Here is a 57,671-nt window from a genome sequence, read left to right on the forward strand (position 1 = left end):
GGGGGGGGGGGAAGGGCGACTTCCGGACCTTCGCTGCGTCATGCTCAGATGGCCGCAACGCGCAGAGAGCGCCCTTTCCAAAGTCGCGGAGGCCGAGAAGGGTGAAAGAGCAAGGCCGGCCCATACCGGCCATTCGGCAGGATGCCGCCGCCGCGTGGCCGGTTTTTATTCCGCCGTTGACGCTTGAGCCGGGCAAAGCGTTCGACTTGCTGGGTTCCGAAATCCTTGAGTTTCTGGCCACCAGGAAAGCGCTCGGTCTCGTCAGCCGTGAAATGATTGAACATGCGAGTGTCTCCGGAAAGTGGGTTCAGTCTTCGGATGGCGCGACCGGTCGCACCGCGAAACCGGGAGTCATGTTGCCCCAGATGACGGGTTCGGCCGGAACGTCAGCCTTTCGCGTCATGTGAGCAAAGATCATCGTCGGCTTGATCCGGTCCGTTTCGAGCAGCAATTCGTTGGTACGGGACAGGAAGTCCACCAGCGCCTTTTCGCCGGGGTTTGCCATGTCGATACTCTGCCCATAGCCGCGATCAAAGATGACGTCCATGAACCCGCCGCCAGCCACGAATTTCGAGAAATCGAATTTCTCGATCAGCAGGGGCAGGATGTCCTGCGCGCGAATCCCCTCGAACCCCGATTTCGAGCAGTCGAAATTCAGGTATTTCTCGTGGAAGGCGTTGAACTGGAAATTGTATTTCCAGTGTTCCGGAACGAATTCCCACGCCAGTTCGGTATATTCCAGCGCCTCGGGCCAGCGCATGTGGCCGTTGCGACCGATCATATCGATCGTGGCGAAGACCCCGTCGGGTGCAAGACCTTCGGCGATCTGGTCGAAAAGAAATTCCAGCTCGACGATATGATGCAGCACATGATGGGCGAACATCATGTCGAACGATCCGGGAATGAAAGCCCTGTTGAAGTCGACAATGTGAAATTCGAACCTGTCTTGAAGACCTTCGCGCGCCACCCGTTCCCGCGTTCGCTGTTGCCGGATGTCGGACAGTTCGGTGACATGAATGGTGAATTCAGGCTGGCCCCGCGCGATCAGGCGCTGTGCCAAAGCCAGTTCCAGTTGGCCATCTCCGCTGCCGATTGAAAGGATGTTTACATGATCCTTATCGGTCGGAATCGCGCTGAGATACATGTCGATAAAGTGGTCGACGCCAAAGACATCCCGCATCTTGGGTGTCATGTAGTTTCGCATCCAGTACTTATGCGCATCAGGCGGGAAGAAACGCAGCGCGTTATTGGCGTACTGGTTTATCTGTTCCTGAACCTTTTTTTCGTAATCCATCGTCATACCTCGAAGAACCGTGCATGTTGCGTTTTCGAAAAATACTCGGCCAGTTCGCTAAAGTTGGATACGAGCGAAGGCAGGTCCTTATTGACGACCTTGCGCAGTTTCGAGGTCAGTTCCTGCGGTTCAACCCCGAGGAAGCGCTGGATCGCTTCAAGTGTCTGGTTGCGCTGATCGCCGGCCAGCTCTTCGTAGGTAACCTCGAAGATTGGGTGGTGTTGATACATCTTTTGGAAGAAAACATAGCGCGCCGCGCTTCGATCCAGATCGATGTGGCATTCCTTGACTGGAATTTCGACCATGTCGAATGTAGGCCGTGCCTCTTCGGAATGTATTTCCGTAACCCGTGTCACTTTCGTGGCGAAATACCACGAGACATAGCGCTCGAAAAGGTTATCGCGCCGCAGATGGATGATCTTGATATCCGTGTCGCGTCGGATCGTTTCCCGGGTTTCCGCGAACTTGGGAAGGAACAGCTCTTCATGTTTGAGCTTGAGCCCGACTGCCTTCTTGCCCTGCGCATCAAAGACATACTTGTACAGGAACGCTGTCTGATGCTTGTCGCGAAAGCGCGTCAGGGCGCTGTTGCGTTCCTCATTCTGGATAAGTGCCGTATAGCGCCCCCTCAATGCACTCACACGGTTGGGGTGGTAGACTTCGCCATGACTCTGGATGTCGGGATGCGACAGAAGACTGGTCTCCAGAAGCGAGCTTCCTGTGCGTGCCGCGCAGGTGATCATGTACAGGTCTGATCTCATGGTATGAAATTCCTCACGAATGTCTCTCCGGCAGGAACATGTCTGCCGCCTCGAAGGCGGCGCGCATGGCGATGCGGCCGCGTGCGAAGGAATAGTTTTCGGCCATGTAGCGCCGCGCCGTCTCTGACATCGCCTGCCACAGCGCGTCGTCCTGGTTCAGGCGCGTGATCGCCTCGATCCACTCCTCGGGTGTGCGCGCGATGAAGCAATCCTCGCCGTGGCGCAGCCCGACCCCCTCGGCGGCGACCGGCGAGAGCACGCAGGGAATGCCGCGGGCCAGCGCCTCGAGCACCTTGCCCTTGATGCCCGCGCCCGACAGCAACGGCGCGACGAAAACGCGGTGCGGGTCATAGGCGTCGGCCACATCCTGCACGAAGCCAGCCGGGTCCACGCTGTCGCTCTCCAGGGCCTTGATCTCGTCGGTCATGCGCGAGCCATAGACCGACAGGACCAGGTCCGGCTGGCTGGCGGTGAGGCGGGGCATGACCTCATGCACGAACCACAGGACGCCCTCGGCATTGGGATGGTGCCGGAAGCTGCCGAGGAACGAAAGCCCGCTACGCCCGGCCAGCTGCGGCTCCTGAGCGGGCATTTCGACGACCCAGGGCGCGCGTAGCACCTTGGCCTTGCCTTCGCTATAGGCCTCGATGACGGCGTGTTCCGATTCATTGTAGCTCAGCACCACGTCGACCTGGGCGATCACGCTCATTTCCTGCTCGCGGGTCTGGCGGGCGTCTTCGAGCCGTTTCTGATCCCCATTGGCCGATGCGGCGCGGATCTCGCGCAGGAAGTGCAGGTCGGCATTGTTGAACAGGACCTTCGCGTCGGGGGCGAGCGCGCGGATCTGGCTCAGCACCTCGAGGGCGACGTAGTAGCGGGTGATGTAGAAGGCGTCGAACTCTGCCGCGCGCTGGTTCAGGAAATCCTGCATCGTCATGTAGAAGGGGGAATAGATCATTTCGACCCCGAGCTTCTGCAGGTCCTCGGTGTATTTGCCCAGATGCGCCATGTTGGTGGCGACAAAGGTCACCTTGTAGCCGAGCGATTGCACGAGGCGGATTTCCTGAATCGCAGCGTAGGAGCCCGCGTCCTGGTCCGGCCGTGGCGTTGTGTAGTCGATGAAAAGGACCCGCCCGGCGATGCCCCGATCCTTTTCGAGATCGGGCTTTTGCGCTTCGCGACCATGCTGTGCATAGGCGTTGACCCAGCGGCGCTTGAACTTGGGCCGGTTGACCTCCTGGTAGCGCTTGAAGCCCTTGGTGACATCAGTGCCTGAAGTCATCCCCTCGTAATGGTAAACGATCGACGAGGGCACGAACCAGGTCGTGTAGCCCGCGTCACGCACCTTGAAAGCGAAGTCGGTATCCTCGAAATACATCGGCTCCAAATAGGAAGAGAGACCACCCACTTGCTTCCAGACGGATTTTGGCACCATCATCGCCGCACCCGACAGGTAGTCGGCCTGGCGGGCGTAGCAAAAGCGCGGCTCATCCGGGTTCTGGCGGTTGCCATAGTTCCAAGGATTGCCCGATCCCCAAATGATGCCGCCACCATCCTGCAACCGACCGTCTGGATGGAGCAGCTTGGAGCCCGCAAGGCCCACGCGGTCGAACCGTCCAAAGCAGGCGATCAGTTCGTCCAGCCAGCCCACCGTTACCTCCACGTCGTTATTGAGCAACACGATATAGTCGCCACGCGCCAGTTCCGCCCCGGCATTGCAGGCGCGAATGAAACGTTGCGGCTCTGAGTTATGCAACACAGTGATACCCGAGACGATTTCTTCGAGTTTAGCGGTCTCGTCTGTGGAGGCGTCGTCAACCACGATGACTTCGAAGCTGGCCTCGTTCGGCGCTACCAGCAGCGAGCACAGCGCTCGGTAAGTGACTTCGACCTTGTTATGCGCAGGGATGACGATGGACACGTCGGGGTTTTCGATCTGTGGAAACCGTAGCGGCTTCAGGCGGACCTTCTCGTATCCGGCCTCGACCGTCTCCAGTGCATGGGATAACTGCGCAAAATCCATCCCTGGTCCAGCTTTGGCGAAGAGCGCTCGCAGACTCGCGTAGCGCCGTGGCGTCTGGGCGAAGATCGAGGCAGGGAAGGGAGCGGCGCTTTCACGCTGCATGATATCGGCCGGGGTCAGGATCGCCGGCACAAGGATGAAACGTTCCCAGTAGGTCACCGTACCAGATTTGTCACGCAGGCTGAGAAGATGGGTGCTGCCATCGAGATGCACATTAGGCACCCGCACCGGGTTACTGCCTGGCTGTATTGCGATCTGCCTGTCGGGTTTGCCATCAACATAAAGACTGAGCAAGGCCTCTGACTTGCTATCTATGAAGAGCGTATGTCCATACTGGTGATCGACCTGGATGTCGGGTGCCTCGCCAAGTGTCAGGTTCGCGCTGCGCTGGCCGCAGCGCAGCTTAATCGTACTGCCGGGCGCTGGCAGGGCGGGCAGAAGTGCCGAGAGCCAGACCCCGTCTCCTGGGACGCTGGGGCCGATTGCCACATTCGGTGTAAGGGTGGCCGTCCCATGCGTTCGACGTTTGGTCACGTGGTTGTCGGCAAGGAAGACGAAGGGCGCATCGTCGCTGCCATCGTCGACATATCTTTGGTATGCCACCGCTATGCGGATCTCGATGCGCCCTGTCCAGTTCGGCAAGGGCAGGGCGACCTGCTGGTAGTTTTCCGTTAGTTGCCCGCCGCTATACCCGGATTTGAAGGCCACCTTGTGGGTTTCGGATTCGTCGCTTTCCACATGACGGAATTTCACGATCAGCGTGGCCTCGGCGCGGTGCGTCGCTAGGTATGTTTGGAATAACAAGCCAGGTCTATTAGCCTCGACGATAATTGGTCGCTCAATCTCGACCCGGCAGGGAGCCTCGCGCCGGGTGAAATTCAGCTGTAGGGTCTGGCTGCCAGACAAGACCCAGTCCTTCAGCTCGTTGACCCAGAGCTTGTAGATCTCCCCCGGAGCTCCTTCGGGCGGAAGCGAGCGGGTGCGACTCTGTAGATCCAGAGTCTGCAGGCTATACTGGCTCGGGAGCGTGAAGGCTTTGAGCGTCTCGGTATCTGCGGGCTCAAGCAGGGCGCGTGCGGAACCGATGATGGCTTCAAAGGGTTCTTTCGGAAGACGAGAGAAATTTGCAAATACTCTACGGTCTGCGAGCAGAAGTGTGTTCAGATCGGAAATGTCACTTGTAGTGTCCTCTACTATCATAATCCTATCCTTGATACTATGCCGTGTGCTGAAGTTGGCCGTGGGGCGTATGACAGATCAGTGTTGAAATTTCCAACATCTTCTCCAAAGCGTGTAGCCGCCCAGACAGTCGTTGCCAAGTTGTATGGCCTGGTTTTCTATTGGGGCCCGCGAATTCTGTGGAAATTCTCTGGCGGCGCGCTCCGGGCATGTGAAGGGCGTTGTTGAAGAACTTTGTCGGCGAGGGATTCACTGTGCGAATCCATGCGCTTAGACGGGTGGAATGACGAGGCCCAAGCCTGCCCGCTACCGCACGAAGAACTGGTCGAGTTACAACGCCGCGCTCAAAAAGCGCGGCTCGCTGCTGATCTGGCTCGATACGGAGATGACCTGGCACGCGCTGCATTAGGGACGACCGGGGCGAAGCCGGCCCGGCCTGCAGCCAGCCCGAAACGGCGCGGCGGCGCGACCAAGTCGAGCAGGATCGAGATGGTGGTCGATGGCGTGACCCTGCGTGTGCCGCCGGACATGGATGAGGCGCAATTGACCCGGATGATCCGCGCGATCCGGACGACATCGCAATGATCTCGCCGGCTGGTGGGCTGCGCGTCTACGTGGCCACGCGCCCGACGGATTTCCGGAAGGGCATAGATGGCCTGGCGCTGCTGGTTCAGGAGACGATGGGCCTCGATCCGTTCAGCGGTGCGGCCTTTGTCTTCCGGACTTCCCATAATTTCTGCTCCTGGTCGCTGCCACGAAGAGCCGGATGGAAGCCTATTCACAATTTTCGTCAACATGGCGAAGGGCGGAATTACTTGGTCACGCCGGTCAAGCTGGTGTAATTTTCCTGATGCCCTGATGCCCTGATGCCCTGATGCCCTGATGCCCTGATGCCCTGAGGTCATGATCAGGCAGCCGCGAAATCTTGGCTGATGCAAAATCCGTCGCCCCGTTTCTAGGATTTTCTTATGGACCCGCATTTCCCAAGTAACTTGACGTTTTCGCACCTCCGATTGCCAGTAACGTGTTATATTTCAGCATGTTAGTCGGGCTGAAGGTGGCGGATTATGGATCACCCGGAGGGTGCACGCGAAACAGGTGATGGGCGGCTTGGTTTTGACCGCCGGGTGCGGCTGGAATTTCGTGGCACGCAGCTCAGTTCCGACGGCGGTCTTCTGGTGATGCGCGAGTTGGATGACGTGCTCGGGCTGTCTGATCTTGCGTCTGGGTCTCTGCGCGACAACCGCCGTGGCAAGAACACCGTTCACCGGCTTGACGGGCTTTTTCGACAATCGGTCTATGGTCGGCTTGCTGGCTACGAGGACGTCAACGACGCCGACCGACTGGCTCTTGATCCCGTTATGCGCCAGGTCGTCGGTTGCCGTGCCGTCGATGCGCAGGCGGCCTCGGCCTCGCAGATGGGGCGGTTCGAGACCGAGACGCTGGCCTTGGACGAGAACCGGGAGGCGCTGGCCGACCTGAACGGCCAATGGATCGACCGGTTTCACGACCGGACGGGGCTGAAGTATATCGTGCTGGACATGGATAGCTCCGTCAGCCCGACCCATGGCGATCAGGAAGGGTCTGCCTGGAACGGGCACTTCGACTGCACCTGCTACCACCCGAACTTCCTGTTCAACCAATTTGGCATGCTGGAACGCTGCGCCCTGCGGCATGGCAATGTCCACAGTGCCGATGGCTGGCGAGGCGTCCCTGATCCTGTCATCGCGCGGTATGCCGAACGCGACATCATGCGGTTCTTCCGGGCGGATGCCGCCTATGCGATCCCCGCGCTGTATGAACGCCTTGAAGAGGCTGATTACTTCTACACCATCCGGTTGCCTGTCAACAACGTCCTGCGCGAGAAGATCGCGCATCGGCTGACGCGGCCTGTGGGGCGTCCTTCACAAACCAAGGTCAAGCGGTTCTTTGAGGATTTCCATTACAAGGCGCAGAGCTGGGGGGACGAGCGCCGTGTGATTGCCAAGATCGAATGGCATCCGGGCGAGTTGTTCCCTCGCGTGGGCTTCATCGTCACCAACCTGCCGATGGAGCCGGATTGGGTGGTGCGAATCTACAATCAGCGCGGCACCGCCGAGCAGCACATCAAGGAAGGCAAATACGCCTTCCGCTGGACGCGCCTGTCCTGCAAACGGTTCCGCGACAACGAGGTGGGGCTGCAACTGTATGCGCTGGCCTACAATCTGGCCAACTTCCTGCGCTGCATCGAGCTACCCGAGGCAATGGCCGACTGGTCGTTGACCAGCTTGCAGCTCAAGCTGATCAAGATCGGCGCACGTGTGGTGCGTCACGCCCGCGCCATAACCTTCCAACTCGCCGAGGTCGCGGTGACCGGCTCAATGGTCAGGGCCATCCTTGCCGCCGTTCAGCGATTGCGGGTGCCGCCGTTATGCGCGTGACCGCGATCCCGACCCAAACTAAGCTAAATCGGCAGCACAGGTCCGTTCGCCGCGCTGCAAAACGTGGCCGCATTACCAAGGTGACGCTCCTTCGCGGTCCGATCCACCCACATTCGAGCGCTCTGACGGCCGCAGTCGAGCCTGAAAGCGCAGAACACTTGATCTGGCGGCAGAATCAGGCAAAGTTGATGCTAAGCGGCGGGCTGCTTGGGGAATGTCGGGAGAACGCGGTGTCGTGCTGGCGCTGGATTGTGGATTTGACCAAATATTGTACCAATCAGAAATCAACTGATGCAATCCCCGCAAACTGGACCAGTTTGCGGGGATTACATCATGAAGACCTAGGCAGAGGTGCCACTCACATGCTATCGGAGCATATCTCTTGGGCCTTGATCGTCGCTGGCCGTTTTGTCCGAGCTTTTTTCGGCGATCTCCGAAGAGGCAGCGTGCAACAGATTCTACGGGACATTCGAGACGGATTAAGAGGGTTGGTTCGACTTATGAAATCTTTACTTGAATTACCCCAAGGAAACTTTATTCCACGATGCTATTCGGTGTAGGTGAATTCTAACGCAATCTAAGAGAGGATAATAAAACTATGATTCAATGTGAACTTGAAGATGGACGAATGATGTATGTTAATATGGATCGCATCATTAGCATCAGCGAACGTAAGGAAGGGAAAATGGCTCTTGGCCAATTCGATCCGAATGGGGAGCTCAAGTGGATCAGCGTTGAGCGCTTTCAGATTATCAAGACGGGTACCTGGTACAAATAGAAGTATTATTCCGGCCTCGATTAGGTGAGCGTGACTACTTAGATATGAAAAAGACTTTGGTATTTAGCTTAGGTCAAGGAGGCTACGATAAAGCCTTTTCACATGCTGTTGAAAGCCAACGGGAATATGCCGCAACGCACGGGTACGACTATGTTTGCGTTGCGGAACCGGGTGGCCCTACCCTCGGGCGGGAAAATATCTGGCTCAAAACGCTGTTGCTATACGGTGCGCTACTGAAGAATGACTATGTACTGTATCTGGACACGGATGTCAGAGTTCAGAAGAGTTGCCCGCCAGTCCGTGAAGCAGTGTCCGACGATGCGCCAATAGGGGTTGTTGCGGGGCATTCAGGGCGCGTGAATGCCGGTGTCATTCTCGCGCAGCGGAACCGATACGCACTCGATTTCTTTTCTAGATGGGCAGCCAGCTTGGGCAAACCGATAGCCTCCCATCACGACGTTGGCTGGGGTGAAAACGGCCATCTCATCCGTCTTATTGAGCAGTTTGGCGTGCAGCTGCTTGACACGCGCTGGAACAACACATTCGACCCTGCGCTTGCTGACTACATGCGCCATTACACAGGGCCATTGCGTAATGAGTACCTGTTCGAGGGGGAAGAGAAAGAGGCTTGGGATCAGATCCTGAATGCCTTGACTGTCTCGAAAGAATCCGGCCCGGTCGACATCATCACATCCTACGCAGAATTGAAGGATGTATATGCCTATTCCGCACCCGCCGAGCAATTTGCGTCTTTCGACGAATGCTGGGAGCAGATCCGGCAACTCGTCTTTCCTAGTCGAGCCCAGAGTGCTTCGGCGGGAGATTGGGACAAATACAATGTTTATGTGGCTGAGGAAGTGTCGGATACCTCGCCCAACGCTTATGTCACCACGCTACGCGACGGGTTGGAGCGCGTCCTTGGAGCGCGGAACGTTAAAACCGGGGTAGACGCGTTCTGGAATCATAACTTCTCGACCGGAGATGTCTTGCATATTGAGTGGATCGAGTCCCTTTTCAGATGGAAGGTGCCGAGCGAAGAGACACTTGCGCAGTTCGAAGCCCGCATGCATGAGATCGCTGCAACATCGCCGATCATATACACGGCGCACAATTTCGACCTGATGCCGACATACGGCGATAGCCGAGTCAGGATGCTACAGTCACTAGCGGACAACGCTTCGCTCGTCTGTCATTTGAGCGAAGCGAATATCGAGCCGTACAACCGCCACCACGCGGGAATTACAGGACTCAAGGATGTTCCGACGGCGGTCGTGCCGCATGGGGATTACCAACCCTATTTCCGCCTGGAATCAGAACCTTTCGAGGACGCGGCCCTGCAGTCGGAAAAGATCAAGATCCTCGTATTCGGTCATATCCGGACGGAGCAGGAACTGAATTTCTGCTTGGATGTGGGCAAGGCCCTTGGCGAAGATAGGTTCCAGTTGATCTTTGCGGGGGCGATCCATCCCGACATCCTTCACTGGAAAGAACTTCACCGTTTTCGCGATGAATGGGACGGGGGCGCGCGGCGTATTCATCTCAAGGTGCCGAACGAACAGGTCGTCAGTCTAGTTAGCCAATGCGACGGAATGCTCGTGCCACGGTTCGATCGGTTGAATTCAGGTGTACAGTTTCTCGCATATTCAATGCTCAAGCCGGTTTTTGTTCCTGCCCAGAACTCGATGGAAGAGGTGCAGAATGTTGCGGTTGGCGCTGGCATTTTTGCCTTGGGCGATGTTAGGGGCGCAGCTGAGATGATCCGCCAGAACTTTGACAGCGACATCTCGACCCAAATCGCTCAAAGCTTCCGCATCCATTCGTTCAACTACAAAAGGCAGGACCCATACGTCGTTGGATTGGCTCACCGGGCGGCCTATCAAAAGGCCGTTGAATCCCAAAAGTTGCGCAAGGCAGAATTGGTGACCCAATGACCTCTATTTATGTTTATTCTTGGAAGCCCGGGAGCGGTGTGAACTTTGGTGACGAGATCGGCCCGATGGTCGTCGACGCCGTGTGCCGCAAATCCAGTATCTCGCTTAAGATCATACCATCCGGTCAACCTTTGAAGGCCAAGATTTTCGCTGTTGGATCCGTCCTCCACGAAGCGCGTGGCTCCGACGTCATTTGGGGCGTTGGCGTCAATTCGAAACATGCCAGCATCTTGCCCCGCAGTTCTGATATCCGTTTCAATGCTGTGCGGGGCCCGCTGACCCGTTCCGTGGTGCGCGATCAGGGCTTTGAATGCCCCGAGGTTTTTGGCGACCCCGGTCTACTGTTCCCTATGCTATTTGATAAGGAGATTCGGACCCGCCGGGGAGAATTGGAACGGGCCGCTCATGATCTGGGTGTCAGAATGCCTGAGACGATTGTCATTCCAAACATCAATGACGATCGCTTTCTACCCTATTTTTCTGAGCCACAGCTTGACGGTAGCATCATGTTCATTCGGCCACATCTCGACCCGATCACCGTTGCCGCATATATCTCGGCGTCGAGCCGGGTCATCAGCAGTTCCCTGCACGGGCTGGTTTTCGCAGATGTCTACGGCAGGTCGACTACGCGCATGACCAGCCAGTACGAGGCAGAGTTCAAGTACACCGACTATTATGAGGGAACGGGACGGCAAACACCCAAAAGTTATCCGGACCTTCAACGTAGTTTGGATGGCGAAGAAACCTCGCGTTTGGAGTGGGACCCGGAACCTTTGCTAAAGGCGTTCCCGCTTTTTGACGAGGAACTTATCGATCGGCTCAAAGTTGATCGCTTTGAAATGGAGCCGAACAAGACATATGAGGTCGCCGAACTTGAGCGGGACAAATCGCCGCTGGTCGAGGGATGGGCCGATCCAGAAAATGGAAGCGCCTGGTCCGTGTCCGAGTGGGCGAATTTTGAGTTCTATGTCAAACAGACACTCTCTCAGGATAGCTTCTTGCGCTTGAACGTTGGCACTTTGAGCAAAGGCACCGGTGCCTTCACGCTCCTGCGCGTTGTCCACAACGGCGCTGCGGTTGAATCGCACCGCATCGTCAGGGGCGAAAGTGGAGCGAAAATTGACATCTCTTTGCCCAAGCCAGACGCAGGCAAGAATTATATGATTAGATTCAAGATTGAAAACGCCTCGAGACCGATTGACTATGGTATTGGTCAAGATGCCCGCCCGCTTGGGGTTTGGGTATCGAACATGACGCTGGTGTCATAGATCTTGATTGAGGGACCTGATGGGCAGAGTAAGATCAATTCTATTGGCTGGTTGTCCACGCAGTGGGACGTCTTGGATTCATTTCCTGTTAGCGTCCCATCCTGATGCAATTACATGTCGTGAAACCCATGTGTATGACAAATATGTCGGTCCACTGAAAAACTGGTACGATCAAGAATTCGTGCTCGAGGGCAATGATGGATTGGGGGCGCTCTTCAGCGAAGACGAGTTTGTGCAAGAAATCCTGGCACCGATTGTTGAGAAGACGTTTGACAAAATTGCGGCCGACACCCAGGGCAAGGTTGTTGTCGAAAAGACCCCCGGCAATATGCTCTGGCATCACCTCATAGCACGAATTCAACCGGAAGCCCGCATACTGTTCATCATTCGCGATCCGCGTGCCGTATATGCGTCGTTCAAGGCAGCAAGCGAAAACGCCTGGGGGAGTTGGACCCGAAAAGGTATTGAGGAATTCTGCCGATCCTGGAAAGAATATGCGACCGCATATCTCGCCGCAAAAAGCTACCGTAGCAAAGACAGCCTCATGTGTGTTCGCTACGAAGACATGAAGATGAACGGGAAGAAGGAGCTGACGCAGATTTTCGACTGGGCCGGCCTCGAAGCGCCAGAGGATGTTGTCGACGAAGCGCTCAAAAACAACACAATTGCCAGCCTGAAAAAATCAGAACCCGGGACGATTCAGCACGACATCCGCCCCGGATTCTATCGCAAAGGCAATGCCTATGCCTGGGTCGACGAACTGTCACTCAACGAAATCAGGCAAATCGAAACTCACTGCATGAACCTCATGACAATCATGGGTTACAATCGGCACGTTCCGAAGAAATAGCTGGGCCTAGAGGAGGTCCGCCATGCCCAAGATTTGCGTCAGCCCTTCACGTAGGCTGACGGTAGGTTTCCAACCCAACGCATTCTCAGCGCGCGAGATGTCAAGCTGATAGTATGTCGGCTCGTTTTTGTCGGCCTCGACATATTCTACATTCAGCGTTCGACCGCTAAGCTCTTGAACTTCAGCAATTAGTTCATTTATTGATGTTCCCCGCCCCGTGCCGATATTGACGACGCCTGCACCGCCAGCATCAATCGCGGCTGCGATAGCGCGTTGTACATCAACGACATTAACGTAGTCGCGCTGCATGTTGCCCGAACCGAAAATCTTGAATGAATCTCCGGTTCGCAACGCGTTGACCAGCGTGGGGATGACACCGAAGCCGGGTTTGATGGCCTGACCTACACGATAAGTATTCGTTACCCGGAGAATCGAGGCTTCATGTATCAAATTTCTATTATAGTTTGACAGGAAATGAAAGCAACAACGATATCATTGGCGGGTTGGGGCTGGATGTAATTTCAGGCCTGAAAGGCGACGACACTCTCTTAGGGGAGGGGGGAGAGGACGCGCTGTATGGTGGGGCTGGCAATGACATGCTCAAGGGGGGCCTTGGGGATGACCGGATCTGGGGCGGAGCCCAAGCCGACAAACTTTTCGGTGATGATGGCAATGACGAGATCTGGGGCGGAAACGGGCGCGATAGAGTCTGGCTAGGTAACGGCGACGACATCTTCCGCGATAACGCGCAGAATGATGCTTTTGGCGACGATATCATTTTCGGAGGTGCTGAGAACGACAAGATCGCTATAGGCGGTGGCAACAACCGACTGGAAGGGGGCGTGGGCTCCGACCTGTTTCAATTCGACGCGAATGTAGCGACATGTGCCAACTTGATCACTGATTTCGTTCGAGGTGAGGATCACCTGCAAATCTCAGGCATGACTTGGGGCGATTTGAGGCTTTCCGGAGTCGGCAGCGATACGCGGATCATTTGGGATACAGGTTCGGTCACACTCCAAGGAGTCAGTGTCGCCTCGATCGCGTCGGACGATATTCTCTTCATCTGATGCCGGTCTCTTTTTTTGGGGGCTCGGTTGACCTAGTAGCGCAACCCCGCACCGCCGGTGAACCGCTCCAGCGCCGCCTGGCCTCCGGCCCGAGAACGGTCATGATGGTGTTCAAGCGTTTTCCAACGATGAACTTAACCCATTGATTTCATAGTGTCACTGTTCGGTCGGTTTTCCAACATAATCTATTGGGAACAAAAGAAATTCCATGTCCCTCACTGTCTGCAAGCACTTCCATCATTCCCTTGTAGTGGGCGTCATAGGGAATTGCCCTTCCCGCTTGATCCCCCCATACACGTCGGGCGCCTTGCTCAATGCTGAAGAAAGCGGCAACGAATGCTTTTGCGGAAAGAAGGATCCGATCAAGTTCTTCGAACGAGATCTCGAAGCCTTTGTTCCCACTGATACCGCCGCGGCAACGGAATCCATTTTCGGTTAAAATGTAGTCCGAGTGGCTGATAGCATTTCGCAGTTGGTTGTTGTAGAAATCGTCGAAAGTCGACCCCACCCCGAGTCCGGCCGCATCCGAAAGCGTTTTTATGATCTCGATTTTTCGGCCAGTCGACACCCCGCGTTTTTTGAAAGCTTTTTGCTCCCCCTTCGGCAGGTATTCGAAGTACGGGTTGGGACTATATCCGCCACCAGTCCTAAACCTCAGAAGATTCAGCAAGACTTCGTACGGAGCATCCATCTCTACAATGTGGGTGTAGATCAAGAGCCCTAGTCGCCATTGGGTCTCGTCAGGATTGCGAAACCATTTCCTTGGCAATTCCAGCCTGAAGAAAACATTGAGGTCATTGAGGACTGCACGAGACTCTGCATATGGATCCCAGCCCTTGTCTTCCATCCCAAGCACGCGCAAGAGTGAAGCGAAATACTTGATGATGTCATTGCTCACTGGGTCTTTGGGAAGAAATATCGGCTCCAATAGATCAACGTAGCTATCGCGTTTGACATTGAATGGGAGCCTTTTGTAGGCGCCCCTATCAACGCGCTGAAATAATTCAATATTTCCCGCCGAGTTCCCTTGAACATGCTTGGACAAAAAAGAGCGGCACTGCGGCAATGTATATTCATGACAAGCTGACTGCACGTCTGCTGCACGAAATGGTTCAAACAGCCTTTTGTCGAGGATTGCCTTGTCGATAGACCTGTAGAACTTTTTGTGATCTGCCATGAATTGCTCGCCTACCTCCGCGCCGTCGCAATGATAACTTGGCGGACTCGCATGGGCACCCTTTTTCGCATGGCAACTTTGTCCGCACAGCCGACATTCAGGCGATAATGATGCTGCGTGACACATGAATGACCGGTTCGGGGAAGCCGCACCGCGGCGTCGGCATGGCAAACGAATGTCCGGTGAGGGCCGTTTTCGTCCTTGCGGGCTACTTTAGCATCCCGCATAGGCCCCGCCAGAATACCTGGGCCAGTCCAGCGCCCAGCCGTCCGCCACCAGCGCGCAGGCCAGATCCCGGCCGTCCGGCAGATCGCTGCGCGCCACGATGCGGCGATAGCGGTCCACGTCCTTCACCTCGCACCGCAGATCGGCCCCGGCCGCCATCCTTCAGTGCGAACCAGGCAAAGGAGGGTCGCGCCGCGCGACTTCGTTGACGTGCGCCTGGCGCCCGGAAAAAGTTGTCAAACTGTATGGTAACGCATTGATTTATATAGCACGTGGTTTTGGCAACTATTCGCCTCAAGTCGTTGATCTTACCTGAAAATGTAAAATCCTACTGGGTGCACCACCAATCCCTTTCCTTCCATTAAATCAAATATCTGCGGGCCTCTGTTGACGTTCCGGCCAGATGACTTTTGCGCGGCTGAAATAGCGGGAAACGCCCCCGGTCGAGCTGTGCGGGTGAGACCGCCGGAAGACGCGGAAGGGCATCCCGAGCCGCCGGACGGTGGTGATTTTCGTCGCGGTCCGATACCTTCGGCGGGGACAGTCGGCGGGGACCGTCCCCCATCCGGGACATCGGCCGCGCGGCGCAACACCTCGGGCCGGCTGCAACATCTTGTTGCGCCGCCCCTCAAAATCGGGGCAAACGGCCCTGAAATCGAGTGAAACGGATCAGACAGAGATGAGATCAGAGCCAGAAACGCCCGGGCAAACGGCCCTGTCGCGGGCCGCCCGCCTCTCCGTCGCGCCGATGATGGATTGGACGGTCAGTTCGGAAATGTGAAAAAATTCAATGCTTTGAGATTTGGGTTCTCGCAGAGTCATACGAGTATGCCGATTTTCAGAAATTGTACCGCCCCGGCGAAAGATAGGCCTCACGGATTGTAACGCGACCTCCCCGACACATTCCGCGTCCCTTTACAGTAGGGATAGCCCGAACATCCCCAGAACTGATTTCCCGCGTTTCGCCCTCTGCGGGCAGTTCGCTTCACCATCGGCTTGCCACAATATGGGCAGTCGGGGGTGTTGCCAGTACTCGTGCGCGTAGTGTGGGTTGGCGAAGCAATGCGCGTTGCTCTGGGCGGTTGGGTTGTTGGTTGAGATGGCGGTGGTACTGTCAAAGCTACAGTTGAAGCCGGGACCGATGCACCCAACTCCCGCAGGTCTTGTTCAGCTTGGGAGCGGTCAGCAAGAGCTTCAGTCAGCCCCCTGTCGATTCTGGCCTTAGCAGGCAATGCGTCCAGCCGTGCCTTGGCATTTCTCAGGGTGCCGAGTCCATTGCGGATCGTAGATTCCAGTTTGGATTTTTCCGCAGCGAACCGACTGCGCAGTGCTCTTTCATCTGCTACGTCCTGAGCATTCGGCGTCCGGTCATATCTGAACCGTGACTCGTGTCCGCGCCGCCATGCCACCAGTTTGCTGGTCATAACCTCTCCAAAACCGGGGACACGCATGACCGCAGATTGTGTCACATCGGCGGCGGTCTCGATTCCGAAAGAAATCAGCGTTGCCGTCTTGGCCGGGCCGATACCGGAGATATTCGCACGGCGAAGAGAGAAGCCGTCAAGATAGGCCTGTCGCTGACGCGTCTCCCTATTAGACTTCATCACCATCAATTCGCGTGTGAGCGAGTCGTCAAGGCCTTTGTAGGCCGTGATAGCGCCATCTAGGTCGCCGCGCACCTTCAGAACCTCGGTCGTGCCGTTTCGCTGAACAAAGGCGTTCAACTCGCGCTGCACGCGTTCATCGGCATCCTTGAAGCTCTGTTGAAACGGGCCGGATGATACCTCACGATCATTGAACGTAGTCCACCCCCAGATCGCCAACCCAATCCAGATGTAGAACACCGGCGCGGCGTAGATGAAACCGGCAACTGCACCGCCCATCATCAACAATCCCAAGAATGCCCGCCCTCGCTTTCCGCTCTTCGCTTCACGTAATGCGTTACTGGCACCGCGCGGGGCTGCCACTGCGGGAAGCAAGTCCGCGACTGTTGGGAAGCGGAATGCCAGAATCTCACGGATTGCCTGTTCTGTGCCACGAGAATCGGTCGGGATGTTCGGTTCTACGCCGGTTAGGTCCGGGAACATATCAAAACCGCTGTTGGCGGTGAGCTTGCACCAGACACACCCACCAGCAGTTCTGGGGTAATAGTGCGTTTTGACTTTACTACAACGGTTCAGCGAACCTTCCAGAGAGTTTAGCGCGCGAATCCAGTCCAGCGCACTCGGACGTGCGTCCGGTACAAGTCCGAATGCGGCCTCGAATGCGCGGGAGATACCGTCCGGGAACATGTCGAGTGTAAGCGCACCGGGGGGCGGGGATGTTTGTGTCGCCGCTTGCCGGGTGAGCGAAAAGGCAAACCGGTTTTGGGCGATGGCTTCGCCCATCGAAATATCAGGCCCTTTGTAGCGCCCTGCGTAGGGGTGACGGCCCATGAACAGAAGGTGAAAGATAGCAACGGCCAGCCCGAAATTGTCGTGTTCTATGGTGCGCCGAACGGATACGAGGTTTTTCCCGTGTAGTTCAGGCGGCGTGAAGTCAGGTACCCCCACTACACAGGGATATGACTTGCCGTTCAGGCTGAACTGGAAGCTGTCCGCGTCGATCAGCGCGACGGTCGCATCCAGCGCGACCAAAACACCGGAATGGTTCAGGTCGCCGATGACACACCCTGTCTGGTGCACCTTCCCAACAGCGCGGGCGACGTTCATCGCGGCGTGGACCATGAACCGATAATCGGACTTCGGGAAATGGCGCTGGCGAGACTTCGGGCTGTATAGCTCATGCAACGGGCGGTAGCCCGACACAAGCCGCATGACGAAACCAAGGAAATTACCGCGACGGTCGGTCGCCACCTCGCCGGGGTAGGCGACAAGGTCGGTCTTGACGGCAAGCCCTTCGCCCACCATCGCCCGCACCTTGTCTTCCCGTTTAGAACGCAGGCCGGTGTTGTAGATTTTAACGGCCAGCCCGGAGCGGCCTTTGATCGCGTAGACTTCGCCTTCACCGCCCTTGCCGATCAACTCGGCAACCGAAACCCGATCCTTTCCGATGACGATTTCTTGCACGATCAGCCCCCGGATATGAGGATGAGTGTCTTGTCATCGTCAGTGCGTTCGCAGACCGATGGACCGGCAAGGTATGCGGCCAGCTTCGCCGATAGTTCGACAAGGCGTCCCTCGCCCGGAGCGGAATCTACCGGGCGGAACATTGGGTCGAAGAACCGAGGGTGTGCGGCCTGTTCCAGATGCGACAATGCCAGATCGCCAACACCATCGGAGAATAGCGCGAAGGCATCGTGGTCGCGCGGGTCTCGGGTGATGTTCAGGCGCGGTTCAGGATCATCTGTCACAAAGTAGGTGGTAGACGCATACTCGCCGTTCTCGGGCCAGCACAGCACCTCCCATTGGGTGTCTTTCCGGCCCACAACGGCGCTATCGCCGACGTGCAGCGTTACAGCTTCATCCGGCGTGACAACGATTGCCGCCAACGTCGCGGCGAATTGCCGAGGTGTAGAGTCCCGCTGCGTAGCTATTGCCGATATTCGGTCCCGCAGTTCATCTATCCAGTCCGCCAACTCTTCATCGGAGGGCAGGTTTGGATTTGCGCGAACCCATTCCCGGAGTCGAACCGAAAGGAAACGGCAGGTAAGCCATGCGCCATACGCACCGAATTTGGCGCTGCCTGCGCCATCTGAAACAATAGCGAAAACGCCGCCGTTTTCGAATGCGGCAACAGCGTAGGCATCTTGCAGCTTGTCACCATTCCAAATGTGCGACGTTCCGATTACGGACGCGGACGCCCACCGCCAAACCACGGGGTCACCCTGCTACAGCCCAGCCATCCGGGGCGGTCGGGCTGTCGAGCGGAACGGCATCGCCGGGGTTGGACTGCGAAACGGCGCTAAGCGAACTGGAAAGCCACTGGAACAGTTCCTTGAACGCCAGCCCTTTCAGCTTGAGAGGCTGGCGAGTGGCAATCTGGCCAAGCACATTCATGTCCGCCTGTTCCACGCCCACGGCGTAGAACATGAATTCCTTGCGCTCTTCGCCTTGGTGGACACGCTGTTGTGCCTCCTGCCAACTGTCGGTCGGGGCACCATCAGTAATGAGGAACACCCACGGGCGGTAATACTTGACGCCATTTTCACGATAGCGGTCCTTGCGCTGGCGGAGCATGTTCAGCCCTTTCACAATCGCTTCGCCCATTGGTGTTGCGTTATCCGCCACCAGAGTTTCGGGGTAGAAGTGGTCCACCGTGGCGAAGTCGGACTTGATCTCCACCGGCCCGAAAGTGACCATCGCCAGTTCCACCCGCTTTGCGGCCATGGGATCATTCATGAGTTCCTCCCGCAATGTGGCCAGCCCTTCGTTCAATTCCGAAATGGGCGCGCCGCTCATGGAATAGGAGGTGTCCAGTAGCAAAATCACCGGACAACGTTGTTCCGGGTTTTCCGCGAATTCCGCATCACTGAATGGCTGTTGGTCAAATTCATCCACGTTTTCACCTCAGACGCTATAGTTTCACTGGGCCGAAAAAGGTCCATTTTCTCGCACCCTACCACCGTAGGGTGAGCGCGGGAAGCGGTTATGTCTGATGAGTGTTTCCCCCCTTGTATCTTGATTGTGGGGCGCGAAGTTCATAGTCTCCGCGTAGAACAAAACGCGAATTTAAAGGCTGCACATGGGTCATGCTATCGAGCTAACAGAGGAAGAGTCGTCGATCCTGTCCGAAATCGAATTGAATCAATCCAAGCTGGACCACGACCAATACAAGCGGCAAGGGCCGTTGGTCTTGCAGCTATTGAAGTCTTTGGTGGACCGGGGTGCGATACCGGAAGTCCGGCTGCGCTATTGGTCTGATCCGGAATATCAGGTTGGGCGGTTGAAGGCTTCGCACAAAGGCTTGTTTGAACGAAACGGACAGCGGGGCGACGAAATCTACACGCACCCTCACTTCCTGAAATACCTGCGCTACTTCCTGTTTGGCGCGCAGTTGCCTGCAGGGGTGATCGCGGAGTTTGACGGGGTGGTGGGCAACCCGGAATGTGTTTCATGCGGCGACGTTACCGACATTACTAAGGGCACACGGCGCATCGTTCGGGAATACGGCTTGCAGGGCGAAGATGAAGAGTTTTACCGGCTGGCATTGGATGTGGGTTTGCATCAGTGGTTTGCCAAGGCGGTGCGGGATGCGGTGAAGCAAGTGCGATAGGGGAGAAGAAGAAACATGGACGATAAAATCCCGTCACCAGTCATCGGCGTGTTGGGTGAGGTCTTCAGCGATCACTACACGCATTCGGATATTGACCGGCTTTTCACCTACGCGGACGCGCCGGGGGATGCTCCGGAGGGCAACAAAGTCAAGAAAACCGTCGAATGGTTGCGATGGACCAACAAGCAAACCGAAAGGCCGTTGGAAGTGCTGGGGACACTCTTGGAGGACCTTCTCGAAAAGGAGCCTTGGGATTCCGCCTACAGTCCACCTTGGGCTACCGATGATGAGCCGGAATGGTCTGTCACCCTGCGAAGTCGCCAAGATCGCATTCGTACCGCCTTGGGCAAGGCAGGGCTGGCCTATTCTTCTGGCGGACATGTGGGATCCGCATCAGCTACACCCACGGCGTCACTGCGGGAAATGATCGAACGCGGCGGGTTATCAGCCGTTGCAGTGGAAATGACACGGGCACTCAAACAGGTTGAGGGCGATCCGAATGCCGCTGCCCACTACGCCGGGAATGTGCTGGAAGCTGCGCTGAAAGCCTACCTTACCAAGAAGGGCGTCACGTTCAACGATCAGAGCGAGACTTTGAATGGCCTTTGGCAACTCACACGCGATGATCTTGGGATCAACCCGAAAAACCTCGAAGCCAAGGACCTGAAAAAGATCGCGTCCGGGCTGAACAGCATAGTTGATGGGACGATGTATATGAGGAACAAGAAGAGCGGCGCGCATGGTCGAACAGAGGACCAGTTGCGCGCCGCGGTTCTTCGCCCGCGCCATGCTAGGTTAGTCATCCATTCGGCGCATACGCTGGCGGCATATGTTCTGGAGTGCCTCGCGGACGCTCCATAGAAACATGAAGCCCGCACCACTATATTGTGAGCGTCGGGCGCAAATGAATCATAGGTATAGTGATGGCGGATGATAGCGATGAAGGCGAAGGGGAAGGCCGCAGGGCCTTTGATCTATCTGAGCTGACTGGGTTCGGCGAGGACTATTTCAGCGCATCCGATAGGCTTGCCAGAGAGTACGAGAAGCTGAACCCGTCGCTATCTGCGATCACGAAAGCCTTTGAGGTGTCCGGGTTGGGAAGTCTATCCAGCGTCATGGATGCGGCTGGGATGAACGCTGCTCAACAGGCACTTGGTTTGGGCAAAACCGGCGAAATCGGGCAGATCATGGACGATCTGACAGGCACCAAGGCGCTCGCCGAAGCGACCCGCAGCCTTCAAATGCCGAGTGTTGGAATTCTTGCTGACCTTACCAAGAGCCTCGACTTGGTGGGTTTCAACGCGGCGGCCCAACGAATCCTAGACACGGATAGCATGGTCGGAAGCACCTTCTCTCGCCTGACGCAGGATTTGCAAACCGGCATCGCGGTACAGGCGATGCGCGCCATGGAAATGCCGGGCCTGCAAAATATTCTTGGAACTCTGAACACGGGCGGCATTGGACGGGCCATTGCCGATGCAAACCTCGCGCTTGGTGTCGGGCTGCCTGCAACGTTTGGGCAGGATTTGCAGTCGGCGGTTGGTGGCCTCGCCAACCATATGGGCGCGATGGGGGAAATTGGCCGCGCCCATCAGGCGGCATTCGAGAGTTTCCGGCTTACAAACCTTGAGACGCTGTTGGCCAAATCGTTGGCGGTCCATGAAGCGCTGCTGGAAGAACAGCAACAAGCTACGCTCGACGCGAAGGCCGAGGCGAAGTTCAACAGGCGTTTGGCCGTGGTACTCGCAGTCATCAACATCATCATGCTCCTAATGTCGATGGTCGGCACGATAGAGGACTGGATGACCGATGAAGACGCCGCGACGAAGGCCAACACCGCCGCAATCGTGGAAATGCGTGACGCCTTTGACGCCATGGCGAGCGAAATGGAAGCCATGCGCGCGACACAGGAAGCCGAAGCAGAACGGCAGTCGGAAGCCGATGCTGAAATCGCTGGGATACTACGGGATATTGCCGACGCTCTTGCTGACCGAACGGAGACTGACGAATGACGATGTGGAAGCGGATTCCTCAACGCTAGTCCGGTCGCATAGTTATCATAGGGCGCTGTGGACCTGAAACACATTCTCCAAAAAAGGTAGTTGACAATCCGTCCGCGGCATGAACCGTTCGTGTCCCTCGCTTGACATTTTGATTCGTTTCATGTACAAGTGAAGCACATTCAGAGAACGCTGATGGCGTTCTAGACAGTGCCGGGGGCACTGTGAATCTTCACCGAAAAACAGAAATGGAGGGTCCAGTGGATCAGGGACTCCACACCGTATCCGTGCGGGATATTTGCGCGGTCTATGACGTAACTACTCGCACCGTTAACCGGTGGCTGAATGAAAGCGGCGAACCCGCGCCACGTTTCCGGGGTGGGGAAGAAGCCTACTTCGCGATAGCAGACTTGATGCTACGCATTCCGCGTGACCCTGCGCCGTTGCTGTCGTTGGATCGCCAGCGGCGACCGGACGCATCGCCCGAGATCGGTTTAGGCTACGAGATCACCAAGCGCGCAAAGCGCCTCTGGATGGTTATTACGCCCGAGCAGCGGCAGAAAATGTCCGAGGTGCAGGCGGCATATCGAGAGGCGGTGGCGCGTGCCTTCTGGGAAAAGGTCCTGTTTCTGGACTCGGATCACCTCACGCAATCTCTCTCGCTGCATCCTGCCATCCTACAGGCTGTGGTCGGAAATGCCGATTTGCCAGAGGACTGGGAAGACTTCTGCATCGCATTCACCCTCGCAAACACGTCGCCTAAGAGCCTTTGGCGGCTGACGAAATCACATACCTATAACGAAGGAAAAACTACCCATGCCGCATGATAGCGATTTTCAGATCACCGACGAGATGATCGAATTCAACACCGAAGCCCGTGGCGCGACCGCTGCGCTATTGGAAAACCTCAAATCCACATCCGCCGGTGCGCGCCTATCGGCCACCATCGCCAAGGTTACTGGATTGGTGGCCCAGAGATACGGGGTCGTGATCGACAGTGATAGCGCCCTTATGTTGCCGGGTGTCAAAGCGGCGGTGATGGGGTCTGACCTTCTTGATGAAGACAGTCTCTTGTTTGCCGCCGAGCAAAAGATTGCCGCCGTGGCCTTCAAGGCTCTGGGTGGGTCTAACGGGGGAGGGGCCAGCGACACACGAGTCCCCGACAACTTCGATACTATGTCCCCTCAGGCGCGCATCAACTGGGCGCGACAGAACGGGGTTGCGTGATGAGCTGGCAAGATAAGCAACTAATCGTTCTCCAAGCGAACGTTGGTACGGGGAAGGCGGTTCAATGATTGCCGATATCGACCGCGTCACCGACCAGCTTAAGGCCGAACTGGCGCAGATCGCAGCCGTGCACGGAGTCGCAGTGGTGGACCTGCGCGCGAGCGAGGTCCGCAGCCGCTACGGTGTAAACGGAACCGTGATGGCGCGGGCGCTGCGCAACGCTGGATTTTGGCTGTGCGATGACAACCGCTGGCGAGCGATTGCGGGCGCGTCACAGATCGCAATTACAGGGACGACCAGCGACGGGGGCACTCCCGCCCCCTGAGGCGTTGGGGAAGGGCGGGGCGTCTGCCACGGCAGTCAGCCCGCCCGATGACCAATCCCCCGCGACAAGTCCAGCGGCGCGGGGTGGGGAGTGTGGCCCCCGAGGGGCGGCGGTTTCGTGTCACGCCGCCGCCCCACTATCAGAATACCTGCGCGACCGCAGAACCGTGCCGGACAGGCGGCGGGGTGGTGGAAGGTAACTGTCCCGCGCGCCACGCATCGAGAAAGGAAAGAGTATGACGAAGGCACAGGTCGCGACGGCGGAAGTGATGGAGATTTGCGAGAAGCTGGATGATCTGAGCGCGAATCCGGTGAACGGCGGGGACATGGTCCGCTTACTCGGTCTCTCAAGAAAGCACTGGATCGGCAGGCCCGCGAGATGAAGAAGCAGGCCGATATAGGCCTGTGTCAGGAAAACCGGACATTTCCCGTTGCAGCGCCGCAACACGGCCCGAAAAGCGACACATGCAATGCGGGATTGTGGGCGGTGAAGATCACCCAAAAGGGCGTCTTTTCGTCTTCATGACGAACCATTTTTGATCGGACGGTCAAGGAGTCGTCTTTAAGGTAAATGTCCGAATTTAATGAATATTTTCAGAGTTCGCAGTTGCGGCTATGCTGGTCATGCAACCATGAGAAGGAGAACTAAGCATGACCGTAGATCAGACAATCACCGGCGCCATGACCTTGAGTGACACTATCGCAGAAAGTGTCCTGTCCAGCCGTTCGAACGGGGCGGCAATCGCCGCAGCAGAACAGCTTCTGATCGTCCTGAGGGCGCAGGCCGAATTGATCGGGCGCGATAACGTGGTGCCGCTTAATGGATAAGCCGCGCATCAAGTTAAAGGTATGGGGCAAGGACCGCAATTTTAACCACCTCAAGTGCTGTGCGCTTTCGCGTACACGGGAAGGCGACCCGCGTTACTACAAGGAGGCCGAGGAACAGCACGGGGAACGTGCAATGGTCAATTACATCCGTCATGAGTACACCAATTATGATGACCTCATTGAACGGGGATATGACCGTGACGAAGTCCGCCCGTTGGTGCTTCGAAGGATCGGGGAAGCGTACCCCTCCCTGCTTAGGGAGTGCACCCGTCAGGGCGCGGATATGACGGGCTACAAGTTTGATCTGGTGCCTAACGAGCAAGGAATCTTGCAACGTGTTTGGCGGCACGATCAAGTCGCCAGACCCGTCTAATACAACACGATAGAGCCGTCCCCTAACGGGGGCACAACGTAAGATCGGACCCACCGAATACAATGTCCGCACAACGCCGATTCAGGCGGCGGGTGAGGTGCGTCCAAAATATGGAGCAGTAAAAATGAATCTTTCAGCGGCGCAGGCGTTCGAGACCGCCGGGGCAGGAGCACGGGAAGCGTGGGCGGAGGTGATCCAGTTCCCCATTAACCTGATGGGGGGCCGCGTTAGCGGCGGCAAGACTGCCGAACCGGCGTTCGACATGGAAGCGGAGCGCGGCGAGGATATCAACGACGCCGCCACCTACGGCGGAATGTCGGAAGGGCTTGCGGAGTTTCTGAACAAGGACGCCACGTTCCTGATCGGCCAGATGTGGGGCGCAAAGGATCGCCGCAACACACAGGACGGCGATTGGCAGGCTGTGACCATGCCGTGGGGCCGCTGGATCGAAGGCGGACCCGCGACGGGCAAGCGCCCGGTGTGGGGCTTCTCCCGCCACCCAGAGGGAAAGCACAAGGAAGGGGCATCCATCGTTCTAGGATCGTCAATCGAAGGCGCGCGCAAAGCAAATGCAATGGACGAGATGTACGCCCTTGGTCTCGATATCGACTCCGGGGCGGCGCTGGATGATGTAATCGCCACGGTCCGCCGCAAGAACCTGTGCGCCCTGATCTATACCAGCCACAGCCACGGCAAGCGCGGCCTTGAGCTAAAGCGCGATGACGTCATGCGCAAACTCGGGATCGACACGGACCCGACCTTGCCGCAGGTACAAGAGTATCTGAGGGCGCACAGCAAGAGCCGGTACGAGGAATCTTTCGTCGCCGCCGTGACCATCGCAGACCAAAAGCGCCAGACCAAGGAAGGCGTTAAGATTGCGCTGGACACACCGCCGCTGGATAAGTTCCGCATCATCTTCCCGCTTGCCGACGCGGTGAAGCTGATCGACCTTGCTCCAACGCAGTCTGCGGCCCTTGAGGTGTGGGAAGACAAGATCACCGGCATGGCCCAGCGTGAACTTGGAATCCACTTCGACACGTCGTGTACTGACCCGTCGCGCCTGTTCTATACCGCGCGGCATGCCAAGGAATCCGAATGGGACTGCCTGATCCTGTGGGGCGAACCGCTGCGGTTCGAAGACGTGCCCACGATGAAAAAGGCGGAGTATACCCGGACCCGTGGCGGCGGCAACGCGTTCAGCATCGCCGGGGGCGATGCTGAAAAAGCGCCCGAGGCCGTCACCCCGTCCGGGAAGAGCCTCAACGAATGGCACTTCAGTCGCGGCGGCGCGAAAGACAGATTCCAACTGGCGTCTTTGCTGGAAGACCTGTGCCCGGACAAGATCCGCCATGCCGGGGGCGAGGCTCAGGGGCAGGTGCACACAGAATGCCCGTTCGAGCATGAGCACTCGAAATGGGGCGGCACCGCCACGATGGCAATCGACGCCATGGACGCAGACAGAGGCTATTGGACGTGGTTCTGTCACCACGACTCCTGCCAAGGACGGCACAAGCTTCAGTTTCTGGAAGAGGCCTTGAATCAAGGTTGGTTTACAGAGGAAGACCTATTCAACGAGGATGGGCCGTACCTGTTGCCGCCGGGCGAGGAAGTCACCGGCACGCCAGGACGGCAAGACAGTGGTTCGGAAGTGGCCGCGTCAGCGGCTGACGCCGCCAACTACTTCGTACAGGCCGGGGAATTCGACAAGAACACCCGAGGGGTGGACGTCGAAAAGTGGATGAAGCAATTCGCTGGTAAGGAACTGGACCCGGCGGACAAAAACCAAATCACCGATATCATCGTGGAACGGACGCCGCTCGGTAAGCGCGATGTAAACAAGATGTGGTCCAAGGTGGACCGCGTAAAAGAGCGCATGGCGGCGAACGAGGCTAAGGCCAAGGCGGACGACTCCGGCGTGATCATGACGGACGGCGACTTCACCGACATGTGCGACAAGGCGCAGGGCATGGTAGACGCGGCTAACGCCGCCACGCCCTTCCTGTTCGTCCGGGGCGGGGAACTGTGCACCGTGCAAGAGGACGATGGAATCTCCGGCATCAAGGTTCTGTCGTCGCAAGGTGCGTTTGCTTACTACCTCAACACGGCGGCACGGTTCGCCAAGCGCATGGGCGATGACGTACAAGGCGCGCCTGCACCTATCGAGGTGGAAAAGCACCTGTATCACGCGCCGCGTAATCGCTACCCCGGCTTGAAGGGTGTGACGTCCAATCCGTTCTTTACGAAAACTGGTGATCTGGTGACACAGCCGGGATATCACGACGAGTCTCAGATGTACTACGCGCCCGGTGATTTTGTGGTCCCCGGCGTCAGCCGGAATCCGTCACTGGAGGAGGCCAAGGCCGCGATTGATATGCTGGCGGATGCACTGGCAGACTTCCCCTTCGATGGGCTGACCCGCGCGCAGATCAAAGAACAGTTTTGGGAAGGTGGAGTCCCGTCTCTGGTCAACTTCCTGTCGGCGCTTCTGCTGCCGTTCATGCGTGAAATGATCGACGGCAGGACGCCGGGGCACGCGATCAACAAGCCCTGTCCCGGCACCGGTGCAAGCTACCTTGTGGATGTTCTGAGTATCATCAATACCGGGGAAGATACGCCCGCGCACAAACCATCCGAGGACAAAGCGGAGTTTGCCAAGGCGCTGGTGGGGCTGTTGCTGGACGGTGACCCTATCATCAACTTGGATAATATCAGCGCCGGTATGGATAGCGGAGAACTTGCGGCGGCGATGACATCAAGCAAATACTTCCCCCGGATTCTCGGGAAGTCTGAGACCCGGAAGATTGCCGTTACTTGCCTTTGGCTTCTGACTGCGAACAAGCTGGAACTGTCCGATGAACTGAAACGGCGCTGCATCCTGATCGCTCTGAATGCCAACATGGAAAATCCGGAAGACCGGACGGGATTCCAGCGCTCCGATATCCGGGGATATGTCCGCGAGAACCGGGCGGAATTCGTTCATGCTTGCCTGACGATCATTCAATTCTGGGTAGCCTCAGGCATGGAACAGGATGACACCAAGCACCTAGCCTCATTCGAGAACTGGGCGCGCGTCATGGGCGGGGTGTGGAAAGCATGTGAGGTGCCGGGATTCATGGGCAACATGCACATGTTGAAAACACTGACCGATGGCAAGCGCGACGAAATGGGCGAGTTGATTCAGGCGCTGGTGGATGCTGCGGTATCGACCGACAAGGAATTGACTGCCGAGTCCTACCTGTTCAAGGCGCGCAAGGCAGGGAGCGACGACAAGTTCCTGAGCGTGATGGGCGTGCTGAACGCGTTCGAAGAGCCGCCACGGTTCGCGAAATGGGGAGGCGTTGAACGAGTCGAAGGCTGGTCTCGCCTCTGACGATCTGTGGACTCGTCTCGCAAACAGCCTGCGCGGCTACACCGGCGACGCACAGGGCCAAATCCGGCGCATGGGCGACGAACTGGACCTGTCCAAGGTGCAGGCCACATCGCTGCACAGCGCCCTTACCGCCGCGATCAACACCGATGACCCGTCAGCATATGCCGACGCCCTGCGCGGCGTTAGAGGCCAGCTAACCGCAGTTTCCGGCGGCGTCGAGAACATGACCGGAAGTCAGCGGGCTTTCTATGAAATGCTGGTGGAGTCCGAGGACAAAGCCCGCCAATTGGCGGCGCTGGACATGGCTACCCCCGTGTCCGCTGCAGCGGATGAAGCCGCCCGGCTGGCGGAAAAATTCGGGCTATCGCTGGGGCTGGCCCGCCAACTGGCGAACGTGGGTAAGAAGCCGGGCGGAACCGTGTCTGGTTTCGAATCCAATGACCCTCGGAATCCATCGAATGCCGGTAAGTGGACCGGCGGTTATTCCACGTCATGGGAAGCTTGGACCCCGAAAAAATCGCGGGGCGGGGGCGGCGCAAATCTGACCGACGATCTGACCCGCACCACGGCGGCGATGCGTGAGCAGGGACTCGCATTGGAGGCGCTGGCAGCGGGCCGTTACAGCAGCGAAGAGGCCGCGCGCCTGTGGGCGCAGGCCATGGTTGAAGGCAACGGCACCATCGACGCGCAGACCGCCGCAATGCTGGTGAATATCGACACGATGGCCCAACGCAATGAGGCCATGCGCAACGCGCCTGCCGACTTCGGCAAGGAACTGGCAGCGGGCACTGAGACAGCGCTTGAAAACGCCATTCGGGAGGGCCTGACCGGCGGCAAACCTTCGATACAAAACTTTGCCAAGGCCATTCAATCGCACGTCGCCGGGGCGCTGGCAAAATCGCTCGCAACGAAAATTACAAGCGGTCTAGGCCTTGACCGGCTGTTCAACGCAGGCGGGACCACAGCGGCAGCCCAAATGCAGGCTGGAATTGTGACCGGGGGTAACATCGCCGCCCAAACCATCGCGCAGGCGGTGGCGACCGGCAACGCGACAGCCGCAGCAACCGGCGGGGGCGGTGGGTCCGGAAATTGGCTATCGACCGCCTTGAATTTCGCTGTGTCGGCGTTCACCGGCGTTCCGATGTTCAAAGAAGGTGGATTCAGTGACGCTCCACACCCGTTCGCCAATGCCCCGCACTATGCCGAGGGTACATCCAACACGTCGAACGGAATCCCCGCTGTGCTGCACCCGAACGAGGCAGTCGTGCCCCTGACGCGTGGACGTAAAATTCCGGTTGAGGGCGCAGGCGGCGGGGGCAACAACTTCGGCGACATCAACATCGCTACCACCGTGAACGTAGAAGGGGACTCCAACGCTGAGGACTCCGCCAAGATCGCGCAGGCGGTGGGCGAGACAGTGGACGGCCGCATTCGCCAGATTTTGGCTGAAGAATCCGCCTACGGCGGCATCATGAACCCGCGCGGCGGGTACTGAGCCACCCAAATCGAGCACAGAAAGAAAGAACATGAATCACCTGAAAATCATCGAACGCGGCGGACGCGTATCTGCGCCGCTGGCACTGGAAAAAGGCCCGCATGCAGTCATCGCAGAAGGCACCCGCGACGGCGCAGGCCTGCGCATCGGCTGGCAGCTATTCCCGCTGACCGGCCTAAACATCATCGAACTGGAAGGCGGCACCACCACCGCCGAACTTGTCAACACCGGTCCAGACACCGACGCTGCAATCTACCTCGCCAAGCTCCACCCCGTCGCGGGGGGCAACTGACATGGCCCGCCTTGGAAACCACAAACATGAGCAATTTTCTCAACTAATCGCCGCAGGCGGCAAGCAGCGGGAGTCGTACATCGCCTGCGGGTATAGTGAAAAGAACGCAAAATCGCACGCCAGCCACCTAGCGGCTCGCCCGGACGTGAAGGCCCGGATTGAGGAATTGCAGGGGCAGGCGCTGGCACCGGTCATCGGCAACATCGACCTCCCGTGGCTCACTGTGCCATGGCTTGCGGCCCAGTATGACCTAATCAGACAGAAGGCCATGGCGGCTGGGGACATGAAAACTGCGTCCGCGACAGTGAAGAACGTTCAAAGCCTCATTGACCTTGAGTCACGCCTAGCCACCGAGAAAGCAGCCCCCCCCACGCCGGTGGCCCGAATAGACGTCAACGCCCTTGGCGGCATCTTGGGGAAGGTGGAAAACATCGTGAAGGCATCCAAGGCCCCGGCACCGGGGTGCGTGGAACTCGACTCGACGGTCCCCGCCGTCGTCAAGCTGCGGGCATACCGGGCGGCTGATCGCGCGACATGAGCGCGACCGGCAATTTCATTGCTCAGTGGTCATTGCTCTACGCCGAACCATTTCCTGCATTCCCATATCGGTAAGAGACCAAAACAGATTAACGCCACCACCTACGGTTTTCGCGGTTTTTACCGACACAAGATTCAGCGCCATGAGCTGAATCTTAATGGTTTGAAACAGTTCATCGGTCATTACAAACGATCTCCCGCTCCTGTTTCCCGTGTTGAACCTTCTCCAGACGCCTTCGCAAATAATAGGGCCAACTGTCCTATCGGGTTTTGCCTGCATCAAATGGGGTGCCAACAACTCGAATATCTCTCCAAGGCTGGTGGCTATCTCGATGCTAGATGTCGTTGATGAGTATTGGCCCGGCCTTGTATGTGAGTACTTCCCGGTTAGGGTGATGAACGTATCCAATCCTGCAAGGTTCTCCGGTACGGCAACCTGCGGCTTTGCTTCCGCCAAAACCTGTTTCAAGCGCTCGTTTTCCTCCTGAACAGCGACTAGCCGTTCAAGAGTTTCCTGAGAGGATGATTGGTCACCTCTAATCCATCCGGGCCGGTGTTTGGTTGCCTTGGCGTAATCCAACGCTTCGCGGATCGCCAGCTTAAGACCGTCTGTGGTTGTCCAGCCCTTGCGCAGCCTTCCGTCCGAAACAGTGGCAATGAACGCTTCCAATTTGGCCCGTTTCTCCGGATGGTCTTCCGTCTTGTTGGCGGGAAGTTCACCGCGCTCGTCCCGTAGCATAACGAGTACCGGGACACCGATTTCGACTGCGTAGTCATATTCTTTTTCGGTATAGCTTTTTCCGTCAGGAGCTAGAGAGCCATAGCGACCAGCGATTATGAGCACATAGTAATCGCACTGCGAGATAATGGTTTTGATGAACTCGAACTGTTCTTCGTCGGCTGCGGGAAATGCTTCCATGCCGACCGGGAAGTCCCCCGCGCGAATGATTGTCTGTTCGACGGCTTTACGCTCTTCCTTCAGGTCCTCATAGGTCGAGCTAATGAAAACCTGATACCTCTTCTCGCTCATGAAATCGGGCCTCTACTTATTATCGCTTTGCACGCATCGTGCATTGATTAGCGCGAACCTGCAACCTCTAGGCGACATGCCGTATCGATTTTACACCGTTCTATTCGACGGTAGCTACAAACCCCATCCCAATGATGCAAGAAAGTCGTCTTTAAGACGAATAACATGTTGATAACGTGTATTTTTTTTAGATCTTGGGTGTGATTCAGGATTGCAAAACGTGTTGCACGATGCTAGGTGAAACCTACCGAAACACGGAAAGGAATTCGGCATGAAGCACTAGTAAAAGGAGACCTATATTGAACACACAGTTCCTGTTGATGGCCCGGTATGAGGGCGCAACGATGATCCCGGCGGACACCGTCCGCGAAGACTTTTTCCCACACCTGACCCGTCCCAAGTTCCTGCGAAAGATCGCGGACGGGGATATCAAGTTGCCGGTGGTCCAGATGGAAGAAAGTCAGAAGAGCGCCAAGGGTTTCGATATCCGCGACCTTGCCGCATACTATGACGAACGGCGGGACCAAGCCCGCCGCGATTTCGAAAAATTGCATCACTGAGGGCGGCGGTATGATTAAGAAATACACCCGCGAGCGCCTCTATTCTCGCCCCGATCTGACCGAACGGGGATGGACGAAATCCATGCAGGATAGGTACCTGCCGGAACCGGACGATTTCAGGGAGAACCCGCATTATAAATGCGCCGGAGTCATGCATTTGTGGCTGCGGGCGCGGATTCACCGCATCGAAAAAGGTAAAAGGTTTCAGGCGACCAAGGCGCGGGCTGACGCCCGTCGCGCCAAGTTGCCAGAGCGGCAGAGCAAGCCGCGCATGACAGCCTTGGAACGTAGGCAGACGGAGCATGACGCGGCATATGCTGCGGGGGATGGCTACTATGACTGAGCAAGCAATGCCCGATGGTGTAGAAGTCGCCCGCACTGCCCTTGTAGCCATGGGGTGGGATGGCGTAGATCAAGGCCCAGTCGCCGCTCTAATCTACTTCCTGACGCAGGAGATTAAGGCGGAGGGATACCCCGGCGAGAGTACAAGAAGTATGCTTCACGCTATCGCGGAGCATTACGGGTGAAGTGAAACAGGTATGCCCCCGTTAGGGGGGCACCTGTTCAGGTGACAGCTTCAATCCATTTCCAGTCCTGATACTTGTCACCGCTTTGGCGGACGTGGGTGTAACGCTCTAGGCTCTTCCATGCCTTGTGACCGGTCACTGCGGCGAGTTGCGGGACCGTACGCCCCATTTCAGCTAAGCGGCTGGTGCCTTCATGCCTGAGGTCATGGAAATGCAAATCCTCTATACCGAGGAACTTGCAGGCTTCCGTGAACCTGCGGCTGACCGTGTCGCTGTTGTACGGGAATATCCGGTCTTTCTTCCGGGGCATGGTGTCGATGATGGCACAGCACGGGTCGGGAAGTTCCACCCACGTATCAACGCCCCTCTTAGCGCCGGGGTTTTTCATCTTTCGAACGAGGACTCGCTTGTGGTCTGGTTCGTAATCACCCCACGCAATCCGCAGAATCTCCGCCTGACGGCGGGTGCTGAAAATCGCAAAGGCCGTGATGATGTGCATAGGCATCGTGCGGGTGTCTGCTTCTGTGGCCTGCTGGAAATGCTCCATAAGCCTGTCCAGTTCTTCCAGCGTGGGGCGGCGCGTCCGCTCTTCCGGCTTGCTGACGAAGCCCATGGTGCCGCAAACCTTCTGGGCGTCCTGCATAGCCTGCGAGTTCAGGGGATAGCCCCAGAGGGGGCGGGCGGTTGAGAACACCCCAGACAGGTGCGAGAGGTAGTTGAGGGCCGTCGCCGGGGAGTTCAGGCCGGGGCGCTTGTGCAGTTCCTTGACGAAGGCAACGATATGGTGGGACTCGATCTGGTCGCAGGCCATGTTCGCTATGTCGTACTCGTCCCGGATCGTTTTCAGCACCTGCGCCTTGGTCTTCCCGATTTCCCGCATGGACTCCTTGACGTACTGGTCTATGGCATCCCCGAGAGTCACGCCCTTTTCGCTACGCTTCTTGACTTCGCGACCGGCGGCGATATCCGCGTCAATCTCAGCCTCACGCTTCTTTGCCCATGCCTGAGCGGTCTTCAGTTTGTCAAAGGACCTTGTTTCAGTGTATCGCTTGCCGCTGGGGAGTGTCCTAGTGATCTGGGCTTTGTGCCCGGTTGATCCGTCCTTGCGCTGTACGGGTGGGAAGGTGGCCATTCTCGTATGACTCCGGTGTTGGTTCGTATGACTCCGAGTCATACAGTATGACAAAATGGGCGTAAATGGTCCAAAATAGGCCGAAATGGTATGACTCGGTGATGGTAAAAAAGACTGCAAAATCAAGCGTTTCAAGGGCTTCAAGGCTATCTATTGCCCCGATGATGGACTGGACCGATCGCCATTGCCGCTATTTCCACCGGCTGCTCAGCCGCGAGGCGTTGCTTTATACCGAGATGGTGACCGCGCCGGCACTGGTGCGGGGCGGCGCGCTGCATCTGTTGGACCACAGCCCCGAGGAGCATCCTGTCGCGCTGCAGCTGGGCGGCTCGGACCCGGCGGAACTGGCGCGGGCGGCGCGGCTGGGGGCCGAGGCCGGCTATGACGAGATCAACCTCAACTGCGGCTGCCCGTCGGACCGGGTGCAGTCGGGCACATTCGGCGCGGTGCTGATGACCCGGCCGGGGCTGGTCGCCGATTGCGTCGCGGCGATGCGGGACGCGGTGGATGTCGAGGTCACGGTGAAATGCCGCATCGGGGTCGACGACCAGGATCCGGACCAGGTGCTGCCGGATTTCCTCGCGCGGGTTTCGGCGGCGGGCTGCGGCCGCTTCACCATCCATGCGCGCAAGGCCTGGCTGCGGGGGCTGTCCCCGAAGGAAAACCGGGACATTCCGCCGCTCGATTACGATCTGGTGATGCGGATGAAGGCGGCGTTCCCGCATCTTCACCTTTCGGTGAACGGCGGCGTCGCCGCGCTGGATCAGGCAAGCGGCTTTCTCGATGCCGGGCTTGACGGGGTGATGATCGGGCGCGCAGCCTATCACACCCCGGCCGATATCCTCGCCGCGGCCGACCCGGTGATCTTCGGCACCGGCGCGGCGGCCGATCCGGTTCAGGTGGCGCGCGCCATGCTGCCCTATATCGACCGGCATATTGAGGCCGGCGGGCGGCTGCATCAGGTGACGCGGCACATGCTGGGCCTGTTCGCGGGGCGGCCCGGGGCGCGGGCCTGGCGGCGAATCCTGTCCGAGGGGGCGACGCGCCCCGGCGCCGGATCCGATCTGGTGGAACAGGCGCTGGCGCGGGTCGGGGCCGAGGCCTCGGCGCCACAGGGCGCGGACTGAGCGGCGCGGGGGTGCTGGCCCCCGCCTGCGGAACCGTGTAAGCCGCCGGAAAATCCAAACGAGGAAACCGCCATGCCCGATACGATGCTGCTGATGCAAATGCTGGTTCTGCTGCTGGTGATCGGCGCCCTGGCCGGGGTTCTGGCCGGGCTTCTGGGCGTCGGTGGGGGAATCGTTCTGGTGCCGTCCTTCTTCTATGCGTTCCAGACCCTGGGCTACGGCGGGCCGCAGCTGATGCAGATGTGCCTGGCGACCTCGCTGGCCACCATCATCGTGACCTCGGTCCGCTCGGTGCTGAGCCACAACAAGAAGGGCGCGGTCGACTGGACCATCCTGCGCGGCTGGGGCCCGGGAATCGCGCTTGGGGCCATCGTCGGCGTTCTGGTCGCCTCGTCGCTGCGCTCGAGCACGCTGCAGGGGCTGTTCGGCGTGCTGGGTGTCGTGATCGGCCTTTATCTGGGCTTCGGCAAATCCGAGTGGCGCCTGGGCGAGGCGATGCCAAAGGGCATCCGCCGCGCGGTGGTGTCGCCGATGGTGGGCTTTCTCTCGGTGCTGATGGGGATCGGCGGCGGCAGTTTCGGCGTGCCGCTGATGAGCCTTTACAACACGCCCATCCACCGGGCCGTGGCCACCGCGGCGGGCTTTGGCGTGATCATCGCGGTGCCCTCGGTTGCGGGGTTCCTGCTGCTGCCGATCGATGCGGCCAGCCGGCCGCCCTATACGGTTGGCGCTGTGAACATTCCCGCCTTCCTGGTGGTGATCGCGATGACGCTGAGCACCGCGCCGCTGGGCGTGAAACTGGCCCATGCGATGGACCCCAAGCCGCTGCGCCGGGTCTTTGCGGTGTTCCTGACGCTGGTGGCGCTGAACATGCTGCGCAAGGCGATGGGCTGGTAACAGCGCCTTTCGCAGGCTGCCGGCACGCCGTATCTGAAGCGAGAGGACGCCTGCGGCCTGTGATCCTGTCATGCCGCCGCCGGCTTGTTTTGGGCACGAATACCCCCGCCGCAGGCAGGGCGGGCCTCTGCGGGTGCTGGCCTTCAGGGCGGTCGGGGCGGCGGTGCGATCAGCCCTTCAGCCGGGCGGCGCGGCCGCCGCGGCGCCGGGTCAGGGCTGGCGCGCGGGCGGGCAGGTCGGCCATGATGTCGCGGCGCTCCTGCGCCGTCATGCGCGACCAGCGGGCGATCTCGTCCAGGCTGCGCAGGCAGCCGATGCAGATCCGCTCTTCGGGATGCACCACGCAGACCTGCACACAGGGGCTGTCCACCTCATCGCGGCTCCAGACCTGATCGTTCATGCGCTGCCTTCCGTCTTCATGTGACGCAGCCGGTCCAGCGCCCCCTGCAGGATAAACGAGGCCGCCACGTTGTCGATCCGCTCGGCGCGACGCTTTCGCGACGTATCCGCCTCCAGCAGGGCGCGTTCGGCCGCCACCGAGCTGAGGCGCTCGTCCCAGAACCCGATCGGCAGTTCGGTCAGCCGGGACAGGTTGCGGGCAAAGGCGCGGGTCGACTGACAGCGCGGCCCCTCGGTGCCGTCCATGTTGCGCGGCAGGCCCAGCAGGATGCCGCCGGCGTCGCGGTCGCGGGCGATCTGCAACAGATGCTCGGCATCGGGGGTGAATTTCTTGCGCCAGATGGTCTCCAGCGGGCTGGCCACCGCGCCGATCCGGTCGGAGACGGCGACGCCGATGGTCTTGTCGCCCAGATCCAGACCCACCAGTGCGGTCATCGGCGGCAGGGCGGCGGCAAACTCCTCGAAGGCGTCGAAGATCACCCGCCGATCCCCGCCTTTTGCGCCGCGTCCTCGATCTGTGCCAGCGCTGCGGCGTCCTCGGCGAATGTCTGTTTCGCCTCCGCATAGATCGCCCGGGCGCGTTCGGTCTCGCCCAGCACGCCGAGCGCGCCGATCAGCCGCGCCCATTCGGCGGGGCTGCCGCCCTCGCTCGCCAGCCGGTCGGACAGGCGGCCGACCATGCTGCGGATCATCTCCTGGCGATCGCCGGCGCTCATGTCGGCGGCGGCCGCCACATCCTCGGAACTGGGACCGGCCAGCATCGGCGCGCCGCCGCCGGCCGGCGGCAGGGCATATTCGACGCCGGCGCGCGCCGCCATCTGCTCGATCTGACCACGGATCGGGGCGATCCAATAGGCGTCCGGCGGACCCTGGCGCAGGGTTTCCTCCCAGATCCGGAAGGCGATGTCGGGCCGCCCGGTCTGGGCCATCATCACCCCCCAGTAATAGCGCGCGGGTCCGTTGGTCCGGTCGCGCTCCAGCGCACCGGCCAGCGCCGCCTCGGCCTGGGGCGAGACATAGCCGCCGGCGGCCATGATCAGCAGTTCGGCATAGTCCGAGAAATCCTGCGCCGCGGCGGCGTCCCCCTTGATCCGCAGCACCTGTTCCTTGGCCATGTAGGCGGCCTGGAAATTGCCGCTGTTGGCCTCGTGCTGGGCCAGCAGGTCGTGGCCGCGCGCATCGTCGGGGCGATTTGCCACGGTGCTGCGAAGCTGGTCGACCAGCGCCTTGTAGCCGTCATCGATCTCGCGCGGCGGCTGCGCCGGCATCTGCGCCTCGGCCGCCGCCTGGTCGGGGCGGGAATTGCGGAACTCGTCGGCCATGGCCAGCCGGTGCTTGAGCCCCAGATCGCCATAACCCGGCGCGCCGAGGCCACGGTAGAGCAGCACGGAGCCGGCGATCACCAGAACCGCCAGCGCCACCGCGGTGACCAGGGTCACCGCCTGAGGCTGGCCGCTGCCGCCCTGCGCCTTGCGGGCGGAGGCATCGGCGGCCAGGATGCGGCGCGACACCTCTGCGCGGATGCGCTCGGCATCGGCGGCACCGATCACGCCGCGCGCAAGGTCGCGGTCGATTTCCTTCAACTGGTCGCGATAGACCTGCAGGTCATAGGCCGCCGCAGGTCCGGCGCCGCCGCGCGCGCGCATCAGCGCCAGTGTGAGCAGCGCAGCCACTGCCAGCGCCATCGCCGATGTGATAATCCAGAACGTCATGACCACTCCCGTTTGGACATGATCTATAGGCGCGGGCCGCGCGAAAAAAGGGCAAATCGCCGCTTGGGGCCGTCATGTCGCAACTGTATCCTAGAACGGCGATTTGCGTCATGGCCCGTCAGCGGCTAGGGGGCATAGAAGGCCGCAGACCAACCGATCGGATTCGCCCATGAAACGATACTCCGCCTTTGCCGTCGCCCGCGAGGCCTTGAGCTATCACACCGGCTGGGGCCGGGCCTGGCGCGCGCCGGAGCCGAAGCCCCGCTATGACGTGATCATCGTCGGCGCCGGCGGTCATGGTCTGGCCACCGCCTATTACCTGGGCAAGAATTTCGGCATCACCAATGTGGCGGTGCTGGAAAAGGGCTGGCTGGGCGGCGGCAACACCGGCCGCAACACCACCATCATCCGGTCGAACTACCTCCAGGATCCCTCGGCGGCGATCTACGAGAAATCCCGCGCGCTCTATGAAAACCTCAGCCAGGATCTGAACTACAACGTCATGTTCTCCCCCCGCGGCGTGATCATGCTGGCCCAGACCGAGCATGAGGTGCGCGGCTATCGGCGCACCGCCCACGCCAACGCGTTGCAGGGCGTGACCACCGAATGGATCAGCCCGGCGCGGGTCAAGGAACTGGTGCCGATCATCAACCTCGACGGGCCGCGCTATCCGGTTCTGGGCGGGCTGTGGCAGGCGCGCGGCGGCACCGCCCGGCACGATGCGGTGGCCTGGGGCTATGCCCGCGCCTGTTCGGCCATGGGCATGGACATCATCCAGCAATGCGAGGTCACCGGCGTGCGCCGCGAGGGCGGCAAGGTGATGGGGGTCGATACCACCCGGGGCGCCATCGACTGCGACAAGCTGGGCATCGTGGTCGCCGGCCACTCCGGCGTGCTGGCCGATATGGCCGGGTTCCGCCTGCCGATCGAGAGCGTGGCATTGCAGGCGCTGGTCAGCGAGCCGATCAAGCCCTGCATGGACGTGGTGGTGATGGCCAACACCGTGCATGGCTACATGTCCCAGTCCGACAAGGGCGAGATGGTGATCGGCGGCGGCGCCGACGGCTATAACAACTACACCCAGCGCGGCAGCTTCCACCATGTCGAGGAAACCGTGCGCGCGCTGATCGAGACCTTTCCGATGATCAGCCGTCTCAAGATGCTGCGGCAATGGGGCGGCATCGTCGACATGACCGGCGACCGCTCGCCGATCCTGTCGAAAACCCCGGTCGAGGGGGTCTTCATCAACTGCGGCTGGGGCACCGGCGGGTTCAAGGCGATCCCCGGCTCCGGCTGGGGCATGGCCGAACTGATTGCCAAGGGGCACTCGCCACTGACCGATGCCTTCTCTCTCGACCGCTTCAAGGAAGGCCGCTTCATCGACGAGAGCGTCGCGGCGGGGGTGGCGCATTGATGCGCGCTCTTGCCCCTGCGCAGGCCCGTGGCCTGCGCCGCGCCCGACCCGCCCCCACAGGGCGGGCGCGTTCCGCACCCACCCTTCGGGCCGGGCGCGACGCCCGGACGTCAGTTGCCGAAAGGATGACCCGATGCTGATCCTGACCTGCCCCTATTGCGGCGTCGATGCCGAGGAAACCGAGCTGGCCCCGGGCGGCGAGGCGCATCTGAAACGCTTTGGCCCAGGCGCCTCGGACGAGGAGTTCCGCGACTATCTCTTCGCCCGCGAAAACCCCAAGGGCGTGCATTTCGAGCGCTGGCGCCACGCCCATGGCTGCGGCAAGTGGTTTCACGCCGCCCGCTGCACCATGACGCTGGAGGTGTTCGGCACCTATCCCGCCCAGACGACCAAGCCGCCCAAGGCGATCCGCGAGGCGATTACGGCCAAACGCCCCGGCTGGACATGGAGAGAGTTCGAATGAGCCGTCTTCTTCGCAAAAATACTCACATCGCGCCCCCTGCCTCCAGCGAAAGGTCTGCCGGATGAGCACCCGTATCGCCAATCAGGGCCGTCTGATCGACCGCTCCAAACCCGTCCGGTTCACCTTCAACGGCAAGAGCCTGCAGGGCTATGCCGGCGATACGCTCGCCTCGGCGCTGCTGGCCAATGACCAGATGCTGGTGGGCCGCTCGTTCAAATACCACCGCCCGCGCGGCATCGTCGCCTCGGGTGCCGAAGAGCCGAACGCGCTGGTCGGTCTGGGACAGGGCGAGACATTCGAGCCGAACCAGCGCGCCACCACGACCGAGCTGTTCGACGGTCTCACGGCGCAAAGCCAGAACCACTGGCCCAGCCTCGAGTTCGACATCGGCGCGGTGAACAGCGCCTTTGCCCGGTTCCTGCCCGGGGGGTTCTATTACAAGACCTTCATCCACCCGCGCGCCTTCTGGAAACATGTCTACGAGCCGTTCATCCGCCAGTCCGCCGGCCTCGGCAAGGCGCCGAAGGACCGCGACGCCGATACCTACGAGCACTTCTATGTCTTCGCCGATCTGGTGGTGATCGGCGGCGGCGTCGCCGGGCTTCAGGCGGCCAAAGCGGCCGGCGAGACCGGCGCCAGGGTGCTGCTGATCGAACAGACCGCCCATTGGGGCGGCCGCGCCCCGGTGGACGGCGGCGAGATCGACGGGATGGCGCCCGAGGATTGGATCGCGCAGACGCTGGACGCGCTGAGGGCGATGCCCAACGTCACCCTGCGTGCCCGCTGCATGGGTTCGGGGGTCTATGACCACGGCTATGTGCTGGGCTACGAGCGGCTGACCGACCACGCGCCCGAAACGGCCGGGCCGCGTCACCGGCTCTGGCGGATCCGCGCGGGCCAGGTGATCACCGCCACCGGCGCGATCGAACGCCCGCTGAGTTTCGCCGGCAACGACGTGCCCGGCGTGATGCTGGCCTCGGCGATGCGCGACTATGCGGTCAACTACGGCGTCGCGCCGGGCCGGCGGGTGATCGTGGTGACCAACAACGACGACGCCTATCGCACCGCCATTGCCCTGAAACGGGCCGGCATCGACGTGCTGCGCGTCCTCGACGCGCGGACCAGCGGCGGCGGCGCCCTGATGGAAGAGGCCAAGGCGCAGGGTATTCGCATCGACTGCGGCCGCGCCATCGCCAAGGTCACCGGCGGCAAGCGCGTGGCCAAGGTCGCGATCTGCGCGCAGGAGGGGCAGGGCGCCGCGCTGGAGGAGGTCGCCTGCGACGCCGTCGCCATGTCCGGCGGCTGGTCGCCGGTGGTGCACCTGTGGTCCCATTGCGGCGGCAAGCTGATCTGGGATGACGCCTGGGCGATGTTCCGCCCCGATCCCGCCCGCGCCCCCACCGGCGCCGATGGCCGGCCCTTTGTCACCGCCGCCGGGGCCGCCAATGGCGAGCTGACCCTCGGCGCGACGCTCGCCGATGCCGATGCGGCGGGCAAAGCGGCCGCCAAATCCGCCGGGTTCAAACCCAGGCGGATCAGGACGCCGCAGGGCAGCGTCACCGATGAGGCGCCGCTTGTCCCGGTCTGGCTGATGCCGCGCGCCGCCAAGGTGGAGTTGCGGGCAAAGGCCTGGCTGGACTATCAGAACGACGTCAAGGTTTCCGACGTGCAACTGGCCGCGCGCGAGGGCTATGAAAGCGTCGAACATACCAAGCGATACACTACGCTTGGCATGGCGACGGATCAGGGCAAGTTGAGCAATATCAATGGCCTGGCGACGCTTTCCGAGGCGTTGGGTGAGGCGATTCCGCAGGTCGGCACCACCACCTTCCGCCCGCCCTATACGCCGATCTCCTTCGGCGCCATCGCCGGTGAGGCGCGCGGCGCGGTGTTCCAGCCGCTGCGCCGCACCCCGATCCACGACTGGCACGAGGCCCATGGCGCCACCTGGGAGCCGGTCGGCCAGTGGCGCCGCCCCTATACCTATCCGCAGAACGGTGAGACCCCCCATGACGCGGTGATGCGCGAGGTGAGAAACACGCGCCAAGCCGTTGGAATGCTTGACGCATCCACACTGGGAAAGATCCTGGTCCGGGGCCCCGACGCGGGTCGGTTCCTCGACTTGCTCTACACCAACATGATGTCGACGCTGAAGCCGGGCAAATGCCGCTATGGGCTGATGTGCTCGGAAAACGGCTTTCTGATGGACGACGGCGTGGTGGCGCGGATCGACGAAGAGACCTTCCTGTGCCACACCACCACCGGCGGGGCCGAGCATATCCATGCCCATATGGAGGAATGGCTGCAGACCGAATGGTGGGACTGGCAGGTCTACACCGCCAATGTGACCGAGCAATATGCCCAGATCGCCGTGGTCGGCCCGAAGGCCCGCGCGGTTCTGGAAAAGCTCGGCGGCATGGATGTCAGCAAGGAAACGCTGCCCTTCATGGCCTGGGCCGACGGCACGCTGGGAGGCATCGGGGTGCGGCTCTACCGGATCTCCTTCTCCGGCGAGCTCAGCTATGAAATCGCGGTGCGGGCAGGTCAGGGCCGCGCGCTCTGGGATCGGCTGACGCAGGCGGGGGCCGAATTCGGCATGATGCCCTATGGCACCGAGGCGTTGCACATCATGCGCGCCGAAAAGGGCTTTATCATGATCGGGGACGAGACCGACGGCACCGTGATCCCGCAGGATCTGGGCCTCGGCTGGGCGATCTCGAAGAAGAAAGAGGATTATCTCGGCAAGCGGGCACAGCAGCGCAGCCACATGACCGATCCGACCCGCTGGAAACTGGTCGGTCTGGAAACCCTCGACGGCGGCGTGCTGCCCGATGGCGCCTATGCGGTGGCCGAGGGCACCAATGCCAACGGTCAGCGCAACGTGCAGGGACGGGTCACCTCCACCTATCAGTCGCCGACGCTGGGCCGTGGCATCGCCATGGGGCTGGTGCTGCACGGCCCCGACCGGATGGGCGAGGTGCTGGAGTTTCCCGGCACCGATGGCAAGATCAGCAAGGCTCGGATCGTCGATCCGGTGTTCTACGACAAGGACGGGGAGAAGCAGAATGTCTGAACCGATCAGCGCGCTGCCCGGCGCCCGCCACGACGGGCTGGCCCGCATCGAAGAGGCCGGGCTTCAGGGCATGATCACCCTGCGCGGCGATCTGGCCACCAAACCGGTGAAGGCGGCCGTCGCCGCCGCCACCGGCGGCAAGACTCCGGGCCTGCGCGGCGTAGCGGCGGGCAAGACCGGCACCGCCCTGTGGATGTCGCCGGACGAGCTGCTGCTGCTCTGCCCCTATGACGAGGTGGCGCAGAGGCTGGAAAAGGTGACCGCCGCCCTCGGCGACGCCCATGCGCTGGCCGTCGACGTCTCGGACGCGCGCGCGATGTTCTCGGTCTCCGGCCCCGCCGCGCGCGAGGTTCTGGCCAAGCTCTGCCCGGTCGACCTCTCGCCGCAGGCCTTCGCTCCGGGCGTGGTCCGACGCAGCCGCATGGCGCAGGTTCCGGCGGCGATCTGGATGCCGGACGCGCAGGGGTTCCGGGTGATCTGCTTCCGCTCGGTGGCACGATACGCCTTCGATCTGCTCGGGGCGGCGGCGCAGCCGGGATCGGCGGTGGGCGTCTACTGACCGGTCCTGGCCGGAGAGGGGGCGCCGGCAACCGGGCCGACGGGTGACGCGGCGGCCGTAATCGGGTATGGTGCGGCCATCCCATGCCCGATCCCGAAGGAGGCCGCGATGAAGACCGCCCGGGCCCTGATCTTTCCTGTGATCTGCCTTTTCAGCTTGGCACTGGCGCTCGGCCTGCCCGCCGCGCCCGCTGCGGCGGAGACAATTTATGACTGTGCAGCCACCTCCAATGTGAAACGCAGCAGATACGGTAAGGGCAGCTATATCGCGCCCACACTTCGCCTTGTGATCGACGAGGCCACCGGCACCGCCACCGTCTACGACAGCGTCATTGCCGCCGAACATGGCGGGCCGATCGCCGCAAAGCTTGCGCGCGGCGGCAACGCGCTTCGGCTGAACTGGTCGCTTCTGGCGCCGTTCAGGAAGAACCGCAAGGCGAAGGCGAGCTATTCCCTGACGCTCGATCTGACGCGGATGACCGCGTCGATCCGGGTCACCGTGCATGGCGAGTTTCAGGACACGCTGGGCAAGGCCCGCTGCGCCGTGGCGAAATAGCCCTCAGCCGGCAAACAGGAAGGTGCGGAACCGCGTCAGCGCATCCGGGGCGGTGAAATCCGCCGCGCTAATCGGTGTGCCGTCCGCGTCCCGGCAACTGGCGTAGAACGACAGCGCCTCGGCCAGCGCCGCCATTTTCGCCGCCCGCTCCGCCTCGGCCAGATAGGGCGCGTGGGTGGACAGATAGAGCGCCGGACGCTGCGCCCTGAGCCAGGGCAGCAGGGCCGGCAACAGATCGAATTCCGCCCCCTCCACATCCATCTTGACCAGCGAGACCGCCGACAGATCCGCATCGGCGGCAAAACGGTCCCATCCCAGCGTCACCACATCCCTGCCGCCCGCCGCCCCGGCGTTCAGAAGGCTGCTCATGCTGTCGCCCGGCTCGCCGCCGAAACTGGCCATCCGGGCGATGCCGGTGCGGCCCGACAACGCGACGGGCAGGGCGGAGATATTGGCCAGCCCGTTCAGCTCGATATTCCAGGCCAGATAGCGGAATGCGGTGGCGTCCGGCTCGAACGCCCAGACATGGCGGGCCTTGCGGGCGGCATAAAGCACGGTGGGGCCGATCCAGGCGCCGATGTCGATGTAATCGGCGCCGCCGGAAAGATGCGCGTCGAGCACGGCAAAGGTTTCCGGCTCCCAATCGCCGGCGCTGGCCCGGCGCCAGAACTTGCTGTGATAGGGATCGAGCCGGAACGGCACCCCGCCCAGACGCCCGCCATAGTGCCCGCGCGCCCTGAAAATCGCCTTTCGCATCCGTGTCAGCATGGTGCAGCGCCCCCGCCTGTCGGACCCCTCGCCGGGGCCGGTTTTCCGCCTTGGCCCTTGACCCCGCGGCGGCTGGGCCGCATGTAAACCGGGGAAACGCAACTTTATCAGCAGGGGGCCCGAGATGGCTTTTGAATTACCCGATCTTCCTTATGCACATGACGCGCTGGCATCCAAGGGCATGTCGGCCGAAACGCTGGAATATCACCACGACCTGCACCACAAGGCCTATGTCGACAACGGCAACAAGCTGATCGCCGGCACCGAGTGGGAAGGCAAATCGCTGGAAGAGATCGTCAAGGGCACCTACCAGGCCGGCGCGGTCGCCCAGAACGGCATCTTCAACAACGCTTCGCAGCACTGGAACCACGCCCAGTTCTGGGAAATGATGGGTCCGAACATCTCGGCGATGCCGGGCGCGCTGGAAAAGGCGCTGACCGAGGCCTTCGGTTCGGTCGACGAGTTCAAGTCGCAGTTCGCCGCCGCCGGCGCCGGCCAGTTCGGCTCGGGCTGGGCCTGGCTGGTGCAGAACGCCGACGGCTCGCTGGCGGTGACCAAGACCGAGAACGGCGTCAACCCGCTGTGCTTCGACCAGACCGCGCTGCTGGGCTGCGACGTGTGGGAACATTCCTACTACATCGACTTCCGCAACAAGCGTCCGGCCTATCTGGACAACTTCCTGAACAACCTGGTGAACTGGGAAAACGTCGCCTCGCGCCTGAAGTAAGGCGGCCGGAGCGCCGGGCACGATCCCGGCCGCTTCCCCTGTACGCATCACGCCCGGCCGATTGGCCGGGCGTTTCTCTTTCCTCTTCTTCTCACTTCGAATACTCCTCCCTCCGGCGGAGCGGGCAGGTGTCGTGCCCGGTTTTTTCATGTCTCCCGCGGGCGAAATTTCAGCAAGAAGACGTCGGCGGCGCCAAGGAGGGCCCTGGATATGACCGAGACGCAAAAGGGCATGCTTGCGATGATCGGCGCCTGCACGATCTGGGGGCTGTCGCCGCTTTATTACAAACTGCTGGCCCATGTCCCGCCGCTGGAGGTGCTGGCGCATCGCACGCTGTGGTCCTTCGTGCTGTTCGCGGCGATCCTGGCGCTGCGCGGCCGGCTGCCAGAGGTGCGCAGCGCGCTCCGCGGCTGGCGCCGGGTGGCGCTTTTCGCGCTGGCCTCGGCGATGATCTCGACCAACTGGTTCTTCTACATCCTGTCGATCCAGATCGGCCATGCGACCGAGGCCTCGCTGGGCTACTACATCTTTCCGCTGGTGGCGGTGCTGATCGGCCGCTTCGGCTTTGGCGAGCGTCTGGCGACGGCGCAATGGCTGGCGGTGGCGCTGGCGGCGCTGGCGGTGCTGGGGCTCACCTGGGGGCTGGGGGTGGCGCCCTGGATCGCGCTGCTGCTGGCCTCGACCTTCGGGCTTTACGGCGCGGTGAAAAAGCATCTGCCGGTGGGGCCGATGGTCTCGGTGACCATCGAGATCCTGTTCTTTCTGCCGGTCGGCTTGACCATGCTGGCGATCCAGCACGGCAGCGGCCAGGGCGCCTTCGGGCGCGCGTTCTGGGACAGCGCGCTGCTGGTGCTGTCCGGCCCGCTCACCGCGACTCCGCTGATCCTGTTCAGCGCGGCGGCGCGGCGGGTGCCGATGGCCACGGTGGGGCTGCTGCAATACCTCAACCCGACGCTGCAGTTTCTCTGCGCCGTGCTGGTGTTCGGCGAACCATTCACCCTCTGGCACCGGATCGCCTTTGGCCTGATCTGGGTGGCGCTGGCGCTGTTCTCGGTCTCGGCCCTGCGTCAGGACAGGGCGTCGCGCAGGGCCGCCATGGCGGCGACCGGCGTGTCGGCCCAGGTCAGGAACCCGGCAAGCGAGCCGTCGGCAAAGCCCTGATCGATCACATGGTCGATCAGGGCCTTCAGCGGATCCCAGTAGCCTTCGGTGTTGAGCATCACCACCGGCTTGTCATGCAGGCCCAGCTGGCGCCAGGTCAGCGCCTCGAACAGCTCGTCGAGCGATCCGGCCCCGCCCGGCAGCACCACCACCGCGTCGGCGTTCATGAACATCACTTTCTTGCGCTCATGCATGGTCTCGGTGACGACGTAGCGGGTCAGATCGGTCTTGCCGACCTCCCAGGCGACCAGATGCGCCGGGATCACCCCAAAGGTGTCGCCGCCGCCCGCCTGCGCGGCGCGCGCGACCTCGCCCATCAGCCCCACATCGCCGGCGCCATAGACCAGCCGCCAGCCCTGATCGGCCAGCGCGGCACCCATATCGCGGGCGGCCGCGCCATAGGCGGGCAAAGCGCCCGCGCGTGAGCCACAATAGACACAAACGGATTTGCTGGGCATCGGCGCGCCTCTCATACTCTTGTCAATGGGGTAAGTTACGTGTTTTGACCCCTGATAGCCGGATTGATAGGCTGGCTCAACTGCGCGGACGGCAGCTCCGCGGATGGGGGAAAGACACGAATGGCATCTGAAGCGGGAAGTGGCGGCATCGCCGGCTGGATCTGGGGTCTGCTGGCCGGGTTTGCTGCGGCGGCGATCGGCGGGGGTCTGTATGTCGCCGGGGTGTTTGGTCCCGCGCCTTCCCCGGCCCCGGAGCCGCCCGCGCCGGCGGCCCGGCAGGCCACCGCCCCCGCGCCAAAACCTGACCCCGCCACCCAGGCGACGCCCGCACCCGTACCCGCATCCGGCGCCGACGCCGTGACCGAACCGGCCACCCAAGAGCGGACGGACACCGTTTCCGCCCCCGCGCCGGACCAGACAGCGCAGGCCGGGGCCACCCCGTCGGCCCCCGAACCGGACAAGGCAGACCCCGCCGTGCCGCCGCTTGCCGCGCCCAGTTTCGATCTGGTGCGGGTAGAGCCCGACGGCACCACCGTGATCGCCGGCAAGGCCGCCCCCGCCAGCACCATCACCGTGCTGCTTGACGCGGAGGAGATCGACAGCTTCACCGTCGCCGGCACCGGCGAATTTGCCAGTTTCCTCACCCTGCCGCCCAGCGATGCGCCCCGGGTCATGATGCTGCGCGCCGATCTCGACGGGCAAAGCGTGCTTTCTGACGATCAGATCATCCTTGCCCCGACTCCGCAGCCCGCGCCGCAGATCGCCCAGGTCGACGCGACCGCCGCGACCGGCGGGGCAGGGACGCCGGAGGGGGCGGCGGATCGACCCGCCGCCCCGCCACAGCCGCAACCCGCCGGAGCAGAGGCCGGCGCCCAGCCCGCGACCGAACCGGCACCGGCTACGGACACCGCCGCCGAACAGGTTGCCCGCGCCGACACCGCGACCGCGCCGCAGCCGACCGGACCCGCCACCGAAACAGCTACCGAAACAGCTACCGAAACAACCACCGAAGCAGGGGCCGAAACGACGACCGAAACAGTGGCCGGATCATCGACCGAACCGGGCGCGGCTCAGACAGCCCCGGCACCCGCATCGTCGGATCAGGTCGCGCCGGCTCCGGCCGCCGGCATCCCCGCGACGTCCGCCGCCACATCGGCCGCCACATCCGCCACCGCGCCGGCGCCGCTCACCCCGCCGGCCACGCAGGAGGCGGCGGCGGTCACCGCATCCGTGCCCGAACCGGCGCCTGAACCCACGCCCCAAGCGGCGCCGAACTCCGCGCCCGCCCCGGCGCCCGTCGCGGTGCTGCGCGCCGATGCGAGCGGGGTCGAACTGATCCAGCCCGCTACCGCGCCCGAGCCCGAGGTGATGGACCAGATCGCCCTCGATACCATCAGCTATTCCGAGACCGGCGATGTGCTGCTGTCGGGCCGCGCCGGGGTTCTCTCGGTTGTGCGTGTCTATCTCGACAACAAGGCTGTCGCGGATCTGACCGCGGGCGGGGATGGCCGTTGGAAAGGCCAGCTCACCGGCGTGGAACCCGGCGTCTACATCCTGCGCCTGGACGAGGTGAACGCGGCCGGAGAGGTCGTCAGCCGCCTGGAAACCCCCTTCAAGCGCGAGGCGCCCGAGGCGCTGCGCCCGCCCGCGCCGGAGCCGGGCGACCCCAAGGGCGCCCCGGCAGTGCGCGCGGTGACGGTGCAGAAGGGCGACACGCTCTGGGCGATCTCGCGCGACCGCTATGGCGAGGGGATCCTCTATGTCCGCGTGTTCGAGGCCAACCGCGACCGCATCCGCGACCCCGACCTGATCTATCCCGGGCAGGTGTTCACCATTCCCGAATAGATGCCGAAAGGGGCGGCAGGATCTCGGACCCGCGCCGCCGGGGCGCCCGGATCAGCCGCGCCGCGCGCCCGGCGGCTTGCCGTCGCAGGCCATCAGGGACGAACAAATCTCGGGATGCGCGCCGCAGCAGTCGGTCAGCAGATAGCCCATCAGATCGCGCAGCGCGCCGTAACTCACCCGATAGCAGATGTTGCGTCCCTTGCGCTCCGACTCGATGAGCCCCGCCGCCTCCAGTGCATTGAGATGAAAGCTCAGGCGCGAGGCAGACAGCTCCAGCGCCGCGCCGATTTCACCCGCGGTCAGGCCGTCGTGCCCCCTGGGCACCATCAGGCGCACCGCTTCCAGCCGGTGTTCGTTGGCCAGCGCGGACAGGGCATTTAGGGCTCGACACTGCTTCACGTTTCAACTACTCATGAACTATTGAATTATATAGGCCATATTTCGGCCATGGATGTCAAGTCACACAGGCGCTATCTGAACTCACCATGAGCGACACAACAAACCCCACCGCTGCCCACTCCGAACGCCGATCCGGCTGGCGCACCATCCGCAGGGTCGCCCCCTACCTCTGGCCGGCCGAACACCCCTGGGTGAAACGCCGGGTGGTGCTGGCGATGGCGATGCTGATCCTGTCCAAGCTGATCGCGGTCTATACGCCGGTCCTCTACAAGGGCGCGGTCGACGCGCTGGCCGCCGAGGGGGTGCCGATGCTGGCGCTGGGGGCGGTCGGGCTGACCGTGGCCTATGGCGTGGCGCGGATGATGTCCGTCGGCCTGCAGCAACTGCGCGACGCCTTCTTTGCCCCGGTGGCGCAGCGGGCGCTGCGGCGGCTGGCGCTGGAAACCTTCGCGCATATCCACCGGCTGTCGATGCGCTATCACATCTCCCGCAAGACCGGCGGTCTGTCCCGCATCATCGAGCGCGGGGTCAAGGGGGTCGAATTCCTGCTGCGCTTCATGCTGTTCAGCGTCGGCCCGCTGATCCTCGAGCTGTCGCTGGTCGCCATCATCCTGACCGTGCTGTTCGACGCCTGGTATCTGCTGATCGTGGTGGTGACCATCGGGCTCTATGTCTGGTTCACCTTCAAGGTCACCGAATGGCGGGTGCAGCTGCGGCGCGAGATGAACGATTCGGACACCGACGCCAACCAGAAGGCGATCGACAGCCTGCTGAACTACGAGACGGTCAAGTATTTCGGCGCCGAGGCGCGCGAGGCCGCCCGCTATGACGGCGCCATGCGCGGCTATGAACGCGCCGCGCTCAAGACCGCCTATTCGCTGGCCTTCCTGAACTTCGGCCAGTCGTTCCTGATCACGCTGGGGCTGATCGGGGTGATGGTGCTGGCCGCCCTGGGCGTGCAGAGCGGCGCGCTGACCGTCGGCGATTTCGTCATGGTCAACGCCTATATGATCCAGATCACCATTCCGCTGAACTTTCTCGGCACCGTCTACCGCGAGATCCGCCAGGCGCTGGTCGACATGGGCGAGATGTTCGATCTGCTCGAACAGCCGCAGGAGGTCTGCGACAAGCCCGGCGCGCCGCCGCTCAGGGTCACCGGCGGCCAGATCGAGATGGACAATGTCCGCTTCGGCTACAACCCCGACCGCGAGATCCTCAAGGGCGTCAGCCTGACGGTTCCGGCCGGCCAGACCGTCGCCATCGTCGGCGCCACCGGCTCGGGAAAATCGACCATCGGGCGGCTGCTGTTCCGGTTCTACGACGTCACCGGCGGCGCCCTGCGCATCGACGGGCAGGATCTGCGCGACGTGACGCAAACCAGCCTGCACGACGCCATCGGCGTGGTGCCGCAGGATACCGTGCTGTTCAACGACTCCATCCGCTACAACATCGCCTATGGCCGCGACGGCGCCACCCAGGACGAGATCGAGGCCGCCGCCCGCGCGGCCCAGATCCACGATTTCATCGTCAGCCTGCCGCAGGGCTACGACACCCAGGTGGGCGAGCGCGGTCTGAAGCTGTCGGGCGGCGAGAAACAGCGCGTCGGCATCGCCCGCACCCTGCTCAAGAACCCGCCCATCCTGCTGCTCGACGAGGCCACCAGCGCGCTCGACACCCAGACCGAGCAGGAGATCCAGGGCGCGCTTGCCCTCGCCGGCGAGGGGCGCACGGTGATCACCATCGCCCACCGCCTCTCGACCATCGCCGAGGCCGACCGCATCGTGGTGCTGGAGGCCGGCGAGATCGTCGAGCAGGGCGCGCATGACGATCTGCTGGCGCGGCGCGGGCGCTATGCCACCCTGTGGCAGCGCCAGCAGGCCAGCGCCGACGCCGCCTGAGACCCGCCGCGCCGCGGCGCGGCGCGAAATCACCCGGGTGTCGCCACGATTTCGTCCCCTTGCTATGGTGTGACAAGGCACAGGACACCTTGAAACGGGCAGGCGGAACATGGGCAACAGGATGGGTTTGGCGGCGGCGCTCTTTGCGGCCGAACTGGTCGCGGTCGTGCTGGTGTTTCAGGTTCTTTCCGATTTCGAATGCCGCCAGACCGGCGTCGAGCAGGCCTGCCGCGCGCTGCGCGGCGGCGCGCTGCGCGGCCTTTGCATCGCCGCCGCGCTCGGGCTGGTGCTCGCGCTGCGGGCCGATCTGCGCCGCGATCTCGCCGCGCGCGTCGACGCGGTCCCGGGCCACCCGGGATGGGCGCTGCTGCACGGGCTTGGCCTCGCGCTCATCTTCCTGCCCTGGCTGGCCACCGACGCCGCGACGCACCGCGCCGGCTTTGACCTTTTCCTGGCGCTGCTGACGGGGGGCGCGGCGCTGGCCGCGCTGGGGGGGCTGTTCTGGCTGATGCCGCCGCGCGACTGGTCGGGCTGGCTGCGCCGGGGCGGCGCGCTGCTGGCGATCCTGGTGGTGGCGGCGCTGATTCCCGACCTCGCCGACGCACTGGGCTTTGCCTGGCAGACCGACGCGCTGCTGCTCTCGACCTTCTACGGGGTGGCGGTGCTGCTGTCGCTGGCCGGTCAGAGCGTCAATCTGAACCTGACCCCGCCCACCATCGGCACCGGCGATTTTCATGTCGAGGTCGCCTCCTCCTGTTCCGGCATCGAGGGGTTTGCCCTGGTCGCGGGCTTCATGGCGATCTACGCGCTGCTGATGCAGGGCAACCTGCGCATCGGGCGCTACTGGCTGATCGTTCTGCCGGCGGCGCTGCTGGTCAGCTGGCTGTTCAATCTGCTGCGCATCACCGGGCTGATCCTGATCGGCGCCCATGGCTCGCCGGCGCTGGCGGTCAACGGATTTCACAGCTTTGCCGGCTGGCTGTTCTTCACCCTTCTGGCGCTCGGCATTCTGACGGTGGTGCAGGGGCTGCCCGCGTTGCAGCGTACCGGGGCAACCGGGGCCGCCGGGGCGGGACAGGCGGCAGGCGCGGGGGCGGGGGCGGCTGAGGCTCCGGACGCCGCGCTGACCGGGGACTGGGCCGCGGCGCGCATCGTTCCCTTCATCGTGTTCATGTTCTCGGGACTGGTCGTCAACGCCTTCTGGCAGGCCCCGGCGCTCGGCTTTCCGCTACAGGCGGCAATGATGGCCGCGGCGCTCTGGCTGTTCCGCGCGCCGCTGCTGGCGCTGGACTGGCGGCTCGATCCGGTGGCGCTGCTGGCCGGACTCGCCGTGGGGCTGGGCTGGATCGCGCTCGCCCCTGCCGGGGCCGCGCCGCTGCAAGGTCTCGACCGGCTCGGCACCGGCGCCTTCGCGCTCTGGGCGGCGATCCGGATCCTCGGCACCTCCCTGCTGGTACCGGTGGTCGAAGAGGCGTTCTTTCGCGGCTACCTGCTGGCGCGGCTCGATACCGGCAGCTGGCAAATGCGGCTGTCCGCGATCATCATCTCCAGCCTGGCCTTCGCCCTGCTGCACGGGCGCATTCTCGAGGCCGGGATCGCCGGGCTGGTGTTCGCCGTGGTGATGCTGCGCCGCGGCCGGCTGGGCGATGCGATCCTGGCCCATGCAACGGCAAACGCCGCGGTGGCGACCGCGGCGTTGCTTGCAGGGGACTGGTCGCTGATCTGAGGCGAACGCCCGCCCGAGTCAGGCCAGATCAGGGCCGGCTGCTGCGGCGCTTGACTTCCCAGGCCAGCGCCAGCGCGGCACCGAGTGTGGCCAGCGCCAGCAGCCCGGTCGAGGCGTCGATCTCCGGCACGCGCGAACTGGTGTCACCCGTGTCTCCCCAGCACCAGTCGAAAAAGCGGGACGTCCAGCTGCCGCCGCTCCATGTCGAGGCCGAGGCCGAGGCCGAGGCCGAGGTCATCAGCAGGGCGGCCAGAGATGCGGCTGAGGTCAGTACGCGACGATACATCATTAAAATCCTCCGGGTTGTGTTCCGGTTTCAATTTACCCACCTGGGAAGATTTCGCAAAAGTTGAGTAAAGATCGTCTCATTTTCGTCGAAATTTACGATTTCGCGGCGACAATCCAGGCCCGCGGTTTTCATTGTTTCAGCTCCCTGAACCGTCGCCACCCGCAATTCCGTCCGCCGTGACGATTCACCGACAAAAACCGAGACGCGATGCCCGGCCAGATCCGGCCGGCAATCCGGGGCCGGGCACGATCCGTCGTCCGGCGCGGGCAGAGAAAGGGGCAGGGACACAGACGAGGGCAGGGCCGCCGCCTGCGCTGCCGCCTGGTCCGGTTGCTACTCTGCCGCCTTCAGCGATGGGGCGGGGCCGGGCTGCTCTGCCGGGCCGTCCGGCGCGCTGCCGTCGTCCCAGAGGATTTCGCGCGGCTTGAGCTTGCGCGCCGAGCGGCGCAGCCGCATGTCGCGGGCAATCCGGCTCGACCGGCCGGCGCTCAGCCGCGCCAGCCCGCGGCCCAGCAGCCCCAGATAGGTTCCGATCCAGACCCGCAGCGCCAGCAGCGACGGGGTGACCACCAGCGTCAGCACGGTGGCGATGCCCAGTCCGAACACCACCGCCGTGGCCAGCTGCTTCCACCACAGCGCGGTCGGGCTGTCGATGGAATAGCCGCCGCCGATGAAATCCAGGCTCAGGCCGAACATCATCGGCGTCAGCCCCGCCATGGTGGTGATGGTGGTCAGCAGCACCGGCCGGATCCGCGATTCCGCGGTGCGCACGATCGCCTCGATCCGCGGCATATAGCGGGAATACTCCTGATAGGTGTCGATCAGCACGATGTTGTTGTTCACCACGATGCCCGCCAGCGCCACGATCCCGGTGCCGGTCATGATGATCGAGAACGGCTGCTGCATCACCATCATGCCGATCAGCACCCCGGTGGTCGACAGCACCACCGCCAGCAGCACCAGCACCGAGTTGTAGAAGCTGTTGAACTGCGCCAGCAGGATGATGAACATCAGGCCCAGCGCGGCCAGGAACGCCTTGGACAGGAACGCCTGGCTCTCGGCCTGCTCCTCCTGATCGCCGGTCCATTCCCATGCGATATCGGCGGGGAAGGGATCGGTCTCCAGCCACTTGGTCAGCGCCGCGATGCGCTCGTTGGCGTTGATCGGGGCGATATGGGCGCTGCCATCGGCAAGCGCCTGTTTCAGGGCCGCGATGCTCTCCGCGCCGGTCAGACGGACCAGCTCGTAGCGGTCCCCCTTGGGGGTCTCGATCACCTCGCCGCCGCCGGCGACACCGCCCTCCAGGCTGTGCAGCGCGGCCAGCCGCCGCTCGGCCCCGGTTTCGGGATCCTCGGTCACTGCCTTGACCAGCCCGGCCTGCACATCCGCCTTCACGTCGTAAAAGCGCTGCTGGTCGACCCGGCTGATCTTGGCCAGCTTCGCCACCGGCTTGCGGGTGACGAAATTCGACAGCGGCACCAGCCCGTCGCCGATGCGCACCTTCAGCGTATCGAGCGTGCTCAGCACCCGGTCCTCGCGCGGCAGCCGCACCCGGATCTCGATCTCGTCGTCCGAATTCTCGACCCGCATGGTGTCCAGCAGGATGCCGCGGGTGACCAGCTGCACCATCGCCCCCACGGTGGCCACATCGGCGCCGAACCGGCCGGCCTTCTCGACATCGACGTCGATCTGCCAGTCGATGCCGGGCAGCGGCAGCGAATCCTCGATCTTGATCAGCCCCGGCGTCTCTTCGAACAGCTTGCGGGCCTGTTCGGTCGCCGCGGTCAGGCTGCCCCAGTCGTCGCCCTTCAGACGCAGGTGCACCGGCTTGGCCGAGGCCGGACCACGCCCCAGCGCCACCACCTCGGTCTCGAACCCGGGCAGTTTCGCCAGCTCCGCGCTCAACTGGTCCAGCACGAAATCGCCATCGAATTCGGGGGCCGTCACGTGGCGGGTGAACCGGCCGTCGCCCCAGGTCTCGGTGACGGTCGGGCGGTCCTCCCAGGGGATGATCTCGAACTGGATCTGGCCCACCGTATCGGGCGGCAGCTGCGCGCCGCCGTTGTTCTGGTTCAGCCCGCCGTCGCCGGCAAAGGAAAACACGTTGGTCACCGCCGGATGGCTGATCACCACCTGCTCGGCCTGGCGCACCATCATGTCGGTCTCGGCCAGCGAGACGTTGCCGCGCGCGCGCACATAGACGGTGGCCTGCTCCGGTTCGGACTCGACAAAGAACTCGACGCCGCGCGAATTGGCCGGGAACAGCACCGCGGTGACATAGAACACACCGGCGAAGACCGTGGCGATGGCGATCACCGGCATGACCGGATTGCCGGCGATGGCATAGATCACCCAGCCGAACAGCGTGTGCCGGTTCTGCGCCGCGACCCGGCGCGGCGGGCGCTGGATCTTCGCCGCGCTCAGCGTGATCGAGGCGGCAAAGGCCGCCAGCAGGAACAGCGCCGCACCCAGAAGCGCCCCGGCCATCGGCGACACGCCCGCCTCTGCCGGCAGCAGATAGGCCGGGTTCAGCACCTGCATCGCGCCCAGGAACATGGAATAGAGCGCCACCGGCACCAGCGCCGCCCGCACCACCCAGGGCAGCCGCGTCCGCAGCCGCTCCGAGGTACGGGTGAACACCCGGCTGATCCGCCCGGTCACCCCGCCCATCACCGGCAGATAGACCAGCGCCACCACCAGCGAGGCCGACAGCACGAAGATCAGCGTCACCGGCAGCATGCCCATGAATTCGCCCGGCACCCCGGGCCAGAAAAGCATCGGCAAGAAGGCGCAGAGCGTCGTCGCGGTCGAACTGACGATCGGCCAGAACATTCGCTGCGCCGCATCCACATAGGCGTGCATCGGGCCGACGCCCTCATTGATCCGCTTGTCGGCGTATTCCACCACCACGATGGCGCCATCGACCAGCATCCCCACCGCCAGGATCAGCCCGAACATCACGATGTTCGAGATCGACACCCCCATCACCGCCAGCAGCGCAAAGCACAAAAGGAACGATGTCGGGATGGCAAAGCCGACCAGCAGCGCGGCGCGGCTGCCCAGCGAGGACAGCACCACGATCATCACCAGCGCGATCGCGGTCAGCACCGAGCCTTCGAGCTGGCCGACCATTGAACCGACCACTCGGCTCTGGTCGTTCGATGTGCCCACCTGGATCGCGGCCTGCAATTCCGGCGGCCATTTCGCGCGCGAGGTCTCCAGCGTCTGCTTCACCATCTCGACGGTGTCGATCAGGTTATAGCCCTTGCGCTTGACCACCTGCAGCGCGACCGTGTTCTCGCCGTCGAAGCGGGCGGTGCCCTCGCGGTCCTCGAAGGTATAGTTGATCTGCGCCAGCTCTCCCAGCGTCACCACCCGGTCGCCGTTGGTCTTGACCGGCAGGTCATAGACATCCTGCGGGCTGTCGAAGGACGACGGGATCTTGACCGAAAAGGTGCCCTGATCGGTCTCGACCTCGCCGGCGGCGATCAGCTGGTTGTTGTTCTGCACCACGCTGATCAGCTCGGCGGCGGTGACGTTGTAGGATTCCAGCCGCAACGGGTCGATCACCACCTCCAGCATCTCGTCGCGGTTGCCGGCGATGCCGGCCTCCAGCACCGGGTCCAGCGCCTCCAGATCGTCCTGCAGCTGCTTGGCGACCCGCGCCATGGTGCGCTCGGGCACCGCGCCGGTCAGGTTGACGATGACGATGGGAAATTCGGAAAAGTTGATCTCGGCGATGGTGTATTGCTCGGCGCCGTCGGGGAAATTGGCCTGCGCCGAATTCATCGCGTCGCGCACATCGGCGGTGGTGGCGGTCTTGTCCCAGCCGAATTCGAACTCCAGCGCCACGCCTGCATAGCCCTCGGCGGCGGTCGCCGTCATCTTGTCGAGCCCGTCCAGATCGGCCAGCTCGGTCTCCATCGGCTTGACCAGCAGCGTCTCGGCATCCTCGGCCGAGATGCCGGGGAACTGCACCGACACGAACAGCGCCGGGATCTCGATATCCGGCTCGCCCTCCTTGGGCAGGCTGGTATAGGCATAGCCGCCCACCAGGATCGAGATCACGATAAAGGCGATGACCATCCGCGCCCGGGCGGCGGCCCAGTCGACGATGCCTGTCATTGCGCCGCCTCCCGATAGGTGGGCGCCACATGCACGCCCTCGGTCACGAAATCCTGGCCCACCACGATGATGTCGGCCCGCTCCGGCAGCCCGCCCAGCCAGACCCCGTCCACATCGTCGCGCAGCAGCGTCACCGGCAGAAAGCCGACCACATCGCCGGGGTCGACGACCCGAACGCCCAGCCGGCCCTC

The 57,671-nt window shown here is 61.7% G+C and carries 54 protein-coding genes and 1 pseudogene (1 of these 55 running past the window's edge); 34 read left to right on the forward strand and 21 right to left on the reverse strand.

From position 1 onward, the window contains the following. Positions 1–44 precede the first annotated feature (44 nt). From E1832_RS06205 to E1832_RS06220, 4 genes are read right to left on the reverse strand one after another with little or no spacing between them, the layout of a single operon-like run. Entirely contained in the window at positions 45–284 is a 240-nt protein-coding gene (locus E1832_RS06205; RefSeq protein WP_133358871.1) for a hypothetical protein, read from the reverse strand. Positions 285–307: 23 nt separating this feature from the next. Further along, complete coding sequence (locus tag E1832_RS06210; protein ID WP_133358872.1) at positions 308–1,300, reverse strand: class I SAM-dependent methyltransferase; 993 nt, start codon at positions 1,298–1,300, stop codon at positions 308–310. Then, positions 1,297–2,055, reverse strand: a complete 759-nt coding sequence (locus E1832_RS06215; RefSeq protein ID WP_133358873.1) for a sulfotransferase — start codon at positions 2,053–2,055, stop codon at positions 1,297–1,299. The genes E1832_RS06210 and E1832_RS06215 overlap by 4 nt, the downstream gene beginning before the upstream one ends. 13 nt (positions 2,056–2,068) lie before the next feature. Next, a complete protein-coding gene (locus E1832_RS06220) occupies positions 2,069–5,278 on the reverse strand; it encodes a glycosyltransferase (protein ID WP_133358874.1) in 3,210 nt (1,069 codons plus the stop codon). Positions 5,279–5,540: 262 nt separating this feature from the next. Between E1832_RS06220 and E1832_RS06225 the strand changes: the two are divergent. The 6 genes and pseudogenes from E1832_RS06225 to E1832_RS06250 form a co-directional block, all read left to right on the forward strand. After that, positions 5,541–5,657: pseudogene (locus E1832_RS06225) on the forward strand (IS5/IS1182 family transposase); the annotation flags it as partial. 181 nt (positions 5,658–5,838) lie between these two features. Further along, entirely contained in the window at positions 5,839–6,099 is a 261-nt protein-coding gene (gene tnpB / locus E1832_RS06230; RefSeq protein WP_133358875.1) for an IS66 family insertion sequence element accessory protein TnpB, read from the forward strand. A gap of 225 nt (positions 6,100–6,324) precedes the next feature. Then, entirely contained in the window at positions 6,325–7,677 is a 1,353-nt protein-coding gene (locus E1832_RS06235) for an IS1380 family transposase (RefSeq protein ID WP_133358876.1), read from the forward strand. Positions 7,678–8,499: 822 nt separating this feature from the next. Then, positions 8,500–10,386 (forward strand): glycosyltransferase family protein, encoded by a 1,887-nt coding sequence (locus tag E1832_RS06240; RefSeq protein ID WP_133358877.1) that lies wholly within the window; start codon positions 8,500–8,502, stop codon positions 10,384–10,386. Beyond that, positions 10,383–11,654 carry a polysaccharide pyruvyl transferase family protein gene (locus E1832_RS06245; RefSeq protein WP_133358878.1) on the forward strand — a complete coding sequence of 424 codons (1,272 nt, stop codon included), beginning with the start codon at positions 10,383–10,385 and terminating at the stop codon, positions 11,652–11,654. The genes E1832_RS06240 and E1832_RS06245 overlap by 4 nt, the downstream gene beginning before the upstream one ends. A gap of 19 nt (positions 11,655–11,673) precedes the next feature. Beyond that, on the forward strand, positions 11,674–12,504 hold the full coding sequence (locus E1832_RS06250; protein ID WP_133358879.1) for a sulfotransferase family protein: 831 nt from the start codon (positions 11,674–11,676) through the stop codon (positions 12,502–12,504). Positions 12,505–12,510: 6 nt separating this feature from the next. Here the strand turns inward: E1832_RS06250 and E1832_RS06255 are convergent, their stop codons facing one another. Continuing rightward, complete coding sequence (locus E1832_RS06255; RefSeq protein WP_165978813.1) at positions 12,511–12,954, reverse strand: GDP-mannose 4,6-dehydratase; 444 nt, start codon at positions 12,952–12,954, stop codon at positions 12,511–12,513. A gap of 14 nt (positions 12,955–12,968) precedes the next feature. On the opposite strand from E1832_RS06255, the gene E1832_RS06260 reads away from it, so the two are divergent. Then, entirely contained in the window at positions 12,969–13,574 is a 606-nt protein-coding gene (locus E1832_RS06260) for a calcium-binding protein (protein WP_133358881.1), read from the forward strand. Positions 13,575–13,722: 148 nt separating this feature from the next. Here the strand turns inward: E1832_RS06260 and E1832_RS06265 are convergent, their stop codons facing one another. The 5 genes from E1832_RS06265 to E1832_RS06280 form a co-directional block, all read right to left on the reverse strand. Next, complete coding sequence (locus tag E1832_RS06265) at positions 13,723–14,751, reverse strand: hypothetical protein (protein WP_133358882.1); 1,029 nt, start codon at positions 14,749–14,751, stop codon at positions 13,723–13,725. A gap of 213 nt (positions 14,752–14,964) precedes the next feature. Further along, positions 14,965–15,105: a hypothetical protein gene (locus E1832_RS22450; protein WP_206021010.1), complete on the reverse strand. Its 141-nt coding sequence runs from the start codon at positions 15,103–15,105 to the stop codon at positions 14,965–14,967. 743 nt (positions 15,106–15,848) lie between these two features. Then, positions 15,849–18,044: a helix-hairpin-helix domain-containing protein gene (locus E1832_RS22695; RefSeq protein WP_133358883.1), complete on the reverse strand. Its 2,196-nt coding sequence runs from the start codon at positions 18,042–18,044 to the stop codon at positions 15,849–15,851. Between the two features lie 2 nt (positions 18,045–18,046). Next, entirely contained in the window at positions 18,047–18,793 is a 747-nt protein-coding gene (locus tag E1832_RS06275; RefSeq protein ID WP_133358884.1) for a PP2C family serine/threonine-protein phosphatase, read from the reverse strand. Positions 18,794–18,797: 4 nt separating this feature from the next. Next, a complete protein-coding gene (locus E1832_RS06280; RefSeq protein ID WP_133358885.1) occupies positions 18,798–19,475 on the reverse strand; it encodes a vWA domain-containing protein in 678 nt (225 codons plus the stop codon). Positions 19,476–19,659: 184 nt separating this feature from the next. Between E1832_RS06280 and E1832_RS06285 the strand changes: the two genes are divergently transcribed. The 13 genes from E1832_RS06285 to E1832_RS06335 all read left to right on the forward strand — a co-directional run bounded on the left by E1832_RS06285 (position 19,660) and on the right by E1832_RS06335 (position 30,637). Next, positions 19,660–20,190, forward strand: a complete 531-nt coding sequence (locus E1832_RS06285; RefSeq protein ID WP_133358886.1) for a hypothetical protein — start codon at positions 19,660–19,662, stop codon at positions 20,188–20,190. Positions 20,191–20,205: 15 nt separating this feature from the next. After that, on the forward strand, positions 20,206–21,051 hold the full coding sequence (locus tag E1832_RS06290) for an abortive infection family protein (protein ID WP_133358887.1): 846 nt from the start codon (positions 20,206–20,208) through the stop codon (positions 21,049–21,051). A gap of 59 nt (positions 21,052–21,110) precedes the next feature. Then, a complete protein-coding gene (locus E1832_RS06295; protein WP_165978815.1) occupies positions 21,111–22,202 on the forward strand; it encodes a hypothetical protein in 1,092 nt (363 codons plus the stop codon). Between the two features lie 248 nt (positions 22,203–22,450). Continuing rightward, positions 22,451–23,017 carry a hypothetical protein gene (locus tag E1832_RS06300; RefSeq protein ID WP_133358889.1) on the forward strand — a complete coding sequence of 189 codons (567 nt, stop codon included), beginning with the start codon at positions 22,451–22,453 and terminating at the stop codon, positions 23,015–23,017. Continuing rightward, positions 23,007–23,417: a hypothetical protein gene (locus tag E1832_RS06305; protein WP_133358890.1), complete on the forward strand. Its 411-nt coding sequence runs from the start codon at positions 23,007–23,009 to the stop codon at positions 23,415–23,417. The genes E1832_RS06300 and E1832_RS06305 overlap by 11 nt, the downstream gene beginning before the upstream one ends. Positions 23,418–23,481: 64 nt before the next feature. After that, positions 23,482–23,742: a hypothetical protein gene (locus E1832_RS06310; protein WP_133358891.1), complete on the forward strand. Its 261-nt coding sequence runs from the start codon at positions 23,482–23,484 to the stop codon at positions 23,740–23,742. A 235-nt stretch (positions 23,743–23,977) separates the two neighbouring features. Continuing rightward, positions 23,978–24,124, forward strand: a complete 147-nt coding sequence (locus tag E1832_RS22460) for a hypothetical protein (RefSeq protein WP_165978816.1) — start codon at positions 23,978–23,980, stop codon at positions 24,122–24,124. Between the two features lie 268 nt (positions 24,125–24,392). Then, complete coding sequence (locus E1832_RS22465; RefSeq protein ID WP_165978817.1) at positions 24,393–24,569, forward strand: hypothetical protein; 177 nt, start codon at positions 24,393–24,395, stop codon at positions 24,567–24,569. Beyond that, on the forward strand, positions 24,562–24,942 hold the full coding sequence (locus E1832_RS06315) for a DUF2293 domain-containing protein (protein ID WP_133358892.1): 381 nt from the start codon (positions 24,562–24,564) through the stop codon (positions 24,940–24,942). Before E1832_RS22465 ends, E1832_RS06315 begins: the two co-directional genes overlap by 8 nt. A gap of 124 nt (positions 24,943–25,066) precedes the next feature. Continuing rightward, positions 25,067–28,312 carry a hypothetical protein gene (locus E1832_RS06320; protein ID WP_133358893.1) on the forward strand — a complete coding sequence of 1,082 codons (3,246 nt, stop codon included), beginning with the start codon at positions 25,067–25,069 and terminating at the stop codon, positions 28,310–28,312. Then, positions 28,281–29,807, forward strand: coding sequence for a hypothetical protein (locus E1832_RS06325; protein WP_133358894.1), 1,527 nt, complete (start codon positions 28,281–28,283; stop codon positions 29,805–29,807). The genes E1832_RS06320 and E1832_RS06325 overlap by 32 nt, the downstream gene beginning before the upstream one ends. A 31-nt stretch (positions 29,808–29,838) precedes the next feature. Next, positions 29,839–30,099, forward strand: coding sequence for a hypothetical protein (locus E1832_RS06330; RefSeq protein ID WP_133358895.1), 261 nt, complete (start codon positions 29,839–29,841; stop codon positions 30,097–30,099). Position 30,100: 1 nt separating this feature from the next. After that, a complete protein-coding gene (locus E1832_RS06335) occupies positions 30,101–30,637 on the forward strand; it encodes a terminase small subunit (RefSeq protein ID WP_133358896.1) in 537 nt (178 codons plus the stop codon). Positions 30,638–30,652: 15 nt separating this feature from the next. Here the strand turns inward: E1832_RS06335 and E1832_RS06340 are convergent, their stop codons facing one another. Then, positions 30,653–31,666 (reverse strand): DUF4062 domain-containing protein, encoded by a 1,014-nt coding sequence (locus E1832_RS06340; protein WP_133358897.1) that lies wholly within the window; start codon positions 31,664–31,666, stop codon positions 30,653–30,655. 317 nt (positions 31,667–31,983) lie between these two features. Between E1832_RS06340 and E1832_RS06345 the strand changes: the two genes are divergently transcribed. After that, entirely contained in the window at positions 31,984–32,226 is a 243-nt protein-coding gene (locus E1832_RS06345) for a pyocin activator PrtN family protein (RefSeq protein WP_280960202.1), read from the forward strand. Positions 32,227–32,236: 10 nt separating this feature from the next. Continuing rightward, positions 32,237–32,569 carry a hypothetical protein gene (locus E1832_RS06350; protein ID WP_133358898.1) on the forward strand — a complete coding sequence of 111 codons (333 nt, stop codon included), beginning with the start codon at positions 32,237–32,239 and terminating at the stop codon, positions 32,567–32,569. A 221-nt stretch (positions 32,570–32,790) separates the two neighbouring features. On the opposite strand, the gene E1832_RS06355 is transcribed toward E1832_RS06350, so the two are convergent. Then, entirely contained in the window at positions 32,791–33,885 is a 1,095-nt protein-coding gene (locus tag E1832_RS06355) for a tyrosine-type recombinase/integrase (RefSeq protein WP_133358899.1), read from the reverse strand. 101 nt (positions 33,886–33,986) lie between these two features. On the opposite strand from E1832_RS06355, the gene dusA reads away from it, so the two are divergent. Continuing rightward, on the forward strand, positions 33,987–35,012 hold the full coding sequence (gene dusA, locus E1832_RS06360; RefSeq protein WP_133358938.1) for a tRNA dihydrouridine(20/20a) synthase DusA: 1,026 nt from the start codon (positions 33,987–33,989) through the stop codon (positions 35,010–35,012). Between the two features lie 72 nt (positions 35,013–35,084). After that, positions 35,085–35,909 carry a sulfite exporter TauE/SafE family protein gene (locus tag E1832_RS06365; protein ID WP_133358900.1) on the forward strand — a complete coding sequence of 275 codons (825 nt, stop codon included), beginning with the start codon at positions 35,085–35,087 and terminating at the stop codon, positions 35,907–35,909. A 169-nt stretch (positions 35,910–36,078) separates the two neighbouring features. Here E1832_RS06365 and E1832_RS06370 read toward each other — a convergent pair whose 3' ends face one another. Genes E1832_RS06370 through ccmI form a run of 3 tightly spaced genes read right to left on the reverse strand, consistent with a single transcriptional unit; the run spans position 36,079 to position 38,020 of the window. After that, positions 36,079–36,309: a DUF1289 domain-containing protein gene (locus E1832_RS06370; protein ID WP_133358901.1), complete on the reverse strand. Its 231-nt coding sequence runs from the start codon at positions 36,307–36,309 to the stop codon at positions 36,079–36,081. Continuing rightward, complete coding sequence (ruvX, locus tag E1832_RS06375; RefSeq protein WP_133358902.1) at positions 36,306–36,788, reverse strand: Holliday junction resolvase RuvX; 483 nt, start codon at positions 36,786–36,788, stop codon at positions 36,306–36,308. Before ruvX ends, E1832_RS06370 begins: the two co-directional genes overlap by 4 nt. Next, a complete protein-coding gene (gene ccmI, locus E1832_RS06380; RefSeq protein ID WP_133358903.1) occupies positions 36,785–38,020 on the reverse strand; it encodes a c-type cytochrome biogenesis protein CcmI in 1,236 nt (411 codons plus the stop codon). The genes ruvX and ccmI overlap by 4 nt, the downstream gene beginning before the upstream one ends. Positions 38,021–38,189: 169 nt before the next feature. Here ccmI and E1832_RS06385 point away from each other — a divergent pair, with 169 nt between their 5' ends. The 5 genes from E1832_RS06385 (at position 38,190) to E1832_RS06405 (ending at position 44,084) form a co-directional block, all read left to right on the forward strand. Then, on the forward strand, positions 38,190–39,434 hold the full coding sequence (locus E1832_RS06385) for a sarcosine oxidase subunit beta family protein (RefSeq protein WP_133358904.1): 1,245 nt from the start codon (positions 38,190–38,192) through the stop codon (positions 39,432–39,434). Positions 39,435–39,567: 133 nt separating this feature from the next. Further along, positions 39,568–39,897: a sarcosine oxidase subunit delta gene (locus E1832_RS06390; protein ID WP_133358905.1), complete on the forward strand. Its 330-nt coding sequence runs from the start codon at positions 39,568–39,570 to the stop codon at positions 39,895–39,897. Positions 39,898–39,958: 61 nt separating this feature from the next. Beyond that, positions 39,959–42,970, forward strand: a complete 3,012-nt coding sequence (locus E1832_RS06395) for a sarcosine oxidase subunit alpha family protein (protein WP_133358906.1) — start codon at positions 39,959–39,961, stop codon at positions 42,968–42,970. After that, positions 42,963–43,529 carry a sarcosine oxidase subunit gamma gene (locus E1832_RS06400; protein ID WP_133358907.1) on the forward strand — a complete coding sequence of 189 codons (567 nt, stop codon included), beginning with the start codon at positions 42,963–42,965 and terminating at the stop codon, positions 43,527–43,529. Before E1832_RS06395 ends, E1832_RS06400 begins: the two co-directional genes overlap by 8 nt. A gap of 108 nt (positions 43,530–43,637) precedes the next feature. Further along, positions 43,638–44,084, forward strand: coding sequence for a hypothetical protein (locus tag E1832_RS06405; protein WP_133358908.1), 447 nt, complete (start codon positions 43,638–43,640; stop codon positions 44,082–44,084). A 3-nt stretch (positions 44,085–44,087) separates the two neighbouring features. On the opposite strand, the gene E1832_RS06410 is transcribed toward E1832_RS06405, so the two are convergent. Then, complete coding sequence (locus E1832_RS06410; RefSeq protein WP_133358909.1) at positions 44,088–44,852, reverse strand: FkbM family methyltransferase; 765 nt, start codon at positions 44,850–44,852, stop codon at positions 44,088–44,090. A gap of 124 nt (positions 44,853–44,976) precedes the next feature. On the opposite strand from E1832_RS06410, the gene E1832_RS06415 reads away from it, so the two are divergent. Next, the gene (locus E1832_RS06415; RefSeq protein ID WP_133358910.1) at positions 44,977–45,579 is read left to right on the forward strand and encodes a superoxide dismutase; all 603 of its coding nucleotides are present in this window, start codon (positions 44,977–44,979) and stop codon (positions 45,577–45,579) included. Between the two features lie 210 nt (positions 45,580–45,789). Then, on the forward strand, positions 45,790–46,740 hold the full coding sequence (gene rarD / locus E1832_RS06420) for an EamA family transporter RarD (protein WP_133358911.1): 951 nt from the start codon (positions 45,790–45,792) through the stop codon (positions 46,738–46,740). Here the strand turns inward: rarD and E1832_RS06425 are convergent. Then, complete coding sequence (locus E1832_RS06425) at positions 46,647–47,198, reverse strand: LOG family protein (RefSeq protein ID WP_133358912.1); 552 nt, start codon at positions 47,196–47,198, stop codon at positions 46,647–46,649. The two genes, rarD and E1832_RS06425, sit on opposite strands and share 94 nt — an antisense overlap. Before the next feature lie 120 nt (positions 47,199–47,318). Between E1832_RS06425 and E1832_RS22700 the strand changes: the two genes are divergently transcribed. After that, positions 47,319–49,043: a LysM peptidoglycan-binding domain-containing protein gene (locus tag E1832_RS22700; protein WP_245513862.1), complete on the forward strand. Its 1,725-nt coding sequence runs from the start codon at positions 47,319–47,321 to the stop codon at positions 49,041–49,043. A 51-nt stretch (positions 49,044–49,094) separates the two neighbouring features. Here the strand turns inward: E1832_RS22700 and E1832_RS06435 are convergent, their stop codons facing one another. Beyond that, the gene (locus E1832_RS06435) at positions 49,095–49,442 is read right to left on the reverse strand and encodes an ArsR/SmtB family transcription factor (RefSeq protein ID WP_133358913.1); all 348 of its coding nucleotides are present in this window, start codon (positions 49,440–49,442) and stop codon (positions 49,095–49,097) included. Between the two features lie 86 nt (positions 49,443–49,528). Here E1832_RS06435 and E1832_RS06440 point away from each other — a divergent pair, with 86 nt between their 5' ends. Then, complete coding sequence (locus E1832_RS06440; protein WP_133358914.1) at positions 49,529–51,340, forward strand: ABCB family ABC transporter ATP-binding protein/permease; 1,812 nt, start codon at positions 49,529–49,531, stop codon at positions 51,338–51,340. A 109-nt stretch (positions 51,341–51,449) separates the two neighbouring features. Further along, a complete protein-coding gene (gene xrtE / locus E1832_RS06445; protein ID WP_133358915.1) occupies positions 51,450–53,066 on the forward strand; it encodes an exosortase E/protease, VPEID-CTERM system in 1,617 nt (538 codons plus the stop codon). Between the two features lie 28 nt (positions 53,067–53,094). Here the strand turns inward: xrtE and E1832_RS06450 are convergent, their stop codons facing one another. The 3 genes from E1832_RS06450 to E1832_RS06460 form a co-directional block, all read right to left on the reverse strand. Then, the gene (locus E1832_RS06450) at positions 53,095–53,352 is read right to left on the reverse strand and encodes a VPEID-CTERM sorting domain-containing protein (RefSeq protein WP_245513864.1); all 258 of its coding nucleotides are present in this window, start codon (positions 53,350–53,352) and stop codon (positions 53,095–53,097) included. A 336-nt stretch (positions 53,353–53,688) separates the two neighbouring features. Further along, positions 53,689–57,480: an efflux RND transporter permease subunit gene (locus E1832_RS06455; protein WP_133358917.1), complete on the reverse strand. Its 3,792-nt coding sequence runs from the start codon at positions 57,478–57,480 to the stop codon at positions 53,689–53,691. Beyond that, on the reverse strand, positions 57,477–57,671 hold the 3' portion of the coding sequence (locus E1832_RS06460; RefSeq protein WP_133358918.1) for an efflux RND transporter periplasmic adaptor subunit. 1,062 nt of this gene lie beyond the right edge of the window; the window shows 195 of its 1,257 coding nt (coding positions 1,063–1,257); its start codon lies off the right edge, out of view; its stop codon occupies positions 57,477–57,479. The genes E1832_RS06455 and E1832_RS06460 overlap by 4 nt, the downstream gene beginning before the upstream one ends.

Origin of the sequence: Antarcticimicrobium luteum, from assembly GCF_004358185.1 — a bacterium.
Classification (GTDB): Bacteria; Pseudomonadota; Alphaproteobacteria; order Rhodobacterales; family Rhodobacteraceae; genus Antarcticimicrobium; species Antarcticimicrobium luteum.

Coding starts and splice junctions, on each gene's coding strand:
- E1832_RS06395 (WP_133358906.1), top strand. CDS start 39,959: ATGAGCACCCGTATCGCCAATCAGGGCCGTCTGATCGACCGCTCCAAA.
- E1832_RS06385 (WP_133358904.1), top strand. CDS start 38,190: ATGAAACGATACTCCGCCTTTGCCGTCGCCCGCGAGGCCTTGAGCTAT.
- E1832_RS06340 (WP_133358897.1), bottom strand. CDS start 31,666: ATGAGCGAGAAGAGGTATCAGGTTTTCATTAGCTCGACCTATGAGGAC.
- E1832_RS06290 (WP_133358887.1), top strand. CDS start 20,206: ATGGACGATAAAATCCCGTCACCAGTCATCGGCGTGTTGGGTGAGGTC.
- E1832_RS06415 (WP_133358910.1), top strand. CDS start 44,977: ATGGCTTTTGAATTACCCGATCTTCCTTATGCACATGACGCGCTGGCA.
- E1832_RS06350 (WP_133358898.1), top strand. CDS start 32,237: ATGATTAAGAAATACACCCGCGAGCGCCTCTATTCTCGCCCCGATCTG.
- E1832_RS06425 (WP_133358912.1), bottom strand. CDS start 47,198: ATGCCCAGCAAATCCGTTTGTGTCTATTGTGGCTCACGCGCGGGCGCT.
- dusA (WP_133358938.1), top strand. CDS start 33,987: ATGGTAAAAAAGACTGCAAAATCAAGCGTTTCAAGGGCTTCAAGGCTA.
- E1832_RS06390 (WP_133358905.1), top strand. CDS start 39,568: ATGCTGATCCTGACCTGCCCCTATTGCGGCGTCGATGCCGAGGAAACC.
- rarD (WP_133358911.1), top strand. CDS start 45,790: ATGACCGAGACGCAAAAGGGCATGCTTGCGATGATCGGCGCCTGCACG.
- E1832_RS06205 (WP_133358871.1), bottom strand. CDS start 284: ATGTTCAATCATTTCACGGCTGACGAGACCGAGCGCTTTCCTGGTGGC.
- xrtE (WP_133358915.1), top strand. CDS start 51,450: ATGGGCAACAGGATGGGTTTGGCGGCGGCGCTCTTTGCGGCCGAACTG.
- E1832_RS06285 (WP_133358886.1), top strand. CDS start 19,660: ATGGGTCATGCTATCGAGCTAACAGAGGAAGAGTCGTCGATCCTGTCC.
- E1832_RS22460 (WP_165978816.1), top strand. CDS start 23,978: ATGACGAAGGCACAGGTCGCGACGGCGGAAGTGATGGAGATTTGCGAG.
- E1832_RS06440 (WP_133358914.1), top strand. CDS start 49,529: ATGAGCGACACAACAAACCCCACCGCTGCCCACTCCGAACGCCGATCC.
- E1832_RS06365 (WP_133358900.1), top strand. CDS start 35,085: ATGCCCGATACGATGCTGCTGATGCAAATGCTGGTTCTGCTGCTGGTG.
- E1832_RS06330 (WP_133358895.1), top strand. CDS start 29,839: ATGAATCACCTGAAAATCATCGAACGCGGCGGACGCGTATCTGCGCCG.
- E1832_RS06210 (WP_133358872.1), bottom strand. CDS start 1,300: ATGACGATGGATTACGAAAAAAAGGTTCAGGAACAGATAAACCAGTAC.
- E1832_RS06450 (WP_245513864.1), bottom strand. CDS start 53,352: ATGTATCGTCGCGTACTGACCTCAGCCGCATCTCTGGCCGCCCTGCTG.
- E1832_RS06310 (WP_133358891.1), top strand. CDS start 23,482: ATGATTGCCGATATCGACCGCGTCACCGACCAGCTTAAGGCCGAACTG.
- tnpB (WP_133358875.1), top strand. CDS start 5,839: ATGATCTCGCCGGCTGGTGGGCTGCGCGTCTACGTGGCCACGCGCCCG.
- E1832_RS06355 (WP_133358899.1), bottom strand. CDS start 33,885: ATGGCCACCTTCCCACCCGTACAGCGCAAGGACGGATCAACCGGGCAC.
- E1832_RS06315 (WP_133358892.1), top strand. CDS start 24,562: ATGGATAAGCCGCGCATCAAGTTAAAGGTATGGGGCAAGGACCGCAAT.
- E1832_RS06400 (WP_133358907.1), top strand. CDS start 42,963: ATGTCTGAACCGATCAGCGCGCTGCCCGGCGCCCGCCACGACGGGCTG.
- E1832_RS06245 (WP_133358878.1), top strand. CDS start 10,383: ATGACCTCTATTTATGTTTATTCTTGGAAGCCCGGGAGCGGTGTGAAC.
- E1832_RS06215 (WP_133358873.1), bottom strand. CDS start 2,055: ATGAGATCAGACCTGTACATGATCACCTGCGCGGCACGCACAGGAAGC.
- E1832_RS06220 (WP_133358874.1), bottom strand. CDS start 5,278: ATGATAGTAGAGGACACTACAAGTGACATTTCCGATCTGAACACACTT.
- E1832_RS22700 (WP_245513862.1), top strand. CDS start 47,319: ATGGCATCTGAAGCGGGAAGTGGCGGCATCGCCGGCTGGATCTGGGGT.
- E1832_RS06250 (WP_133358879.1), top strand. CDS start 11,674: ATGGGCAGAGTAAGATCAATTCTATTGGCTGGTTGTCCACGCAGTGGG.
- E1832_RS06455 (WP_133358917.1), bottom strand. CDS start 57,480: ATGACAGGCATCGTCGACTGGGCCGCCGCCCGGGCGCGGATGGTCATC.
- E1832_RS06405 (WP_133358908.1), top strand. CDS start 43,638: ATGAAGACCGCCCGGGCCCTGATCTTTCCTGTGATCTGCCTTTTCAGC.
- E1832_RS06410 (WP_133358909.1), bottom strand. CDS start 44,852: ATGCTGACACGGATGCGAAAGGCGATTTTCAGGGCGCGCGGGCACTAT.
- E1832_RS06235 (WP_133358876.1), top strand. CDS start 6,325: ATGGATCACCCGGAGGGTGCACGCGAAACAGGTGATGGGCGGCTTGGT.
- E1832_RS06320 (WP_133358893.1), top strand. CDS start 25,067: ATGAATCTTTCAGCGGCGCAGGCGTTCGAGACCGCCGGGGCAGGAGCA.
- E1832_RS06305 (WP_133358890.1), top strand. CDS start 23,007: ATGCCGCATGATAGCGATTTTCAGATCACCGACGAGATGATCGAATTC.
- E1832_RS06335 (WP_133358896.1), top strand. CDS start 30,101: ATGGCCCGCCTTGGAAACCACAAACATGAGCAATTTTCTCAACTAATC.
- E1832_RS06265 (WP_133358882.1), bottom strand. CDS start 14,751: ATGGCAGATCACAAAAAGTTCTACAGGTCTATCGACAAGGCAATCCTC.
- E1832_RS06370 (WP_133358901.1), bottom strand. CDS start 36,309: ATGAACGATCAGGTCTGGAGCCGCGATGAGGTGGACAGCCCCTGTGTG.
- ccmI (WP_133358903.1), bottom strand. CDS start 38,020: ATGACGTTCTGGATTATCACATCGGCGATGGCGCTGGCAGTGGCTGCG.
- E1832_RS22465 (WP_165978817.1), top strand. CDS start 24,393: ATGACCGTAGATCAGACAATCACCGGCGCCATGACCTTGAGTGACACT.
- E1832_RS06240 (WP_133358877.1), top strand. CDS start 8,500: ATGAAAAAGACTTTGGTATTTAGCTTAGGTCAAGGAGGCTACGATAAA.